This is a genomic window from Arthrobacter sp. B1805, from assembly GCF_002929745.1.
Lineage (GTDB): Bacteria > Actinomycetota > Actinomycetes > Actinomycetales > Micrococcaceae > Arthrobacter_D.
The window spans coordinates 1-56,299 of the sequence record NZ_PJIQ01000002.1 but is presented as its reverse complement, the minus strand read 5'-3'; the positions used below and the strand labels follow the sequence as shown (position 1 = coordinate 56,299).

56 protein-coding genes and 1 riboswitch (1 of these 57 cut by a window edge) are annotated in these 56,299 nt (G+C 67.0%); of the genes, 40 read left to right on the top strand and 16 right to left on the bottom strand.

The features are described 5' to 3' along the window. The 4 genes from CXQ96_RS02910 to CXQ96_RS02895 form a co-directional block, all read left to right on the top strand. Positions 1–171 carry the 3' portion of a hypothetical protein gene (locus CXQ96_RS02910; RefSeq protein ID WP_104116543.1) on the top strand. The gene continues 63 nt to the left of window position 1, outside the view, so 171 of the gene's 234 nt are visible here — the last part of the coding sequence; the start codon falls outside the window, past its left edge; it ends in the stop codon at positions 169–171. Positions 172–386: 215 nt separating this feature from the next. Further along, positions 387–1,634, top strand: coding sequence for a D-inositol-3-phosphate glycosyltransferase (gene mshA / locus CXQ96_RS02905; protein ID WP_104116542.1), 1,248 nt, complete (start codon positions 387–389; stop codon positions 1,632–1,634). Positions 1,635–1,665: 31 nt separating this feature from the next. Continuing rightward, the gene (locus CXQ96_RS02900; RefSeq protein WP_104116541.1) at positions 1,666–2,436 is read left to right on the top strand and encodes a phosphatase; all 771 of its coding nucleotides are present in this window, start codon (positions 1,666–1,668) and stop codon (positions 2,434–2,436) included. 26 nt (positions 2,437–2,462) lie between these two features. Then, on the top strand, positions 2,463–4,130 hold the full coding sequence (locus CXQ96_RS02895) for a formate--tetrahydrofolate ligase (RefSeq protein ID WP_104116540.1): 1,668 nt from the start codon (positions 2,463–2,465) through the stop codon (positions 4,128–4,130). Here CXQ96_RS02895 and CXQ96_RS02890 read toward each other — a convergent pair. Further along, on the bottom strand, positions 4,127–4,642 hold the full coding sequence (locus CXQ96_RS02890) for a DUF2306 domain-containing protein (protein ID WP_104116539.1): 516 nt from the start codon (positions 4,640–4,642) through the stop codon (positions 4,127–4,129). The two genes, CXQ96_RS02895 and CXQ96_RS02890, sit on opposite strands and share 4 nt — an antisense overlap. A gap of 92 nt (positions 4,643–4,734) precedes the next feature. On the opposite strand from CXQ96_RS02890, the gene CXQ96_RS02885 reads away from it, so the two are divergent. Further along, a complete protein-coding gene (locus CXQ96_RS02885; RefSeq protein ID WP_104116538.1) occupies positions 4,735–5,415 on the top strand; it encodes a MerR family transcriptional regulator in 681 nt (226 codons plus the stop codon). Positions 5,416–5,430: 15 nt separating this feature from the next. Here the strand turns inward: CXQ96_RS02885 and CXQ96_RS02880 are convergent, their stop codons facing one another. Further along, positions 5,431–6,516, bottom strand: a complete 1,086-nt coding sequence (locus CXQ96_RS02880) for an inositol-3-phosphate synthase (protein ID WP_104116537.1) — start codon at positions 6,514–6,516, stop codon at positions 5,431–5,433. 190 nt (positions 6,517–6,706) lie between these two features. Here CXQ96_RS02880 and CXQ96_RS02875 point away from each other — a divergent pair, with 190 nt between their 5' ends. Genes CXQ96_RS02875 through CXQ96_RS02865 form a run of 3 tightly spaced genes read left to right on the top strand, consistent with a single transcriptional unit; the run spans position 6,707 to position 10,908 of the window. Beyond that, positions 6,707–8,320: a glycosyltransferase family 87 protein gene (locus CXQ96_RS02875; RefSeq protein WP_258058783.1), complete on the top strand. Its 1,614-nt coding sequence runs from the start codon at positions 6,707–6,709 to the stop codon at positions 8,318–8,320. Continuing rightward, entirely contained in the window at positions 8,317–9,426 is a 1,110-nt protein-coding gene (locus CXQ96_RS02870) for a peptidoglycan bridge formation glycyltransferase FemA/FemB family protein (protein ID WP_104116536.1), read from the top strand. The genes CXQ96_RS02875 and CXQ96_RS02870 overlap by 4 nt, the downstream gene beginning before the upstream one ends. Positions 9,427–9,468: 42 nt before the next feature. Further along, positions 9,469–10,908, top strand: coding sequence for an NAD(P)/FAD-dependent oxidoreductase (locus CXQ96_RS02865; protein ID WP_104116535.1), 1,440 nt, complete (start codon positions 9,469–9,471; stop codon positions 10,906–10,908). A gap of 93 nt (positions 10,909–11,001) precedes the next feature. Here the strand turns inward: CXQ96_RS02865 and CXQ96_RS02860 are convergent, their stop codons facing one another. Then, positions 11,002–11,565, bottom strand: coding sequence for a TetR family transcriptional regulator (locus CXQ96_RS02860; RefSeq protein WP_104116534.1), 564 nt, complete (start codon positions 11,563–11,565; stop codon positions 11,002–11,004). 88 nt (positions 11,566–11,653) lie between these two features. Here CXQ96_RS02860 and CXQ96_RS02855 point away from each other — a divergent pair, with 88 nt between their 5' ends. Together CXQ96_RS02855 and CXQ96_RS02850 are read left to right on the top strand one after the other, a co-directional pair. After that, positions 11,654–13,138, top strand: a complete 1,485-nt coding sequence (locus CXQ96_RS02855) for an MFS transporter (RefSeq protein WP_104116533.1) — start codon at positions 11,654–11,656, stop codon at positions 13,136–13,138. A 211-nt stretch (positions 13,139–13,349) separates the two neighbouring features. Continuing rightward, positions 13,350–14,150 (top strand): response regulator transcription factor, encoded by an 801-nt coding sequence (locus CXQ96_RS02850; RefSeq protein ID WP_104116532.1) that lies wholly within the window; start codon positions 13,350–13,352, stop codon positions 14,148–14,150. On the opposite strand, the gene CXQ96_RS02845 is transcribed toward CXQ96_RS02850, so the two are convergent. Next, complete coding sequence (locus CXQ96_RS02845) at positions 14,120–15,190, bottom strand: signal peptidase I (protein WP_258058782.1); 1,071 nt, start codon at positions 15,188–15,190, stop codon at positions 14,120–14,122. The two genes, CXQ96_RS02850 and CXQ96_RS02845, sit on opposite strands and share 31 nt — an antisense overlap. Before the next feature lie 285 nt (positions 15,191–15,475). Then, the gene (locus CXQ96_RS02840) at positions 15,476–16,507 is read right to left on the bottom strand and encodes an LLM class flavin-dependent oxidoreductase (protein ID WP_104116531.1); all 1,032 of its coding nucleotides are present in this window, start codon (positions 16,505–16,507) and stop codon (positions 15,476–15,478) included. Positions 16,508–16,769: 262 nt separating this feature from the next. Next, positions 16,770–16,871: riboswitch (glycine riboswitch) on the top strand. 155 nt (positions 16,872–17,026) lie between these two features. Between CXQ96_RS02840 and gcvP the strand changes: the two genes are divergently transcribed. From gcvP to CXQ96_RS02820, 4 genes are read left to right on the top strand one after another with little or no spacing between them, the layout of a single operon-like run. Next, the gene (gcvP, locus tag CXQ96_RS02835; RefSeq protein ID WP_104116530.1) at positions 17,027–19,900 is read left to right on the top strand and encodes an aminomethyl-transferring glycine dehydrogenase; all 2,874 of its coding nucleotides are present in this window, start codon (positions 17,027–17,029) and stop codon (positions 19,898–19,900) included. 11 nt (positions 19,901–19,911) lie between these two features. Beyond that, positions 19,912–21,042, top strand: coding sequence for a glycine cleavage system aminomethyltransferase GcvT (gcvT, locus tag CXQ96_RS02830; protein WP_104116529.1), 1,131 nt, complete (start codon positions 19,912–19,914; stop codon positions 21,040–21,042). After that, entirely contained in the window at positions 21,039–22,412 is a 1,374-nt protein-coding gene (locus tag CXQ96_RS02825) for an L-serine ammonia-lyase (protein ID WP_104116528.1), read from the top strand. The genes gcvT and CXQ96_RS02825 overlap by 4 nt, the downstream gene beginning before the upstream one ends. A gap of 6 nt (positions 22,413–22,418) precedes the next feature. Beyond that, the gene (locus tag CXQ96_RS02820) at positions 22,419–23,225 is read left to right on the top strand and encodes a methylenetetrahydrofolate reductase (protein ID WP_104116527.1); all 807 of its coding nucleotides are present in this window, start codon (positions 22,419–22,421) and stop codon (positions 23,223–23,225) included. 76 nt (positions 23,226–23,301) lie between these two features. Here CXQ96_RS02820 and CXQ96_RS02815 read toward each other — a convergent pair whose 3' ends face one another. Further along, a complete protein-coding gene (locus CXQ96_RS02815) occupies positions 23,302–24,033 on the bottom strand; it encodes a GAF and ANTAR domain-containing protein (protein WP_258058779.1) in 732 nt (243 codons plus the stop codon). A 283-nt stretch (positions 24,034–24,316) separates the two neighbouring features. On the opposite strand from CXQ96_RS02815, the gene CXQ96_RS02810 reads away from it, so the two are divergent. From CXQ96_RS02810 to CXQ96_RS02800, 3 genes are read left to right on the top strand one after another with little or no spacing between them, the layout of a single operon-like run. Next, positions 24,317–25,312, top strand: a complete 996-nt coding sequence (locus tag CXQ96_RS02810) for a carbohydrate ABC transporter permease (protein WP_104116526.1) — start codon at positions 24,317–24,319, stop codon at positions 25,310–25,312. Continuing rightward, on the top strand, positions 25,312–26,172 hold the full coding sequence (locus tag CXQ96_RS02805) for a carbohydrate ABC transporter permease (RefSeq protein ID WP_104116525.1): 861 nt from the start codon (positions 25,312–25,314) through the stop codon (positions 26,170–26,172). Before CXQ96_RS02810 ends, CXQ96_RS02805 begins: the two co-directional genes overlap by 1 nt. Positions 26,173–26,216: 44 nt before the next feature. Continuing rightward, on the top strand, positions 26,217–27,569 hold the full coding sequence (locus tag CXQ96_RS02800; RefSeq protein WP_104116524.1) for an ABC transporter substrate-binding protein: 1,353 nt from the start codon (positions 26,217–26,219) through the stop codon (positions 27,567–27,569). 108 nt (positions 27,570–27,677) lie between these two features. Here CXQ96_RS02800 and CXQ96_RS02795 read toward each other — a convergent pair whose 3' ends face one another. Next, the gene (locus tag CXQ96_RS02795) at positions 27,678–28,121 is read right to left on the bottom strand and encodes a MarR family winged helix-turn-helix transcriptional regulator (protein WP_104116523.1); all 444 of its coding nucleotides are present in this window, start codon (positions 28,119–28,121) and stop codon (positions 27,678–27,680) included. A gap of 88 nt (positions 28,122–28,209) precedes the next feature. Beyond that, a complete protein-coding gene (locus CXQ96_RS02790) occupies positions 28,210–29,043 on the bottom strand; it encodes an alpha/beta fold hydrolase (protein ID WP_104116522.1) in 834 nt (277 codons plus the stop codon). Positions 29,044–29,145: 102 nt separating this feature from the next. Between CXQ96_RS02790 and CXQ96_RS02785 the strand changes: the two genes are divergently transcribed. The 9 genes from CXQ96_RS02785 to CXQ96_RS02745 all read left to right on the top strand — a co-directional run bounded on the left by CXQ96_RS02785 (position 29,146) and on the right by CXQ96_RS02745 (position 38,849). Then, positions 29,146–29,880 (top strand): response regulator transcription factor, encoded by a 735-nt coding sequence (locus CXQ96_RS02785; protein ID WP_104116521.1) that lies wholly within the window; start codon positions 29,146–29,148, stop codon positions 29,878–29,880. 45 nt (positions 29,881–29,925) lie between these two features. Beyond that, positions 29,926–31,608 carry an ABC-F family ATP-binding cassette domain-containing protein gene (locus CXQ96_RS02780; protein ID WP_104116520.1) on the top strand — a complete coding sequence of 561 codons (1,683 nt, stop codon included), beginning with the start codon at positions 29,926–29,928 and terminating at the stop codon, positions 31,606–31,608. 115 nt (positions 31,609–31,723) lie between these two features. Further along, positions 31,724–32,944 carry an MFS transporter gene (locus CXQ96_RS02775; RefSeq protein WP_258058778.1) on the top strand — a complete coding sequence of 407 codons (1,221 nt, stop codon included), beginning with the start codon at positions 31,724–31,726 and terminating at the stop codon, positions 32,942–32,944. Between the two features lie 33 nt (positions 32,945–32,977). Next, entirely contained in the window at positions 32,978–33,967 is a 990-nt protein-coding gene (locus CXQ96_RS02770; protein ID WP_104116519.1) for an ATP-binding cassette domain-containing protein, read from the top strand. 89 nt (positions 33,968–34,056) lie between these two features. Then, positions 34,057–34,842 carry an ABC transporter permease gene (locus CXQ96_RS02765; RefSeq protein ID WP_104116767.1) on the top strand — a complete coding sequence of 262 codons (786 nt, stop codon included), beginning with the start codon at positions 34,057–34,059 and terminating at the stop codon, positions 34,840–34,842. A 159-nt stretch (positions 34,843–35,001) separates the two neighbouring features. Beyond that, entirely contained in the window at positions 35,002–35,949 is a 948-nt protein-coding gene (locus CXQ96_RS02760) for an ABC transporter ATP-binding protein (RefSeq protein WP_104116518.1), read from the top strand. 2 nt (positions 35,950–35,951) lie between these two features. After that, positions 35,952–36,839: an ABC transporter permease gene (locus CXQ96_RS02755; protein ID WP_104116517.1), complete on the top strand. Its 888-nt coding sequence runs from the start codon at positions 35,952–35,954 to the stop codon at positions 36,837–36,839. A gap of 32 nt (positions 36,840–36,871) precedes the next feature. Continuing rightward, positions 36,872–38,194 carry a sensor histidine kinase gene (locus tag CXQ96_RS02750; protein WP_104116516.1) on the top strand — a complete coding sequence of 441 codons (1,323 nt, stop codon included), beginning with the start codon at positions 36,872–36,874 and terminating at the stop codon, positions 38,192–38,194. Continuing rightward, positions 38,142–38,849, top strand: a complete 708-nt coding sequence (locus tag CXQ96_RS02745) for a response regulator transcription factor (protein WP_104116515.1) — start codon at positions 38,142–38,144, stop codon at positions 38,847–38,849. The genes CXQ96_RS02750 and CXQ96_RS02745 overlap by 53 nt, the downstream gene beginning before the upstream one ends. A gap of 12 nt (positions 38,850–38,861) precedes the next feature. Here the strand turns inward: CXQ96_RS02745 and CXQ96_RS02740 are convergent, their stop codons facing one another. Together CXQ96_RS02740 and CXQ96_RS02735 are read right to left on the bottom strand one after the other, a co-directional pair. Next, positions 38,862–39,308: a hypothetical protein gene (locus CXQ96_RS02740; protein ID WP_104116514.1), complete on the bottom strand. Its 447-nt coding sequence runs from the start codon at positions 39,306–39,308 to the stop codon at positions 38,862–38,864. Between the two features lie 90 nt (positions 39,309–39,398). After that, positions 39,399–40,052, bottom strand: a complete 654-nt coding sequence (locus CXQ96_RS02735) for a TasA family protein (RefSeq protein ID WP_104116766.1) — start codon at positions 40,050–40,052, stop codon at positions 39,399–39,401. A gap of 289 nt (positions 40,053–40,341) precedes the next feature. On the opposite strand from CXQ96_RS02735, the gene CXQ96_RS02730 reads away from it, so the two are divergent. The 6 genes from CXQ96_RS02730 to dnaB all read left to right on the top strand — a co-directional run bounded on the left by CXQ96_RS02730 (position 40,342) and on the right by dnaB (position 45,568). Then, on the top strand, positions 40,342–41,625 hold the full coding sequence (locus CXQ96_RS02730; RefSeq protein ID WP_104116513.1) for a M18 family aminopeptidase: 1,284 nt from the start codon (positions 40,342–40,344) through the stop codon (positions 41,623–41,625). Positions 41,626–41,781: 156 nt separating this feature from the next. Next, on the top strand, positions 41,782–42,087 hold the full coding sequence (gene rpsF / locus CXQ96_RS02725; protein ID WP_104116512.1) for a 30S ribosomal protein S6: 306 nt from the start codon (positions 41,782–41,784) through the stop codon (positions 42,085–42,087). Between the two features lie 59 nt (positions 42,088–42,146). Beyond that, entirely contained in the window at positions 42,147–42,728 is a 582-nt protein-coding gene (locus CXQ96_RS02720) for a single-stranded DNA-binding protein (RefSeq protein WP_104116511.1), read from the top strand. A gap of 107 nt (positions 42,729–42,835) precedes the next feature. Beyond that, positions 42,836–43,075 (top strand): 30S ribosomal protein S18, encoded by a 240-nt coding sequence (gene rpsR, locus CXQ96_RS02715; RefSeq protein WP_005273147.1) that lies wholly within the window; start codon positions 42,836–42,838, stop codon positions 43,073–43,075. Positions 43,076–43,090: 15 nt separating this feature from the next. Next, a complete protein-coding gene (gene rplI / locus CXQ96_RS02710; protein WP_043442543.1) occupies positions 43,091–43,540 on the top strand; it encodes a 50S ribosomal protein L9 in 450 nt (149 codons plus the stop codon). Between the two features lie 651 nt (positions 43,541–44,191). Continuing rightward, positions 44,192–45,568: a replicative DNA helicase gene (dnaB, locus tag CXQ96_RS02705; protein WP_104116510.1), complete on the top strand. Its 1,377-nt coding sequence runs from the start codon at positions 44,192–44,194 to the stop codon at positions 45,566–45,568. Here dnaB and CXQ96_RS02700 read toward each other — a convergent pair. The 3 genes from CXQ96_RS02700 to CXQ96_RS18305 form a co-directional block, all read right to left on the bottom strand. Continuing rightward, positions 45,565–45,987, bottom strand: coding sequence for a MarR family winged helix-turn-helix transcriptional regulator (locus tag CXQ96_RS02700; RefSeq protein ID WP_223263100.1), 423 nt, complete (start codon positions 45,985–45,987; stop codon positions 45,565–45,567). The genes dnaB and CXQ96_RS02700 overlap by 4 nt on opposite strands. A 236-nt stretch (positions 45,988–46,223) precedes the next feature. Next, on the bottom strand, positions 46,224–47,102 hold the full coding sequence (locus tag CXQ96_RS02695) for a DUF2382 domain-containing protein (protein WP_104116509.1): 879 nt from the start codon (positions 47,100–47,102) through the stop codon (positions 46,224–46,226). A gap of 290 nt (positions 47,103–47,392) precedes the next feature. Next, positions 47,393–47,533, bottom strand: a complete 141-nt coding sequence (locus tag CXQ96_RS18305) for a hypothetical protein (protein WP_181036334.1) — start codon at positions 47,531–47,533, stop codon at positions 47,393–47,395. On the opposite strand from CXQ96_RS18305, the gene CXQ96_RS02690 reads away from it, so the two are divergent. Both CXQ96_RS02690 and CXQ96_RS02685 read left to right on the top strand, forming a co-directional pair. Continuing rightward, positions 47,532–47,807 (top strand): hypothetical protein, encoded by a 276-nt coding sequence (locus tag CXQ96_RS02690; protein WP_146070796.1) that lies wholly within the window; start codon positions 47,532–47,534, stop codon positions 47,805–47,807. The two genes, CXQ96_RS18305 and CXQ96_RS02690, sit on opposite strands and share 2 nt — an antisense overlap. Next, a complete protein-coding gene (locus CXQ96_RS02685) occupies positions 47,794–48,387 on the top strand; it encodes a cysteine hydrolase family protein (RefSeq protein WP_104116507.1) in 594 nt (197 codons plus the stop codon). The genes CXQ96_RS02690 and CXQ96_RS02685 overlap by 14 nt, the downstream gene beginning before the upstream one ends. A 147-nt stretch (positions 48,388–48,534) precedes the next feature. Here the strand turns inward: CXQ96_RS02685 and CXQ96_RS02680 are convergent, their stop codons facing one another. From CXQ96_RS02680 to CXQ96_RS02670, 3 genes are read right to left on the bottom strand one after another with little or no spacing between them, the layout of a single operon-like run. Further along, the gene (locus CXQ96_RS02680; RefSeq protein WP_104116506.1) at positions 48,535–49,230 is read right to left on the bottom strand and encodes a DUF3618 domain-containing protein; all 696 of its coding nucleotides are present in this window, start codon (positions 49,228–49,230) and stop codon (positions 48,535–48,537) included. Continuing rightward, complete coding sequence (locus CXQ96_RS02675) at positions 49,227–49,679, bottom strand: phage holin family protein (protein WP_104116505.1); 453 nt, start codon at positions 49,677–49,679, stop codon at positions 49,227–49,229. The genes CXQ96_RS02680 and CXQ96_RS02675 overlap by 4 nt, the downstream gene beginning before the upstream one ends. Continuing rightward, on the bottom strand, positions 49,679–50,509 hold the full coding sequence (locus CXQ96_RS02670; protein ID WP_146070795.1) for a hypothetical protein: 831 nt from the start codon (positions 50,507–50,509) through the stop codon (positions 49,679–49,681). The genes CXQ96_RS02675 and CXQ96_RS02670 overlap by 1 nt, the downstream gene beginning before the upstream one ends. Before the next feature lie 282 nt (positions 50,510–50,791). Between CXQ96_RS02670 and CXQ96_RS02665 the strand changes: the two genes are divergently transcribed. The 6 genes from CXQ96_RS02665 to CXQ96_RS02640 all read left to right on the top strand — a co-directional run bounded on the left by CXQ96_RS02665 (position 50,792) and on the right by CXQ96_RS02640 (position 56,221). Next, entirely contained in the window at positions 50,792–51,673 is an 882-nt protein-coding gene (locus tag CXQ96_RS02665; RefSeq protein WP_104116503.1) for a manganese catalase family protein, read from the top strand. A 33-nt stretch (positions 51,674–51,706) separates the two neighbouring features. Next, positions 51,707–52,165: a DUF4383 domain-containing protein gene (locus CXQ96_RS02660; protein WP_104116502.1), complete on the top strand. Its 459-nt coding sequence runs from the start codon at positions 51,707–51,709 to the stop codon at positions 52,163–52,165. Between the two features lie 218 nt (positions 52,166–52,383). After that, entirely contained in the window at positions 52,384–53,418 is a 1,035-nt protein-coding gene (locus CXQ96_RS02655; protein ID WP_104116501.1) for an iron-containing redox enzyme family protein, read from the top strand. After that, complete coding sequence (locus CXQ96_RS02650; protein WP_308662378.1) at positions 53,367–53,675, top strand: CDGSH iron-sulfur domain-containing protein; 309 nt, start codon at positions 53,367–53,369, stop codon at positions 53,673–53,675. The genes CXQ96_RS02655 and CXQ96_RS02650 overlap by 52 nt, the downstream gene beginning before the upstream one ends. A 151-nt stretch (positions 53,676–53,826) precedes the next feature. After that, positions 53,827–54,585 (top strand): LamB/YcsF family protein, encoded by a 759-nt coding sequence (locus CXQ96_RS02645; RefSeq protein ID WP_104116500.1) that lies wholly within the window; start codon positions 53,827–53,829, stop codon positions 54,583–54,585. Between the two features lie 10 nt (positions 54,586–54,595). Continuing rightward, positions 54,596–56,221, top strand: a complete 1,626-nt coding sequence (locus CXQ96_RS02640) for an urea amidolyase family protein (RefSeq protein WP_104116499.1) — start codon at positions 54,596–54,598, stop codon at positions 56,219–56,221. Positions 56,222–56,299: the final 78 nt, after the last annotated feature.

Sequence of the window (56,299 nt, the reverse complement as noted above, 5' to 3'; positions counted from 1 at the left end):
CCTGCCACCGCCATGCCCGGATTCCACCGCAGGAAGAAGGTGCAGCGCATGCTGAAGAGGTGGCGTAATGGGGTGTCGTTCTGGGGCCGGATCCTGTCCAGTCCGTCACGTGGTCCCTGGGACGACTGCCATCGATTCCGGGATCCTCACCACACCATGTTCATCAAGTAGGACGCCGTGCATCGATGGACGTCGCACGAGCCGAGACAGACGCCCGCGATCAGGTCAGCGGTCCTGGCTCGTCATCGGCCCGGCGCCCTTCTGAGGCCGGGAGAGGGGCCGTCTGCCCGGGGCGGTGTTCCGGAATGTGGGGCGGGAACATCGCGTTATAGGGTCATGGGGTCAATCGACCGGGCCATCCGTCGGCCCGTCGGAAGGGAGAGGGTGTGTCCGGCGTCAGGCGCGTGGCCATGCTGTCCCTCCATACCTCGCCGCTCGAGCAGCCCGGTGCGGGCGACGCGGGAGGCATGAATGTCTATGTCAGGAGCACGGCGCTCGAATTGGCCCGGGTAGGCATAGACGTAGAGATCTTCACGCGTGAGGTCGGCGAGGGACGCCCCCGCCGCGAGGTGCTGGGTGACGGTGTGGTGGTGCATCACCTCGATGCCGGGCCCCGCCACCGGATCCCGAAGGAAGCCCTGCCGGGCCTGAGGAATACGTTCGCCGATGCGATCACCGACGTCGCCGACGTCCTCGCCGATGGACACTTCGACGTCCTGCACTCCCACTACTGGGTTTCCGGCACCGTCGGGCTCACCCTCAGCCAGGAGATGCACCTGCCCCTGGTCCACTCCATGCACACGATGGCGAAGGTCAAGAACCTGCACATGAAGGCGCTCGGCTCCCCGGAGCCGGGCGAGAGGATTGCCGGCGAGCAGGAGATCGTGGCCGGCGCGGCACGCCTCATCGCCAACACCCGTACCGAGGCCTCCGAGTTGGTCTCCCTCTACGGGGCGGTCGCGGATCGCGTCGACGTGGTGGCCCCGGGAGTCGATCTCTCGACCTTCCATCCCGGTGACCGCGCTGCGGCCCGCGCTGCGCTCGCCTTCCCCCCGGAACGGTTCCACGTGGTGTTCGCCGGCCGGATCCAGAAGCTCAAGGGCCCGCAGGTGCTGGTGGCAGCTGCGGCGGAACTCCGCCACCGCAGGCCGGACATCCCGCTCGACGTGAGCATCCTCGGGTCGGGCAGCGGTTCGGAGGCCCTCGCACTGCAGCCCCTGATCGATGCTGAAGGTCTCTCCGATGACATCCGGCTTTACCCGCCCGTCACGGCAGCGCGGCTGGCCCAGTGGTTCAGGTCGGCCGACGCCGTCGTCATGCCCTCCTTCAGTGAGTCCTTCGGGCTCGTGGCGCTCGAGGCGCAGGCCTGCGGCACGCCCGTCGTGGCTGCCAACGTCGGAGGCCTCCCACAGGCGATCAGCGATGGACGCACCGGGCTCCTGGTGGATGGTCACTCGGCGACCGGCTGGGCGGCCGCCCTCGAACGCCTGTACGACGACGTCCCCCTCCGGAAGAATCTCGGCCAGGCGGCCGCGACCCATGCGCTCGCCTTGGGCTGGCAGCGCACTGCCCTGCTGACAGCCCAGAGCTACCGCACAGCCGTCGAGCGCTTCTCCGCCGCCACCGCACACTGAGGCATGCCCACAAGGCCCCTAGGATGGGAAGGTGAACCCGACCGAGCTCGCCGAGTACCTCGATTCCGTCCGCATCACCGGCCAGGTTGCCACTCCCCGGCAGGACAATCTCAGGCACATGCAGCTGTTCCTGGAGGGGAACGAACACCTCGAGTTCGGTGTCACCCGCACGCGGGAGTGGACGTACGATGACGTCTTCGACCTGATGCACGAGCGCGTAGGAACGAGCGCGGACCGCAGCCATACCGAGGGCCAGGACACGATCGACGCCGGCAAGTGCGTGGCTGCCCTGGACCGATTCGCCGACCGGCTGGGTTCCTCGGCCCGTCGTGGTGAGCGGATACTCTTCGCGACGGGCCATCCGGCCGGCCTGCTGCCCGTCCACGCGGCGTTCGCACGTGCAGTCGCCGCCGTCGGTGCCACGGTGGTGAGCGTCCACGAGGGCCGGCGCTTCGGTGCCGGCGACATCCGGCAGGTCTTCGGCGTCCTCGTCTGGCATCAGCACGGCGGGCTCATGCACACCCACTTCCCCGAGCCCATGCGCCTCAGTCTCGAGACGCTCGCCGAGGCCGGACAGGGGTTGCCCGACCTCGTGGTGGCGGATCACGGGTGGGCCGGGCAGGCTGCCAGCTCGGGCATCCCGACCATCGGGTTCGCCGACTGCAACGACCCGGGATTGTTCGTCTCGGAAGCGCAGGGACAGGTGGACGTCGCCGTGCCGCTCGACGACAACGTGTGTCCGGGACTGTACGAGCCGCTCATCGCGTACGTCCTCGAGCGCGCCGGTCTGCCCCTCCTCTGAAGCCGGAGCGCTGGTAGGTTTTCCCCATGAGCGATCTCGAGATTGCCCGCGCTGCCGCGGTCAGGCCCATCGGGGACATTGCCGACGCCGCGGGTATTCCGCGGGAGGCGCTCGAACTGCATGGGCGCTTCAAGGCGAAGATCGATCCCCGCCTTCTGCCGGACGAGGGCAGGATCCCGGGAAAGGTGGTCCTGGTCAGCGCCATGAGTCCCACACCCGCGGGGGAAGGGAAGTCCACCTGCACCGTGGGCCTCGCGGACTCGCTGGCCCGTGCCGGGCAGCGGGTCATGATCGCCCTGCGTGAGCCCTCGCTCGGACCCGTGTTGGGGATGAAGGGCGGTGCGACGGGCGGCGGGTATTCGCAGGTGCTCCCGATGGATGAGATCAACCTGCATTTCACCGGCGACTTCCATGCGATCACATCAGCCAACAACGCTCTCGCTGCGCTGATCGACAATCACATCCACCAGGGCAACGAACTCGGCATCGACCCGCGGCGGATCACGTTCAAGCGGGTACTCGACGTCAATGACAGGGCCCTCCGCGAAGTGGTCGTCGGGCTCGGGGGGCCCGCGCAGGGCACGCCGCGCCAGGACGGTTTCGACATCACGGTCGCGTCCGAGATCATGGCTGTCTTCTGCCTCGCCCGGGATCTCGATGACCTGAAGGAACGGCTGGCCGCGATCACCTTCGGGTACACGTATGACCGCAGGCCCGTCACGGTGGGCGAACTGCGGGTCGAGGGCGCGCTCGCCCTGTTGCTCCGGGACGCCATCAAACCGAACCTGGTGCAGACGATCGCGGGCACTCCAGCCCTTGTCCACGGCGGTCCGTTCGCGAACATCGCCCACGGTTGCAACTCGGTGATCGCTACCCGGACTGCCCGGCAGCTGGCCGACATCGTGGTCACCGAGGCGGGCTTCGGGGCGGACCTCGGCGCGGAGAAGTTCATGAACATCAAGGCGCGGGCTGCCGACCTTGCTCCCGACGCGGTCGTCATCGTTGCGACGGTCCGCGCCCTGAAGATGCACGGTGGGGTCGCGAAGGCCGACCTCGCTGCCCCCGACGTCGAAGCGGTCGGACGTGGCGCTGCCAACCTGCTCCGGCACGTGCGCAACGTGGAGAAATTCGGTATCTCACCCGTCGTGGCCATCAACCGGTTCGGCACGGACACCCAGGAGGAACTCGACTGGTTGGAATCCTGGTGTGCGGCGGAGGGAATCGATGCGGCGGTCGCCGATGTCTGGGGGCAGGGCGGTGGGGGACCGGGCGGCGACGAACTCGCGGCCAGAGTCCTCGCTGCTCTCGAACAGCCCGTCCGTTTCTCGCACCTCTACCCGCTCGATCTCTCGATCGAGGACAAGATCCGGACGATCGTGCAGGAGATCTACGGCGCCGACGGCGTCGAGTTCTCCGTTCCGGCGCTGAGGCGGTTGAAGGAGATCGAGGACAACGGGTGGTCAGGTCTTCCCGTCTGCATGGCGAAGACGCAGTATTCCTTCTCCGACGACGCGAGCCTGCTCGGAGCGCCGAAGGGCTTCACGGTCCACGTGAGGGATCTCATCCCGAAGACGGGCGCAGGATTCATCGTGGCCCTGACCGGGTCGGTCATGACCATGCCGGGCCTGCCCAAGGACCCGGCCGCGCTGCAGATGGACGTCGACGCCGAGGGAAACGCCGTCGGATTGTTCTAGCTCTGCTCGACGGCGGCGGTGTCCTCCCGGACGGAGCGAACCTGCGGCTCCGGTTCGGATCCGCGCCGTCGTGGTCGCACGGTGAGATAGAGGGCCGCGACGCTGGCGACGACGAAGGTCGCCACGAGCCAGGCGGTGCTGGGATCACCGATGAGAAGGCGTGGGATGGCGCGCGTCGGAACGGTGGCGGCGAAGACGAACGCCACCAGGAGCCCGAGGTAGCTGCCGATCATGTTCATGAGGTGGGCGCGGATGTTCCTTCTCGACGCCGCCGCGATACCGAGGGTGACTGTGACGATCGTGAAGGCGGACAGCCCGTGGAGCCAGCTGAATCGCCCGTCCGTCACGATCCAAAAGCTGCTGATGCAGACGTAGTACATGGACGCCGCCCAGGTGTAGCCGAGGATGCGGTGGGTGCGGTCGCGCCGCCGTCGGAGGATGTTCACGGGTCCGATGACGAGCGCGACGAGGGCGCCGACGACATGCGTCGCAAGGAGCGGGTTCCAGTCCATGCGCTCAGGATAGTTGCACTATCTTGATATGGACATCAGGAGAGCTGCCCACGGGGTCACTATCCATTGCAGCAGCGAGGAGGAGATTCTGCATGAGGCTCAGCGAACTCAGCGCGGTGAGTGGAATCAGTCCGGCGAGTATCAAGTTCTATCTCCGCTCAGGGCTCCTCGAGCCAGGACAGGCCGTCCATCCCACCAGGGCGGAGTACGGGGACGCCCATGTGCGGCGACTGCGTCTCATCCAGGGATTGCGGTCGGTGATCGGATTGGGCCTTGAGGACATCCGACGCATCATCGAGGCTTCCGACGGCGCCGAAACCTCCGGGCACAAGCGGCTCGCCCTGCTCGCCACGGTGCAGTCCGTCGTGCTCGGCTTCAGCAACAGTGGAACGAGGGAGCCGCCTACGGTCAAGGAACTCGTACTGCAGATGGGGTGGCCTGACGAGGACAGCGAAGCGCGCGCTGCGGTCGGCGAGCACCTTGCGGCGATGACCGCTGCAGGAGTGGCAGCGGACCCAGCAGTGCTGGTGTTGTATGCGCGAGCGGCGGACGCGATCGCGGATGCCCAGCTGACCGTCACGGACGGCCAGCGATCTGTCGAGGAGCTCATCCTCACCGCAGCGGTCGGGATGCACCTGCATAACCAGCTCATCCTCAAGGTCATCGCACTCGCCCAGGCTAGCCGGTCCATCCAGCGGTACGCCCAGCAGGGACCGCACACGCAGAAGGGCCGGGACGGCGATGCGTCCCAGCCCTTCGATGAATCGGACTAGCGGGTATGCGTCGGACTAGCGGTCGAGGTCGCCCCGGATGAAAGCTTCGACCTTCTCGTGGGCGATGTCGTCGGCGTACTGCTCGGGCGGCGACTTCATGAAGTAGCTCGACGCCGAGAGGATCGGACCACCGATGCCGCGGTCCAGGGCGATCTTGGCGGCGCGGATGGCGTCGATGATGACACCGGCCGAGTTCGGGGAATCCCACACCTCGAGCTTGTACTCCAAGGAGACGGGAGCGTCGCCGAAGTTGCGGCCTTCGAGACGAACGAACGCCCACTTGCGGTCATCGAGCCAGGCCACGTAGTCCGAGGGGCCGATGTGCACGTCGTTCGCGTGCAGATCCGCCTTCACGTTGGAGGTCACGGCCTGGGTCTTGGAGATCTTCTTGGATTCGAGGCGGTCGCGCTCGAGCATGTTCTTGAAGTCCATGTTGCCGCCGACGTTGAGCTGGTAGGTGCGGTCCAGGGTGACGCCGCGGTCCTCGAACAGCTTCGCCATCACGCGGTGGGTGATCGTGGCACCGATCTGGCTCTTGATGTCGTCACCGACGATCGGCACTCCTGCCTCGGTGAACTTGTCCGCCCATTCCTTCGTGCCGGCGATGAACACCGGAAGCGCATTGACGAACGCGACGCCCGCGTCGATGGCGCACTGCGCGTAGTACTTCGCAGCGTGCTCGGACCCGACCGGCAGGTAGCAGACGAGCACATCGGCCTTGGTGGCCTTGAGCTGACCGACGATGTCCACGGGTTCCTCGTCGGACTCGACGATGGTCTCCCTGTAGTACTTGCCCAGGCCGTCCAAAGTGTGACCCCGCTGGACGATGACACCGGTCGGGGGTACGTCGGCGATCTTGATGGTGTTGTTCTCGCTCGCACCGATCGCCTCGGCGAGGTCGTGACCGACCTTCTTGCCGTCGACGTCAAACGCCGCCACGAACTGCACGTCCCCCACGTGGTACTTGCCAAACTCGACATGCATCAGGCCCGGAACGCTGCCTGCCGGATCCGCATCACGGTAGTAATGCACACCCTGCACGAGCGACGCGGCACAGTTGCCGACTCCAATGATTGCCACGCGAATGGGGTTCTGTCCCACAGTTCTCCTCGAAAGCCCGTTGAATATGCCCCGGCCGTCATCGCCCTGGGCGCGGTCGGCAGGAAGTGCCAGTCTACGTTCAGTTCACAACGCGGGTGTAAGCGGGTCCATTCCGCGCCCGCCAGGGCCGTCGCGTCAAGCCTGCCCGTTCCGCGGCATCAGGAACGGTCCCTGGGGTTAGGCTCGATGGATGACGTCGGGTACGGGAAGGCGCGGACCGTACCGCATCAGCATCCCGAGCCGGTCGGATCCGATCCTCCGACAGTTCGTCGAGGGCGTCGGCGGGCCACTCGGCCGTCACGCGGACCCGGGTCGCGTCGCTCCGCGATGGTTCACAGTCCCACGGGTCCTCATCCTCATCACGGTGTGTTCCTCGATCCTCGCCGTCGCGGCCAAGAATCCCTGCCGACTGGGTGGGTGGTCCTCCCCGGACTACTTCTATCGCGCCTGCTACTCCGATTGGGCAGAGCTCTACCAGAGTCGCGGCTTCGGCGAGGGCGTCCTCCCGTTCATCACCCCCGGAGCCTTGTTCGAGTATCCGGTGCTGCTCGGCCTGCTGGCATCGGGCACGGCGGTTCTCGTCGAACTCGCGGCGCACGGAGCTGCACCAGAGGCGAAGTCGCTCCTCTACTTCGACCTGAATGCCGTGTTGCTGGCCGGCGTCTGGATCATGACGGTGCTCGTCACCATGCGCCTGTCCCACCGGCGGCCCTGGGACGCTGCGATCGTGGCCTCGGCTCCTGTGATCATCCTGTCCGGGACGATCAACTGGGACTTATGGGCGGTGCTGTTGGCGACGGCCGGGATGTTGGCCTTCGCCCGCGATCGGCCGGTCCTGGCGGGCGTGCTGTGGGGACTCGGGACAGCGGTCAAGCTCTACCCTGTCCTGTTGCTCGGCGCCGTGCTGGTGCTGGCCATCCGTACGGGCCGGTACCGGCCGTTCGCAGCCGCTCTCGCGGGCGCCGCGGGCGCCTGGCTCGTGGTGAATCTGCCCTTCCTGCTGCGCGATCCGAACGGATGGGCGTACTTCCTCACCTTCTCGGAGACGCGCGATGCCGGTTTCTCGTCCGGGTGGTACGTCTTCAACGCCCTCGCACGGGAAACCGGTGCCCCCGTGCTCCCGCCGGGTGCGATCAATGCGGGCGCAGGAATCCTCTTTGTCGCGTGCTGCGCCGCCGTCGCAGTGCTGGCCCTCCGGGCGCAGCGCAGGCCCCGGCTGGCGCAACTCGCCCTGCTGATCGTGATCGCCTTCGTCCTCTGCAACAAGGTCTACTCACCGCAGTACGCTCTGTGGCTCGTGCCGTTGGTGGCACTTGCCGTCCCCCGGTGGCGCGTGGTCATCGCCTGGCAACTGGTGGAAGTACTCCACTGGGCGGCTGTCTGGCTGTACCTCGGCGGACAGACCAGCGGCGGTCCGCCGGAGAACAACCTGGGGCTCGGCCTCTACGTCTGGGCCGTCGTCGCGCATATTCTGGCCACTGCATATGTTGCCGCGGTCGTGGTGGTCGAGATCCGTTCGCCATCGCTGGACGCCGTGCGGCGCATCGGGATCGACGATCCACAGGGTGGTCCCTTCGACCGATTGCCCGACCGCTTCACCCTGCGCTCCGGACGGGGTCGTCGTCGAACCGGAGGGGCCCTGCCCCAGCCGCCGGTACGGGCGGCGGGCGGCCATGCTCCGATAGGCTGGCGGAACGGCGTCGACGCCACGCACTCCCGAGCGGCCGACGCAGGCGAGCCGGAGTCGCTGCCCCGTCGATCCATCCGTGCGCCGTCGACACCTCCAGCGGAAGATCATCAGTGAGAGCAGCATCCCTTACCTACAGCAGGCTCACCAGGAGCGGCTTCGACTCGATCGCAGACGCGCACCCCGGCGTCGTGATCCCGATCGAGCAGACTCCGGACTGGGTCGAGTTCGAGCACGCGCTAGGACGGGCTCCGCTGGGTATCTGGGCCTACACGGATGCGGCCGGGAACCTCGTGGCGACCGCCAGCTATATCCGCGTGGTGCGTCGCTTCAGGGAGTCGGTCGTCGTCGTCAACGGCCCTGTCTGGTTCGCAGAGCGGACGCCGGCAGCGGAGCGGCTGCTGATGGAGACGGTACGGGAGCAGTTCCGCCACGATCCTTCCGTACATCCCCTCTACGTCCGGATGCAGGTCGCTACGCTGCAGCCCCCTGCCAACGGTCCCATCGAGCACGGCTGGTACGAGCGCGAGATCGTCGTCGACCTGAAACCGTCCGAGGCAGAGCTGCTGAAGAGCTTCCGGCCGAACGCGCGGAACAGCATTCGCAGGGCACAGCGGAGCGGCGTCGAGGTGAGGCATATCCCTCGTGAGGAATGGACTGGAGTCTTCGCCACGCAGTTGTACCCGATCATGCAGGAGACCGCCGATCGGGACGGGTTCCAGTCGTTCGATTCCTCGTACTACGAGACCCTGCTGACGGTGCTGGGTGACCACATGCGCCTTATGGTCGCCTACAGCGACGGAGTCCCCGTGAGCTGGTTGATCACCACCGAGTACCGCGGGTACGCCGTCTACTACTTCGCGGGAAGTACGCTCGAGGCCCGCAAGACGTTCGCCCCGTACCTGCTGCTGTGGGAGGCGTTCAGGACGCTGAAGGCCGCCGGCAACACCGCGTGCGGGCTCACGGGTATCGAGAGCGATAACTACCCGGGGCTCGCCAACGTCACCACGTTCAAGCGAAACTTCTCGAAGAACGTGGTGGTGGTGCCGACCACGTACGACATCCCGCTGCGTCCGGCCCGCTACGCAGCGGTGGCGTCCCTCCTCGCTGCGCGACGATCAGTGCCGACGGCTGGACGAGCGGCCCTGCACCGTGCTGGTGTGCTCCTGCGGCGGGCCAGGGGTGCGCGGTCCGCAGCGGGTGCACAGGGAGCCAATACATAGTCGGAGGGGAATGGGTCCCAACGGCATAGGAGAGGAAGCATCATGGCAGATGTCGAAGTCGTCGGAGCTGGACCGAACGGCCTCGCCGCGGCCGTCGTCATGGCGCGCGCGGGCCTTTCCGTCAGGGTCCATGAGGCCGCTCCTACGCTCGGTGGCGGGTCGCGGTCGCTGGAACTGATGGAGGAGGGACATCTCCACGACTTCTGCTCCGCGGTCCACCCCATGGCGCTGGCCTCGCCGTTCTTCCGCGCCTTCGAGCTCAGCCGACGGATCGGGTTCGCAGTCCCCGACGTGTCCTTCGCCCACCCGCTCGACGGCGGCAGGGCAGGAATCGCCTACCGCAGCATGGAGCAGACCGTGGCGGGGCTGGGCGCGGACGGTGAGGCGTACCGGCACCTGATGCAGCCGCTGAGTGACCGGGAGCAGGACATCCTCGCGTTCACCCTGAACCATGTGGTGCGCGTCCCCGCGAAACCGGAGGCTGCTGTGCGCTTCGCCCTCGCGGTCCTCGACCAGGGTCTGCCCTCCTGGAACCGCCGTTTCAGGACGGACGAAGCGAAAGCGCTCATCACCGGCGTGATGGCGCACCCGGTCGGGACACTTCCATCGATCACGGGAGCCGGAGCCGGCCTGGTGCTGAATTTCCTGGCCCACACCGTGGGATGGCCCATCCCGGTCGGTGGGTCACAGTCCATTGCGGATGCCCTCGCGCTCGATCTCCGTGAGCACGGCGGAGAGGTGGTCACCAACAGCAGGATCGGGACACTGGCCGAGGTGTCCGACGCCCGCGCAGTGCTCCTCGACGTGGCTCCGAAGACCTTCCGGTCGATGTCCCGTGGCCGCCTTCCATGGGCGTATGACGCGGCGCTGTCCGCCTTCACCTACGGGAACGCTGCCTGCAAGGTCGACTTCATCCTGTCCGCCCCCGTTCCATGGACTCATCCGGACCTGCACAGGGCCGGGACGGCGCATCTTGGCGGAACGAGGGAGGAGATCGCTGCCGGGGAGAGGCAGGTCAACCAGGGCAAGCATCCCGACAGCCCGTACGTGCTCCTCTCGCAGCCGTCGTCGTTCGACCCGACCCGCGCTCCGGAGGGTCGGCACACGCTGTGGACCTATTGCCATGTGCCACGCGGGTCCACGCGCGACATGGCCGGGGCGATCACCGCGCAGATCGAGCGCTTCGCTCCCGGCTTCCGCGACGTCGTCGTCCGCAGCCATACGACGACGGCGAGCGAGCTCGAGGCCTACAACGCCAACTACGTGGGCGGGGACTTCAGCAGCGGGGCCGTCAACCTGCGCCAAATCGTCGCCCGGCCCGTACCGTCCCTGCAGCCGTGGGCTACGCCGATCAAGGGCGTGTACCTCTGCTCACAGTCGACTCCTCCCGGTCCCGGCGTGCACGGCATGGCGGGATTCAACGCAGCACGGCTGGCGCTCAGACGCGAGTTCGGCCTTCCCGTGCCTGTCCTCGGCGTCTGAGGACACAGCCGGTCGTCCGACGAGGTCGGGCCGAGGGCGCTGAAGCACCGCGCGGAAGCAGCGCCTTCCGGGCGCTGACCCGGCGGGCGCCGTCTATCCCTTCGGCCGAAGGATCCGACGTGCGGCTTCGACCGCTGACGAGCGGTGGGCAGCCCGGGGAGTGTCCTGCGCGTTGAGTTGTGCGACCAGCGGAGCCTGGGCCCACGCCTGCGCGACGCCGAAGAGGATGGGCAGGAGTTCCTCGGGCGCCCATGACGAGTCGACGAGCCCGAGCTCTTGCGCCTCGCGGAGAGCCGTCACTTTGGCGTCCGGAGCGGGCCAGTGGCCCGGTAGGTCGTAATCGATGCCCTCGAGCCGCGCCCAGGTGAGCATCCGGAGGATCTCAGGGTGCTCGTGCGTATGGTCGAAGACGAGGCCCACGAAGGCGGGAACGTCCGTGGGATCGAGCGCGGTGCCCTCATGGAACTCGATGGCATTCACGTCGAGCACGGCCTGGAAGAGGGCAGCCTTGTCGACGAAGTGGGCGTAGAGGCGCTCCTTGCTGGCACTCGCGGCCTTGGCGATCCGGTCGATGCGGGCACCTGCGAGGCCGTAGGCGGCAAACTCGCTGCGGGCAGCCAGAAGGATGCGGGTCCGTACGTCCGTCGTCGAAGACATCCTGCCAGTATACCCAAACGAACTAGTTCGTTTGACAGTGGTGCTCAGCTGTCCTAACCTCGGAATCCACCTGTCCTTGAGGAGATCCATGACCGTTCCACCCTCGGGCCCCGCCAGCACGTCCGCCCCGGGCGATGCTTCCGTCGAGGCCCCCGCGAACCGCTGGCTCGTGCTGGCGATCGTCGCGCTCGCCCAGCTCACCGTCGTGCTCGACGGCACCATCGTCAATATCGCCCTGCCGCAGGCGCAGGCGGAACTCGGCATGTCGGACAGCGATCGCAGTTGGGTCGTCACGCTGTACGCCCTGACCTTCGGTGCCCTCCTGTTGCTGGGTGGCCGCATCGCGGACTTCTGGGGCCGCAAGCGCTCGTTCCTCGTGGGTATGGGAGGCTTCGCCCTCGCGTCCGCCCTCGGCGGCATCGCGACGACGGGAGAACTGCTCCTGGTGGCCCGCGGTCTGCAGGGCTCCTTCGCCGCCCTGCTGGCGCCGGCTGCGCTCGCCATCCTGTCCGTGACGTTTCCCGGCGGCAAGGACCGCGTGCGGGCCTTCGCGGTCTACGGGACCATCGCCGGAGGAGGTGCAGCCGTCGGGCTCCTGCTCGGTGGGGTGCTGACCGAGTACTTCAGCTGGCACTGGTGCCTGCTCGTGAACGTGCCCATCGCGGTCGCCGCGATCGCGGTGGGTGTACCTGTCCTGCGGGAGAGCCGCGCCGAGGGAAGCACACGGTACGACGTCCCCGGTGCCGTCCTCGTCAGTCTCGGTCTCGCCTCCGTGGTCTACGGGTTCTCCCGGGCCGAAGCAGGTTGGGTCCGGGTGGACACGCTGGGCTTCCTCGCCCTCGGCGCCGCGCTCCTGGCCCTGTTCGTCCTCGTCGAGGTCCGATCGGCGCACCCTCTGCTTCCGCTGCGCATCATCACTAATCCGGCGAGGGCCGGCGCATACCTGGCGTCGATCGCGGTGGGAGCCGCGCTGCTCGGGGCCCTGCTCTACCTGACGCTGTACTTCCAGATCGTGCTGGGGATGAGTCCGCTCGTGTCCGGCCTGGCGTCGTTGCCCATGACGGCAGCGATCATCGTCTGCGCCGGAGTGGTCTCACGCCTGCTGACGACGGTGGGACCCCGCATCCTCATGACGGTCGGTCCACTGATCGCAGCGGCGGGGCTGCTCCTGCTGAGCCGTATCACCGTCGACGGATCCTACGTGCTGGAGGTCCTGCCGGCGCAGATCCTGCTGGGCATGGGTCTCGCGTTCATCTTCGTACCACTGCAGAACGTCGCGCTCCTGGGGATCGCTCCCCGTGATTCCGGCGTGGCGAGTGCCGCGGTGACGGCGACCCAGCAGATCGGCGGATCGATCGGTACGGCCGTCTTCACCGCGCTCTACACCGTGGGCGCAGGAACCGGCACGGCAGAGGGAGCCGCAGGCGGACTCCAGTCACTCGTCGATGGCTACGCGGTCGTGTTCCTCGCCGCCGCCGTCGCCCTTGCGCTCGCAGCACCGATCTCATGGTTCATGATCAGGGTCGCCAGGAACGAGTTCACGACGTCGGGCGAAGCGGTCCATCTGGGCTAGGAGCCCGCTGCTCGTGGTGGCCACGGTGCCGACGTGGCCATCATCCTCCTCGACCCGGTCCACGCCGGCCATTCAATGACACAGCGGGTGACACAACCACAACAGCGGGCGGCAGTGCTGATCGCGTGTCCGACGAGCGGATCAGCCAGAAAATCGACACAACAGTGCTGATGCACTCGGCCGTGCTTCGAACATCTGGCACTGTGTAATCATGACTTCCGACCCCGATTCGCGTGTTGCCCTCGTCATCGAAGATGATGCCGACGTGCGGCAGCTGCTGGTCATGACTCTGGGCATGAACGGCTTCACCACCCTCGAGGCCGAGACCGGGCGGCAAGGTGTCGCACTCGTGCGCGACCGCCAGCCCGACCTCGTGACCCTCGATCTCAATCTCCCCGACATCGACGGCGTCGAGGTGTGCCGTCAGATCCGACCGCTCACGGACGCGTACGTCATCATGATCACTGCACGTCAGGACGAGATCGACCGCCTGATCGGCCTGGAGATCGGAGCCGACGACTTCGTGGTGAAGCCCTTCAGCCCGCGTGAGGTCGGTGCACGGGTCAACGCGATGTTCAGGCGCCCGAGGAGCACCGTGCGGAACGTGTCGCAGCCCCTCCTGGGGACCGGTGAGGAGACCGAGGTGACGCAGCCTGCGACGGGGAGCACGCTGGTCGCCCCCCGGGACGAGCAGGTCGAGGGATCGCTGCTGCACGGACCGATCAGCATCGACACGGAAGGGCGGATCGCCATGCTCGAGGGTGTGGAACTGCCGCTCACACGCATCGAGTTCGACCTCCTGGCAACCCTCGTCTCGGGGCCGCGGCGGGTCTGGCAGCGGGAGACGCTGCTGTCGCGCATCTGGGGCGACGGGTGGGTCAATGACCAGCATCTGGTCGAGGTGCACATCCGCAACCTGCGGAAGAAGCTGGGCGAGGATACCAAGGCCCCGCGCTTCATCCGAACCGTACGCGGTGTCGGCTACCGCATGATCCCGCCGAGCGCCGACTGAAATTCGTCCCCGAGGCTGCGAAGCCGAGCAATGAGGCCGGGGTGGGCCGAGGGATTCTCGATCAGGCGGAGTGCTGCGGACGTCGACTCCTCGAGCCGGCTGGCGCCGACCATGGACGCGCTCACATTGAGGCTGAGCAGCGCGACGACGGCGGCATCAGTGTCCTCGGCCCTGAACGCGGACTCCACAGCCGCGATGCGCTGCGGCAGCAGCTGGACGAACGTCTCAGCGAAGTGGAGCGCCCCGGCGTGGCTGGAGAGTTCGACGCCGAGGTTCTGCAGGACCGACCGGTCCAGGACCGGGAGGAGTGGGACGTCGGTGCCGCCGGCCGTGGGCATGACGGGTGAACCGGGACGGTCCTCGACCGTGGCAGGCGTGCCGACCGAGGCGTCGTCGTCCTCCTCCTTGGGGCGTGACCAGATCATGAGAAGCAGGCTGCCGACGAGCACGGCCGGCACGCCGTACACGAGGGCCTGGCGGACGACGGGCGTACGGAGGGCGCGGATCACGTTGCCGACCTCGGGGATGGTGGCCGTTGCCTCGTAGACGTAGTCCCCCTCGAGCGTGGCGATCCAGGGGTCGGCGGCCTGATTGGCGTCGCCCTTGGTGCGCACGGCCGTGCTGCCGTCGGTTCCCCTCATGACCTCGATCACGCGGTGTGTCTCGACGCGGTGGTCCTCGACGGGGATGTGGTAGCTGATGACGTCTCCCACAGCGATGTCACTCACCGGCTGCACCGTGGTGACGACGACATCACCGGGCATGATCTCGGGGGCCATGCTGCCGGTCAGCATCGTCGCCGTCTGGTAGCCGAGGAAGCGCGGACCGATCGCGAAGAACAGGACGGCCGCGATGGCGAGCACCATGAGGAGTGTGCCCAGGAGGCTGGTGATGCGCTGGGCGATGGACGGGCGATCGGAAGTCGCACGCACTGCCCCGGGTGTCGCCGTGGTAGCCGTCGTCACGTCGTCCGTTTGCTGCCGGTTGCGAGCGCTCGCTCGGAACCCGGGACCGATGGACGAAAGGTCGATCGTGCTCACGCCTGCTCCTTCTGTTGCTGCTGGTTTCCTGATCGACCGGATTCCTGCCCGGCTGAAGCTACCCGCCGGCTCCGGTGGACGGTGCGGAGCCGGCGGGAAGAGTGTCGAACTTCTGAGTACTACTCTGGCGCGTGTCGCTCAAAGGTGGAGTGGCGGAAGGGCGAAAAGAGACCGAAGAAAGGGCGAAGGGGTATTCGAGGGGTCTCCTGTACCCGTGCGACGAGAACGCAGAAGTCCCCCGCACCGTCCTGGTGGACAGTGCGAGGGACTCCGGGAGGGACGATCCTAGGAGAGCATCTCGCGGACCATCGGGATGACCTTCGTACCGTAGAGCTCGATGCTGTGCATGAGCTTCTCGTGCGGCAGCGGACCCGCGCTGTACTTCATGTCGAAGCGGTCGATGCCGAGCGTCTGGGCGGTTGCGGCGATCTTCTTCGCAACGGTCTCCGGCGAACCAACGTACAGGGAGCCGAAGTCGGCCTCCTGGTCGAACTCCGCGCGCGTCGTCGGGCCCCAGCCGCGCTCACGGCCGATGCGGTCGCGCATGATGCGGTTGTCGGGCCACAGCTCCTCGCGGGCCTGTTCGTCCGAGTCCGCGACGTAGCCCGGCGAGTGGACTCCGATCGGCAGCGTGGGCTGGCCGAGCTGGGTCAGGGCCCGGTGGTACAGATCCACATAGGGCGCGAACCGGGCCGGATCACCACCGATGATCGCGAGCATCAGGGGCATCCCGTATCGTGCGGCACGCACCACCGACTCAGGACTTCCACCGACACCGATCCACGTCTTGAGGCGGCCACCGTCGGTCTTGGGGTACACCTCGTGGTTGTCGAGGCCGGGGCGGGTGCTCCCGGACCAGGCCACGGGGCCCTCCTTGATGAGCTCGGCGAAGAGATCAAGCTTCTCCTCGAAGAGCCGCTCGTAGTCGGACAGCTCGTAGCCGAAAAGGGGGAACGACTCCGTGAAGGATCCGCGGCCGAGGATCACCTCGGCGCGACCATTGGACGCGGCGTCCAGCGTGGCGAAACGCTGGAACACGCGCACGGGGTCGTCCGAGCTCAGCACTGTCACCGCGGAGCCGAGGCGGATGCGCTCGGTCTGGCCGGCGATGGCGGCGAGGACGGTCTCGGGGGCGGAGATGGCGAAGTCGTCACGGTGGTGCTCGCCGATCCCGATGAAGTCGACGCCGACCTCGTCGGCGAGGACCGCCTCGGCGATGACGTTCCGGATGACCTGCGGATAGGGAACAGGGTTGCCGTCCTGTCCGCGCGTGACGTCCCCGAAGGTGTCCAGTCCGAGTTCCAGTTCGCGTGCCATGGTGCAACTCCCCGTGCTTGCCGTTCCGGCCCACCCTGGGCCTGCTCATAGAACGGAGGGCAGGACGGCGTTATTCCATGCAAAGGTATCTATCTCGCTCTGAGCTCCTACGCAGCTGACAGTGGCGACCCCGGTCCGGCGGGACGGGCGTGCCCAAGGGCTGCTCTACGCTCCCCGGGTGGCCGAGCTTTGCCTCACGTCCCGACCGCGCGGTAAGCTGTGGGACGGCTCACATGCCGAACACCTCAACTGAATATGCCAATGATCTGCAGCGGGAGAGTTCTGCCGTCGAGACACAACCGGCAGGCGCCGTAGGAGCAAATCCTCCCCAGGAATCTCTCAGGCCCAGTACCGCTACGGATAGGCAACTCTGGAAAGCAGCATCGGGCAGGCCCGACGCTCACCGACGGTGCAAGCAGGCGCGGAGCCCTGCGGAAACTCTCAGGTCCCACACAGAGCGGGGAGGAACCCGACCAGGCACGCGCGCACGCGCCCCCTTTCTGACCTACGGAGTTCCCCATGACCGCCACACCCGATCAGGTATCCGGCATCGTCGCGTCCACCTTCGCCGATCGACACATCGGTCCCCGATCCGCTGACGCGGCGCACATGCTCGAAGTTCTGGGCTACCCGAGCCTCGAGAAGCTCGTGGACATGGCCGTTCCCGCGAGCATCCGCCTCAACCGGGCACTCGACCTGCCCGGAGCCCTCACCGAGACGGAGGTGCTGGCGCAGCTGCGGCGCATCGCGAACCGTAACCGCACCGCCGTCCAGATGATCGGCCAGGGCTACTTCGACACCGTCACGCCGCCGGTCATCCGTCGCAATGTCCTCGAGTCGCCCGCCTGGTACACGGCCTACACGCCCTACCAGCCGGAGATCTCCCAGGGCCGGCTCGAAGCCCTCCTGAACTTCCAGACGATGGTGCAGGACCTCACGGCCCTCGACATCGCCAACGCCTCTCTGCTGGACGAGGCCTCCGCCGTCGCCGAAGCCGTGCTGCTCATGCGACGCTCCGGCAAGAACAAGGGCCGCACCGTCATCGACGCCGACGCGCTCCCGCAGACCGTCGCCGTCGTGCGCGGCCGGGCAGAGGCGCTCGGTTTCGACATCGAGGTCGCAGACCTCACGGACGGCCTGCCCGACGGCGACATCAACGGTGTGGTCCTGCAGCAGCCCGGCGCATCGGGAGCGCTCCGCGATCATGCGGCCGTGATCAGCGCGGCCAAGGACCGCGGCGCCCTTGTCACGGTGGCAGCCGATCTCCTCGCGCTCACGCTCATCACGCCTCCGGGCGAACAGGGCGCGGACATCGCGGTCGGTTCTGCCCAGCGCTTCGGCGTCCCCCTCTTCTTCGGCGGCCCCCATGCCGCCTACATGGCCGTCCGCAAAGGGCTCGAGCGGATGCTGCCCGGCCGGTTGGTGGGCGTCTCGAAGGACGCGGACGGCGCACCCGCCTACCGCCTCGCCCTCCAGACCCGCGAGCAGCACATCCGCCGCGAGAAGGCGACGAGCAATATCTGCACCGCGCAGGCGCTCCTGGCCATCGTCGCGTCCATGTACGCCGTGTACCACGGCCCCGAGGGCCTGAAGGCGATCGCTCGCACCACCCATGAACGGGCCGTCGAGCTCGCCGCCGCACTCGAGGGGACCGACGCCGCCGTCGTGCACGACGCCTTCTTCGACACCCTCCTGGTCCGCGTCCCCGGCAGGGCAGCGGACGTCGCCGACAAGGCCGAAGCCCTGGGCTACAACCTCCGGCGCGTCGACGCCGACCACGTGGGCATCTCCTGTGATGAGACGACGACGCGGGAACACGTCGCCGCGGTGGCGGACGTCTTCGGGGGTTCCTCGAGGGAGTCGGGAGCCGGCGGGAACCATATCCCCGACGCACTCCACCGCACCTCGGCGTTCATGACCCACCCCGTCTTCTCGCTGCACCGCTCCGAGACCGCGATGCTCAGGTACCTCCGCAAGCTCTCGGACAGGGACCTCGCGCTGGACCGCACGATGATCCCGCTGGGATCCTGCACCATGAAGCTCAACGCGACCGTCGAGATGGAGTCGATCTCGTGGCCCGAGTTCGCCTCGATCCACCCCTTCGCGCCGGAGAGCCAGACCGAGGGCTGGCGTGAGCTCATCACCGATCTCGAGGAGCGCCTCGCGGAGATCACCGGGTACGACCGCGTCTCCCTGCAGCCGAACGCGGGGTCGCAGGGAGAGCTCGCAGGCCTCCTCGCCATCCGTGGCTACCACCGCTCGAGGGGCGACGAGAACCGCACCGTCTGCCTCATCCCCTCCTCCGCGCACGGCACCAACGCGGCGTCGGCAGTGCTCGCCGGCATGAAGGTCGTCGTCGTCGGCACCGCGCCGAACGGCAACATCGACCACGACGACCTGCTCGCCAAGATCGAGCAGCACGCGGAGAACCTCTCGGCCATCATGATCACGTACCCCTCGACGCACGGCGTGTTCGAGGAGGATGTGCGGTGGGTCTGCGAGAAGGTGCACGCAGCCGGCGGCCAGGTGTACATCGATGGCGCCAACCTCAACGCACTCGTGGGTCTGGCCCAGCCCGGGGAGTTCGGCGGGGACGTCTCCCACCTCAACCTGCACAAGACCTTCTGCATCCCGCACGGCGGAGGAGGACCGGGCGTCGGTCCCGTCGCCGTGGCCGAGCACCTCGCCCCGTTCCTGCCCGGTGACGCGAACCGGGACATCGCGACCGACGGCGGTCCGGTAGCAGCGGGCGGCACCCCGGTGTCCGGATCGATGTACGGCTCAGCCGGTGTCCTCCCCATTTCCTGGGCGTACATCGCCCTGATGGGTTCCGAAGGCCTCACGAGCGCGACGGCACACGCGTTGCTCGCGGCCAACTATGTCGCCGCCCGACTGACCGAGCACTTCCCCGTGCTCTACACGGGTGTCCAGGGACTCGTGGCACACGAGTGCATCCTCGACCTCCGTCCGCTGACCGCCGCTACCGGCGTCACGGCCGAGGACGTGGCCAAGCGGCTCATCGACTACGGCTTCCACGCCCCCACGCTGTCCTTTCCCGTCGCGGGAACGCTCATGGTGGAGCCGACCGAATCCGAGAACCTCGCCGAGCTGGACCGCTTCGTCGACGCGATGATCGCGATCAAGGGCGAGATCGACCGGGTCGCGGACGGCGAGTTCGGTATCGAGGAGAGTCCGCTGCGCCAGGCGCCGCACACCGCACAGGTACTCGTCAGCGACGAGTGGACGCAGGCGTACCCGCGCGAGCTCGCCGCCTACCCGTTGCGATCCCTTCGCCACGACAAGTACTTCCCCCCGGTGCGCAGGATCGACGGCGCGCATGGCGACCGCAACCTGGTGTGCTCCTGCCCGCCCATCGAAGCCTTCGAAGACTAGGACCGGATCCCATGAGCGAGCAGAGCAAACACACAGCGCTGTACACGCAGCACGAGGCGCATAGCGCCTCCTTCACCGACTTCGGGGGCTGGCAGATGCCCCTGAAGTACCGGAGCGAACTGGAGGAACACCACACGGTCCGGAGGGCAGCCGGCCTCTTCGACCTGTCCCACATGGGCGAGGTCCTCGTCAGTGGTCCCCAGGCTGCGGAGTTCCTCGACTACGCGCTCGTGAGCAACCTCGCGATCATGGCCGTGGGGAAGGCGAAGTACTCACTCATCTGCAACGACGAGGGCGGCGTGATCGACGACCTCATCACCTACCGCCTCGCCGAGGACTCCTTCCTCGTGGTGCCGAACGCTTCCAACGCTCCGGCTGTCGCGGAGGAACTGCGCCTGCGCGCGAAGGGATTCGACGTCGCTGTGGAGGACCAGTCGGAGGTGACCGCGCTGGTCGCGGTGCAGGGTCCCAGGGCTGAAGCTGTGCTGCTCGAGCTCGCGCGCCCCGAGGACGCCGAAGCCATCCGGAACCTGAAGTATTACGCCGCGGTGGAACTCGAACTGGCAGGGCTCCCTGTCCTGCTGGCGCGCACGGGCTACACGGGCGAGGACGGCTTCGAGATCTTCGTCGGCACCAACCTCGCAGTACGCCTCTGGGACGCCGCGCTGCAGGCAGGGGAAGCGCACGGGCTCCGACCCTGCGGGCTCGCCGCCCGCGACTCGCTGCGCCTCGAGGCGGGAATGCCACTGTACGGGCACGAACTCGGCCTCGATACCAACCCGTTCGAGGCCGGCCTCGGACCGGTGGTCAGCACCAAGAAGGCGGCTGACTTCGTGGGCCGGTCGGTGCTGGAGCCGCTCAAGGCAGTCGAGCCCTCCCGACGACTCGTCGGCCTCCGGGCGGTGGGCCGCCGGTCCGCGCGCGCCGGCTACGACGTCGTCGTCGACGGGGCTCGAGTGGGCACGGTCACGTCCGGACTGCCGAGTCCCACGCTCGGATACCCCGTCGCCCTGGCGTACGTGGATTCGGCCCATGCCGCCGTCGGCACCGAGGTGCAGGTGGATCTCCGTGGGCGGCCGGAACCGTTCACCGTCGTCCCCACCCCGTTCTACAGGCGCCAGCCCTCCGAGCCCGCGCCGTGACGATCAGCGCGTTCGACCTCTTCAAGATCGGCATCGGTCCCTCGAGTTCCCACACGGGCGGACCGATGACCGCTGCCTATCTCTTCACGGAGCTGCTCCGCTCCGACGGGATTCTCGATGCCGTACGGCGTGTGCGAGTGGACCTCTTCGGTTCGCTCGGCGTGACCGGCCACGGGCACGGAACGGTCAAGGCCGTCCTGCTCGGGCTCGAAGGCGAGCAGCCCCATCTCGTCGATCCGACGACGGCGGATGCCCGTGTTGCGGAGATCGGCGCGGGCGAATCCCTGAACCTCGGGGCTGAACGCCGGATAGCCTTCGATCCGGTAGCCGATGTGGTGCTGCACCGGGGCCAGCGCCTCGACTATCACACCAATGGCATGCGCTTCTCGGCATATTCGGCCGATGGAGAGCTCATGCGGACGCGAGAATACTTCTCCGTGGGCGGCGGATTCGTCCTGGACGAGGACCAGATCGGGTCCGAGACGGCCGCCCTCAAGCCCGTACCGGTCTCGCACCCCTTCGGGACCGCGGACCAGTTGCTCGAGATCTGCCGCTCCACCGGGTGGTCGTTCTCCGACGTCGTGCTGGCGAACGAGATGTCGTGGCGCTCGCGGGACGACGTGCGGACCGGCCTGCTGGAGATCTGGTCCGTCATGCAGGACACCATCCGGCGGGGCACAACCACGGGCGGTATCCTTCCGGGCGGACTGAGCGTCCGGCGCCGCGCCGAACGGCAGCGGCAGTTGCTCGAGAAGGCCGACGACCCGAACGATCGCCTCGGGACCATGGAGTGGGTCACGCTCTTCGCGCTGGCCGTCAACGAGGAGAACGCCGCCGGTGGACGTGTGGTCACGGCGCCGACGAACGGCGCGGCCGGTATCATCCCGGCGGTCCTGAAGTACTACGTCGACTTCGTGCCCGGTGCCGACGATGACGGCGTCGTGCGCTTCCTGCTCGCAGCCACCGCGATCGGTTCGCTGTTCAAGAAGAATGCCTCGATCTCCGGCGCGGAGGTCGGCTGCCAGGGTGAGGTCGGCTCCGCGTGCGCCATGGCCGCGGGAGCGTTGGCGGAGGTTCTCGGTGGGACCCCGGAGCAGGTCGAGAACGCCGCCGAGATCGGGATCGAGCACAACCTGGGGCTCACCTGCGATCCGGTCGGCGGGCTCGTCCAGATCCCCTGCATCGAGCGGAACGCCGTGGGTGCGATGAAGGCGATCACGGCCGCCCGCATGGCCGTGCGGGGCGATGGCCAGCACCACGTCTCCCTCGACGTCGCCATCAAGACGATGCGCGAGACCGGCGCGGACATGATGGACAAGTACAAGGAGACCGCGCGGGGCGGGCTCGCCCTCAACGTCGTAGAATGCTGACGCGCTGTGGGTGAATCCTCGATCCGCGTCGAAGTCATCCCGAGCGAGGGTCTCCAGGAGCGGCTGCGAGCCCATCTGCCCGCCCCCGCCGTCGTGACCGTCACGTGCCTGCCGCAGCATGGGCCGAGCGAGGCCGTACGAGCGGCGGTGGAACTGGCCGGTGCCGGGTACACGGCGATTCCGCACCTGGCAGCACGATCGGTGCACAGCCGGCAGGAGCTCGCGGAGTACGTGGACCGATGCCTGGGCGTCGGCATCACCGACGTGTTCGTGGTCGGCGGGGACGCGGCGGACGCCGCGGGACCGTACCCGTGGGGTGGGGCCTTGATGGAGGACGTCGCGGAGCTGTCCGGCGGGGCCCTCCGGATCGGGATCGCCGTGTACCCGGAGGGGCATCCGGGGACGGACGAGGAAGAGTTGGCCAGGATTCTGCTGGGGAAGCAGGAGCTGGCGTCGTGGTGCGTCACGCAGCTCTGCTTCTCGCCGGACACCCTCCGCGCCTACCCGTCGCAGCTGCGGAGGCAGGGCATCACCCTGCCGGTGTGGGCGGGGATACCCGGACCGGTGCGGATGAGCCGCCTGCTACGGCTCGCAGGAAGGATCGGAGTAGGTCCGTCCCTGGGGTTCCTCCGCCGGTCGGCGGGAAGTGCCAACGCGGGCTCCGTGGTCCGGCAGCTGCTCTCCAGTGCGTCATACGATCCGACACCGCTCGTGGCAGAGCTCGACGACGCCGGGTACGCGGGCCTGCACGTCTACAGTTTCAACGACCTGGCAGAGCTCGCGGCATCGGACGTGACGTTCCCCGCCCGCTGACGTCCACGACTGCCGCGGAGCCGCGGGGCCCTGATGACTCCGACCCGGAGGCGGGTCGCCAGCGGTGACGGGACTGTCAGGTGGCGAAATGCGTTCGCGTCGGTTCCGCCGAGATTCCGTTCACGATGCGCTCCGCGATGTCGCGCAGCTTCACGTTCTGGGCGTTCGAGGCGCGGTGCAGCATCGAGTAGGCCTCCGCCTGGGTGCAGCGGTTCTGACCCATGATGATGCCGATCGCGATGTCGATGGTCGTCCTCGACTCCATGGCCGCTTTGAGGTTGGTCGACGTGTTGGCATGCCTGGAGACGCGGAGCACCATCTGGAGTGCCTTGGCAGCCTGGGTGGCGAAACCCTCCGCGAGGAGCTGCGTGCTGCTGGTGAAGGTTCGTGGGCGGGCGGCGTAGAAGTTCAGGGCTGCCCCGCCCTCCGATCCCAGCACGAGGGGTACGCCCATCATGGCGAAGTATTCGTGGTCCGCGACGGCCCGGAAGTAGTCGGGCCAGCGGCTGTCGGTGCGCACGTCGTCGACGATCACGGTGTTGCCGGTGCTGATGGCGTGCAGGCACGGCCCGTCCCCGAAGCCGTACTGCAACTCATCGAGGATCCTCGCCTCGTCGCTGCTGCAGGCCACGGTCGTCGCCAGGTTCTGGTGTCGGTACGTGACACCGCATTGCACCTCAACGGAGCCGCCGAGGATCCGTGAGGAGAGGCTCGCCAGGTCCTCGAGGAACTGGTCGACGCTCTCGTTGCTGAGCATGAGGTCCTGCAGTTGGGCTACCGACTGCGCATGTGGGTTCTCCTCGTTCACTCGGTCATCTTACGACGGTTAGTTAGTTTGTCTAGCAACGCGTTCCTCTCGCGCTCGCGGCCGCCCGCCGGTTGCCCGGCGCGTGCCCGCGTAATATCCAGCCGGATCTCCCTCGGGTGCGCTGCACCGCGGGCGGCAACGGGCAGGGAAACAGCAGATCGCCCGACTTAATGACTCGTGAACTCTGACGCACAAGTCGGCTCAGAAGCCGGATCCGGGGCTGATCGGACGATTCGCGCCCCTAGCCTTGCAGAGGTTCAGGAGGCCGAGCGAAGGGCGATCGATGGAACAAGTGGCGGACATCCCCGTACTTCAAGGGGCGCGGGCGGATCGGGCGGCGGACCAGGCACCGCCGTCGTCACCCGGGCGGGGCCCGAGCGGAACCGCTCCCGCCCGACGGCGCCGGCGGACCCCCTGGAAATCGTGGATGCTGTTCCTGCTCTTCGCGGGACCCAACATGGCACTGTTGGTGATCTTCACCTACAAGCCCCTCATGCAGTCGCTCTACTACTCCACCCTCCAGTGGAACATCGGATCCCCCGTCGCGATGCCGGTGGGCCTCGACAACTACGTCGACTGGTTCACGGACCCCACGACGCCGGGGATCGTCACCGTCACCGTGCTCTTCACGGTCGCGACCGTGGGCGGCGGGATGGTGATAGGTCTCCTCCTGGCACTCGTCCTGAACCGGAGGCTGCGCGGGACCGGTGTGGCGCGGACCGTCGTCGTCGCACCCTACGTCCTCTCCGGCGTCGCCGTCGGCCTGCTCTGGCTCTTCGTCTTCGATCCGAACTTCGGTGTGACCGCGGCGCTGTTGCGGTTGGTGGGCCTGGCCTCGCCCGACTGGTACAACGATCCGCAGTGGGCGCTCGTCATGGTGATCGTGGTCTACCTCTGGAAGAACGTGGGCTACGTAGCCCTCATCTACCTGGCCGCGCTGCAGTCCGTACCCCGCGATCTCGTGGAGGCGGCATCGATCGACGGCGCGTCGTCGATCAGGTCGTTCCGGTCCATCGTGCTGCCGCTTCTCGGGCCGACCACGTTCTTCCTCGCCATCACCACGCTGCTGACGTCGCTGCAGTCGTTCGACATCATCCAGGCCATGACCAAGGGCGGCCCGCTCGGCGGCACCACCACGATGATGTACCAGATCTATCAGGAGGGCTTCCAGAGTGGCCGCGCGGGGTACTCGTCCGCCGTCGCGACCATCCTCTTCGTGGTCCTGCTCCTCGTGACATTCGCCCAGGTGAGGTACGTCGACAGGAAGGTGCATTACTGATGGGCTCCACGACCGTGCAGGCAGCGGCGACGCCGCGCCGCTCGACCCCTACGCCCTGGGGCAGCTACCTGACGCTCCTGCTCGCCGTCGCCGTCATGGTCCTACCGCTGGTATGGATGGTGCTCGCTGGGTTCAAGGAGCGCGACGAGATCTACACCTCGCCCATCCAGTGGCTGCCCGCGGCGGTGGACGGCTCGAACTACGAGACCGCGATGAGCGCCGTACCGTTCGGTAGCTTCTTCATCAACAGCGCCATCACCACGGTCATCGGAGCGGGCCTGAAGATGCTGCTGGGACTGACGACGGCGTACGCGCTCGTCTTCCTCGAGTTCCCCTTCAAGAAGGTGGTGTTCGGCGTCGTGATCTTCGCGCTGCTGGTGCCGCAGCAGATCGTCATCATCCCCAATTACACGCTCGTCGCAGAACTCGGCTGGGTCAACACGTACCAGGGCATCATCGTCCCCGGTCTCGCGAGCGCCTTCGGCACCTTCCTGTTCCGCCAGCACTTCCTGACGTTGCCCGTCTCGATCCTCGAGGCGGCAGCGCTCGACGGGGCCGGGCACTGGACGCGCCTGTGGCGCTTCATCGTGCCGATCTCCGCGCCCACCATCGCGGCCGTCGCCCTCGTCTCGATCGTGGCCGAGTGGAACGAGTACCTGTGGCCGCTGCTCGTCGTGGACCGTGCCGACATGATGACCCTGCCTGTCGGGCTCACGCTGCTGCAGAACAACGACGGCATCGCCGACTGGGGCGTGCTCATGGCCGCGACCGTCCTGGTGACCGCACCCGTCCTGCTCGCGTTCTTCGCGCTGCAAAGGCGCATCGTCTCCGGCCTCACCGCCGGTGCCGTGACCGGCTGACCAACCTCTTCCTCCCCTCAGTTCCCTACCATCAAGGAGTCCCCATGTCCCCGCGCCCGCAGTTCGACCTCGACCGCCGCCAACTCCTCCAGCTCACCGCCATCTTCGGCGGCGCAGCAGCGCTCGCAGCCTGCGGAGGCCCGTCCGTCAGCTCCGACGTGGCGGGAGGCGCGGCGACGGACGCCGCGACCGACTGGGCGTCCGTGACCCCGGCCAAGGAGATCACCTGGTGGAGCAACCATCCCGGCGCCTCGCGCCCGGTGGAGGAGGAACTCATCAAGCGCTTCACCACGGAGAGCGGAATCAAGGTCAATCTGGTCACGGCGGGCGCCAACTACGACGAGGTCGCGCAGAAGTTCCAGGCGGCGACCGGCACCGACAACGGGCCCGATGTCGTCGTCTCCAGTGACGTGTGGTGGTTCCGCTACATGATCAACGGGCAGATCCTGCCCATGGACCAGCTGGCGGAGCACCTGGAATTCGACACCGCCGACTACAACGAGACGCTCTACAGCGACTACAGGTACGACGACGCCCACTGGGCCGTGCCGTACGCCCGCTCGACCCCGCTGTTCTACTACAACAAGGACGCCTGGGCCGCAGCCGGCCTGCCGGACCGCTCACCGAAGACCTGGGACGAGTTCACCGAATGGGCTCCGAAGCTGGCATCGGCGTCCATGATTCCACTGGGCCTCGGCAAGGGCACGTCCTGGACCGCGTGGTGGTTCTGCAACTTCCTCTGGGGCCGGGGGGGCGCCTACTCCGACGAGTGGTCCATGACGCTCGATTCCCCCGAGGCCCTGGACGCCGCGAAGTTCGTGCAGTCCATGATCTTCGACGACAAGATCGCGGCCGTGGCGGCCACAGACAACGTAGCCGACTTCGGTGCGGGACTGACGGCGTGCACCATCGGCTCCACCGGCTCGCTGACGGGCATCCTCGAAGCGGCGAAGTTCGGGGTAGGGACAGGCTTCCTGCCGGAGGGGCCCGCCGGACCCGCCTGCCCCACCGGCGGCACAGGAGTGGCCATCAGCTCGAACCGCTCCCCGGAACAGCAGCTCGCCGCCGGCATGTTCCTCAAATTCCTCACCAGCACCGAGAGCACGGCGTACTTCTCCTCGAACACCGGGTACATGCCCGTGCGCACCTCCGCACAGGACAGCGACATCATGGCCGAGGTCTACAAGACCTCCCCCCAGTTCCGCACCGCCGTCGACCAGCTCGAGACCACGCGCGTCCAGGATTGGGGCCGCGTGTTCGTGCCGGGAGGGGACAAGGAGCTCACGACGGCCCTGGAGAGCATCATCCTGCAGCAGGGCGACCCGGCCGAAGCCTTCGCTACGGCGAGCACGGCCATCCAGCGATCGTACGAGCAGAACGTCGAGCCGTACCTCTGAGGCAGGGACCACTGACGCTCTCGTCATGAAGCCGTAACGGTGAGGAGCGGCTACCCCCGGAGGGGTAGCCGCTCCTCATGCTCGCGAAGCGTCGTCGATCGGCAGGGGTCAGACGACGACGGCCGCGCTCTTCTGCCGCTGGGGGGCGAGCTCACCGACGATGCCACGAAGCAGGCTGCGCAACTCGAAGGACTCCAGGCCCTCACCCACCATGAGCGTGCGCTCGATGTTCTCCGCTTTGGCGAGCGCTTCGACGCCTGCTGGAGTGATCGTGATGCGCTGGCTGCGGCGGTCGATGCTGTCGCGGATACGGGAGATGAAGCCCTGCCGCTCCAGCTTCTCGATGGTCTTGCCGATGGTCTGCGCCTGGACGTGCACCGCGACGGCGAGCTTCGCGCCCGTCATCGTGCCCTGTCGGGAGAGGACACCGAGCGTCGTGTAGCCGGCGTGGGTGATCCCGATGTCGAGCAGCCGCTCGTTCCAGGCATGGTCGACCAGACGAGCGGCCGTCGTGAGCAGGCGGCTGGTTGACCACTCTTCCAGTTCAGACATGTGATCTTCCTCCCGAAGTCTTGGAACACCCGGCCGGTGCTGGCCTACAGCACCGGCCGGGCGTCGTGCAATAGGTCCACTATGCTCTTCAATCTTCAAGTTTTACCGTTGCCCCGTCCGAAGCTTCAGGAAAGAGATCCCCGCCACGGTGGGGACGTGAGCCGAATGCGATGATCCCGGCAGCGACTTCGGCGGCTGCCGAGTGCTGGACCACATGCGGTTGCCCGGGAATCTCGACGAGGGAACCGTGCTTGGCGCGCCCTGCGATTTCCCGGCACCAGCGACGCCGGGCCACCGGGTCACGCCCGCCGCGCACCACCAGGACGGGACACTCGACGCTCTCGATCGCGCGTTCCAGCGGGTAGCGCATCATGGGCAGTAGCTGGCGCAGGTACCAGCGCACACCGGTGCGCAGGTAGTCGGTATAGACGATCGCATTGGCGGATGCGCTCTCACGGAAGGTATCGAGGCCCAGGGAGACGGCCTGCTGGACGACCGTACGGCGGCACCGATCCACGACGGGCCCGATGAGGACCAGGCGCTCCGCGAGGGCCGGTGATCGGATCGCGGCAGCCGTGATGAACTGCACGCCCATCGAATGCCCGACGAGCGTGCACTTCCGGATCCCCATGGCGCCGAGTGCATCGACGATCAGAGCGGCGTGGTCCTCCACTCCGAGGTGGATCCGGGGCCGGGGATCAGGTCCGAAACCGGGTAGGTCGACGAGATGTACGACGGCGTCAGCCGCGAGCTCCGCCGCCAGACGGTCGAGGTAGCGATGGGTCATGCCCAACCCGTGCACCAGGACGTACGGGCCACGCCGAGGGTCGGAAGGAGCTACCGGCTCCGGTGTGGTGCGGATGCGGACGGTCAAGCCCCGCGCCTGCACCGTGCTCAGGGTGCTCAGGGAGATCGGCTGCATCCGGGCATTCTACGGGGGCAGGGTACCGCAGCAGCAGGATTTGATCACGGCAAGTTCCCGCACCGGGCCCTCGCGGGCGCCGATCTATGAAAGTCTTGCTTCATGTCCGTTTCCGCGCCGCAGCGCACTGCGCTGATCGTCGAAGACGACCCGGATATCCGTGAGCTGCTCGCCACCACCCTGCGCATGAACGGCTTCGCCGTCGTCGAGGCCGCGTCAGGGCACGACGGCCTGGCCGCGCTGAAGGAGCACCAGCCGGACCTGATCACCCTCGACCTCAATCTGCCGGACCTCGATGGCGTGGAGGTATGCCGTCAGTGCAGAGCCATCAGTGATGCCTACATCGTCATGGTCACCGCGCGGCAGGACGAGATCGATCGCCTGATCGGGCTCGAGACCGGCGCGGACGACTTCATCGGTAAACCCTTCAGCCCCCGCGAGCTCTCGGCGCGCGTCTCGGCGATGTTCCGCCGTCCCCGCACGGGCCCGGCCCCGGCTGTGCAGGGGCAGCCCGCCGGCAACGAGATGCTCCGCCACAACGACCTCGTGATGGACGTCGAGGGCCGCGTCGTCACGCTGCACGGGCAGGAGCTCGCCCTGACGCGCATCGAGTTCGACCTCCTCGAGACACTCCTGACCGGCGCCCAGCGCGTCTGGACGCGGGAGGCGCTCCTCAATCGGGTGTGGGGGGACGGCTGGAGCCAGGACCACCACCTCGTCGAGGTGCACATCCGCAACCTGCGCAAGAAGCTCGGCGAGGACATGAGCAACCCCCGCTTCATCCGGACGGTACGCGGCGTGGGGTACCGCATGATGCCGAACGACAACCGGTCCTGAAGTCCGTCGACGCAGCGGGTCCGTTCCGGATGGAACACTGGACTCGTGGCACATCTCGACGTATCAGGTATCGACTACTTCCTCTCCGACGGCAGGCAACTGCTCAACGGCGTCGCCTTCAAGGTCGGTGACGGCCACAAGACGGCGTTGATCGGGCCGAACGGTACCGGCAAGACGACGCTGCTGCGGATCATCTCCGGCGACCTCGCGCCCGACGAGGGTTCCGTGAGCCGGTCGGGAAGCATGGGTATCATGAGGCAGTTCGTCGGCCAGGTGCGCGACGACACCACGGTCCGGGATCTCCTGGTCACCGCAGCCCCGCCGGTCCTGGCCGCGGCCGCGAAACGCGTCGAGGACGCCGAGCTCGCCATGATGGAGGCCGACGACGAGCCCACGCAGATGAAGTACGCGCAGGCCATCGCCGATTGGGGCGATGCCGGCGGCTACGAACTGGAGACCACGTGGGACGAGGTCACGATGGCCGCCCTGGGAATACCCTTCGACCGCGCGCAGTACCGTGCGGCGTCGTCGCTCTCCGGTGGAGAGCAGAAGCGGCTCGTGCTGGAAGCACTGTTCTCCGGGCCCGATGAACTGCTGCTCCTCGACGAGCCCGACAACTACCTGGACGTTCCGGGCAAGCGCTGGCTGGAGGCGAAGCTCCGCGAGTCCAAGAAGTCCGTCCTGTTCGTCAGCCACGACCGGGAGCTGCTGGCCAACGCCGCGACGCGCATCGTGACGCTCGAACCCGGTGTGCTGGGAGCGTCGTCGTGGACCCATGGCGGCGGTTTCGAGACCTACCTGAAGGCGCGCGAGGACCGGAACGCTCGGTTCGAGGAACTGCGCAAGCGCTGGGACGAGGAGCACATCAAGCTCAAGGAACTCGTCAACATGTACAAGAACAAGGCGGCATTCCGGTCCGACATGGCCAACAGGTACCACGCAGCGCAGACCCGCCTCGCGAAGTTCCTCGAGGCAGGGCCACCCGAAGCAATCCCGCTGGAGCAGAACGTGTCCATGCGCTTGCAGGGTGGCAGGACCGCCAAGCGTGCCGTCGTCGCCCAGAAACTCGAACTCAGCGGCCTGATGAAGCCCTTCAGCACGGAGATCTGGTTCGGGGACCGGGTGGGTGTCCTGGGCTCGAACGGCTCGGGGAAGTCGCACTTCCTGCGGCTTCTGGCGGCCGGCGGGTCCGATCCGGACAAGGAGCACATGCCGGTGTCGGAGGTCGACATCGCGCACGTGCCCCACGAGGGTTCGGTGAAGCTCGGGGCCCGCATCCGGCCCGGGTTCTTCGCGCAGACACACTCGCGCCCCGACCTCCTCGGGCGCACCCTCATCGACATCCTGCATCGTGGCGACGAGCACCGGTCGGGCCTGGGCCGCGAAGCCGCATCAGCGGTGCTGGACCGCTACGGACTGGCACCGCAGGCGGAGCAGCCCTACGACTCCCTGTCCGGTGGCCAGCAGGCTCGCCTGCAGATCCTGCTGCTCGAACTGTCCGGTGCGACCCTGCTGCTGCTCGACGAGCCGACGGACAACCTGGACCTGCATTCGGCGGAGGCCCTCGAGCGTGCGATCGGCGCCTTCGAAGGCACGGTCATGGCCGTCACCCATGACCGCTGGTTCGCGCGGAGCTTCGACAGGTTCCTCGTCTTCGGGTCGGACGGCAAGGTCTACGAGACCAAGGAGCCCGTCTGGGACGAGAACAGAGTCGTCCGGGCACGCTAGGGCGCCGCTCGTCCACAGTCCTTCCACAGCCTTGTCCACAATCGGTGGATAACTCCGCGGCGGTTGTAACGGGCGGCGTTTGTGGTGCGACGTCACGCCCGCCTACGGTTGCAGGGTGAAGCCACCCGTCCGATCCGCCGTGTTCGCCACCTATGCCATCTTCGGACTGAACGGCCTCGTCTTCGCCAGTTGGGCCGCCCGCATCCCCGCTGCCTCCAGCACGCTCGGCCTGGGATCCGGGCAGATGGGGAGCCTCCTGCTGATCGGCGCCGTCGGCTCCGTGCTCTCCCTTCCGCTGGCCGGCGTCGTTGCCGCCCGCTTCGGTACCGCGAACACGGTCCGCCTCGGTGGAACCGCTGCCGCTCTGGGCGCGATCGCCGTCGCATCGGGACTGGGGGCGGTCTCGGTGCCCCTCGTCGCCATCGGCCTGTTCCTCTTCGGGTGCGGCATAGCCCTGTGGGACGTGGGCCAGAACATCGAGGGAGCCGACGTCGAACGACGGGTCGGGCGCACCATCATGCCGCGGTTCCATGCGGCGTTCAGTGGAGGGGCCTTCGTGGGCGCGCTGATAGGCGCCGGCCTGTCCGCTCTGGAGGTCGGACTGCCCGCTCATCTGGCGGCTGTCGCCGTGCTCAGCCTGGTCGTCTCGCTGTGGACGCCGCGATACTTCCTGCCCGAGGAGAAGGAAGTGCCCCAAGCCGTCGGAACGGAGCAGCAGGGGTCCAGGAGCAAGGGATTCGGTGCGTGGGCAGAGCCGCGTACCCTCCTGATCGGGCTCGTGGTCCTGGGGGCGGCACTGACAGAGGGCGCGGCGAACGACTGGGTCGCGAAGGCCAGTGTGGACGGTCTGGGGACCACCGAGAGTACGGGTGCCATCATGTTCGCGGTGTTCGTGGCCGCCATGACCTCGCTGCGATTCGTGGGCGGAGGCCTGATCGACAGGTTCGGCCGCGTCCGGGTGCTGCAGGCCAGCCTCGGCTCGTCCCTCGCGGGACTCGTCCTGTTCGTCGTCGCCCCGACCGTTCCGCTCGCCGCCGTCGGCGCCATTCTCTGGGGTGCGGGGGCGGCGCTCGGGTTTCCCATGGGCATGTCGGCCGCAGCGGACGAACCCGAGCGCGCGGCCGCGCGTGTTTCCGTGGTGTCCACCATCGGCTACACCGCATTCCTCGCCGGCCCACCCCTCATCGGCTTCCTCGGTGACGTCGTGGGCATCCGCAACGCGCTGCTCGCCGTCGGGGTCGCCGTCCTGGCGTCCTTCCTGGTCGCTCCCGCCGCCCGGGAGCGCTCCGACCACGCGCCCGAAGCATTGCGGACAGGTTCTGACCGAAGTCCCTAGGAGAGCCGCCGTGCTGGTCCTACGCTGTGCAGCATGGCAATCATCGAGGCACAAGGTCTGAAGAAAACCTACTCGTCGAAGAGCGGGCCGGTCCCCGCTCTCGACGGCATGGATCTCTCCGTTCCGCAGGGCACGGTCAAGGCCCTCCTGGGGCCGAATGGCGCGGGTAAGACGACCGTCGTGAAGATCCTGACCACACTCATCCAGCCCACGGCGGGTACCGCACACATCGACGGTATCGACGTCGTCCGTGACCCCAAGGCAGCCCGTCGCATCATCGGTGTCTCCGGCCAGTACTCCGCCGTGGACGAGAACCTCACCGGGTTCGAGAACCTCGACATGGTCGGCCGGCTCTACCACCTGGGTGCTCGCGAGTCACGGCGCCGTGCGCAGGAACTCATCGACCAGTTCGAACTCACCGAGGCCGGCAACCGCCCGGTCAAAGGCTTCTCGGGCGGCATGCGGCGGCGGATCGACCTCGCCGGGGCCCTCGTCATCAACCCGAAGATCCTCTTCCTCGACGAGCCGACGACGGGCCTGGACCCGCGCAGCAGGCTCTCGCTGTGGGGCATCATCAAGGAGCTCGTGCGGGACGGCACCACGCTGCTCCTCACCACGCAGTACCTCGAGGAGGCGGACCAGCTCTCCGACGACATCACCGTGATCGACGGTGGCAGGGCCATCGCGGAAGGTACGGCAGACCAGCTGAAGGCGCAGATCGGCGGGCACCGCGTCGTGGTGTCCCTCGTCGATGCCGCCGACGCCGCATCAGCCCGCGAGATTCTGGGACGTCACGGTTCCGGGGATCCGGTGGTCGGCGGCGACGGCCGCAGCATCGAGGTGACCGTCAACGAGGGCCCACGGGCCCTCCAGTACATCCTGTCCGAGCTCGGCGAGCGCGGCATCGAACTGCACGACGCCGGCATGAGGCGCCCAAGCCTCGACGACGTCTTCCTGCAGCTGACCGGACACCGCGCGGAGGACACCGAGGAAGCGTCGCACCAGAAGGAGCCTGCAGCATGAGCGTACTGGCGCCGAACGACCGGCAGCCCGACAACCAGCACTCCCGCCCTGCGGGGGCCGGTGCTCCGCAGCAGCCGTCGGACGTGTCGATGTGGTTCTCCGACGGATGGACCGTCACCAAGAGGAACCTCATCAAACTCAAGCGATCGCCGGACATGCTGGTCTTCGCCGTCCTCCAGCCGATCATGTTCGTGCTGCTCTTCAGCCAGATCTACGGAGGTTCCATCCAGGTCGAGGGGAGTGACTATACGCAGTACCTCATGGCGGGGATCTTCGCGCAGACCGTGATCTTCGGTTCCACCTTCTCCGGTTCCGCCATGGCGCAGGACCTGAAGGACGGCATCATCGACCGCTTCCGGACGCTGCCCATGAGTTCCTCCGCCGTACTCGTGGGCCGGACGAACAGCGACCTCGTGCTGAACACGCTCTCGGTGGTCATCATGATGGGCACCGGAGCCCTGGTCGGCTGGCGCGTCAACACCTCCCCGGCAAGCATGGTCGCGGGGATAGGGCTTCTGCTCCTCTTCTCCTACGCCTTCAGCTGGGTCATGGCACTCCTCGGCATGTCGGTGAAGTCGCCGGAGGTCATCAACAACGCATCCTTCATGATCCTGTTCCCCCTGACCTTCATCTCCAACGCTTTCGTCCAGGCCCAGAATCTACCCGGGCCGCTGGAGACCTTCGCGAACTGGAATCCCGTGTCGGCGTTGGTGCAGGCGGTCCGAGAGCTGTTCGGCAACACGGGCACCGTCCCCGTCCCGGATGCGTGGCCCATGCAGAACGCGGTCCTCACGGTCCTGGTCGGAGCGATCCTGATGCTGGTCATCTTCGTGCCCCTGTGCATCAGGAAGTTCGCCTCGATCAGCAGCCGCTGATGGAGTGTCCTGTGCCGGCAGCAGTCGTCCGAAAGACGTACTGCTGCCGGGGCAGTGATCATCCCTGGGGGCGGTGACCGGCCGCGGTCCCCGACCTACTGTTGATGACAGGAGCCGCACCAGCGGCACGGAACGACGTCGACAGGCAAAGGACGCACCATGATCGAGGCACAGGCCCTCTCGAAGCGCTACGGCGCGAAAGCGGCGGTCGACGCCGTCTCGTTCACCGTCCAGCCCGGAAGGGTGACGGGCTTCCTCGGCCCGAACGGAGCCGGCAAGTCCACCACGATGCGGATGATCGTGGGCCTCGACAACCCGAGTGGCGGGCACGTCACCGTCAATGGCAAGCCCTACGCCCAGCACAAAGCCCCACTGCGCGAGGTGGGCGCGCTCCTGGACGCCAAGGCCGTCCACACCAAACGCTCGGCCTACAACCACCTCCGCGCCATGGCAGCGACCCACGGCATCCCGAACAGCCGCGTGAAGGACGTCATCGAGCTCACCGGCCTCGGTCCCGTGGCGAAGAAGCGGGTCGGCGGCTTCTCCCTCGGCATGGGCCAGCGGCTCGGTATCGCAGCCGCCCTGCTCGGTGATCCCCACACGGTGATCCTCGACGAACCCGTCAACGGGCTCGACCCGGAAGGCGTCCAGTGGGTCCGCCACCTGGCCAAGGGCCTGGCAGCCGAGGGCCGCACCGTCTTCCTGTCCTCGCACCTCATGTCGGAGATGGCCCTCACGGCAGACCATCTGATCGTCATCGGTCGCGGACGCATCATCGCCGACGCGCCCATCCAGTCGATCATCGACGGGCAGGGCAGGGCCCGCGTCCGCGTGCGCGCCGACCGACCCCAGGACCTCCTCGCGAGCCTCGCGGGAGAGGGCGTGACCTCGCAGGTGCTCGAGCCCGAACTGATCGAGATCACCGGAGTCGACGCCCGCCGCATTGCGGAGGTCGCGCTGCGCGACCGCGTGCTCGTCTACGAGCTCACTCCGCTGCAGGTGTCCCTCGAGGACGCTTATATGCAGCTCACCCAGACAGAAGTCGAGTACCACTCACACTCCCTGCCCGACGCCTCCGAGGCCGTGGCTCCACTGGAAGGACGCTGACCATGGCAACCTCGACATCAAGCGCGCCGGCTCCATCGCGGCCGCGCCAGCACCGCGAGACCGGCCCGGGTGTGAACTTCGGCCGCGTCATGAAGTCCGAGTGGATCAAGGTCACGACGGTTCCCTCCACGGTCATCCTCATCGTCTCCACCGTCGTCGTCATGGTGGGACTCGCGGCGCTGTTCGCATGGTCGCTCACGATGATGGCCCAGTCCATCAACGACCCGAGCGTGCCTGCAGAATTCCGCACACCCACCGAGGGCCCCGGGAGTCCGGGTTTCCAGGCGTTGACCACGCCGTCGTCGGGGCTCGCCTTCGGTCAGCTGCTGATCGCGTCCCTGGCTGTGGTCCTGATCGCCTCCGAATGGACCACCGGAATGATCCGGTCCACCATGGTCGCCGTGCCGAAGCGCGTTCCGGCTCTCCTGGCCAAGACGGTCATCATCGCAGTCGTCGCCTTCGTCGTGGGGTTCGTGAGCGCGCTGGTGTCCTACCTCGTTGCCCAGCCCATCCTCCGGGGTGAGAACCTGGACTTCGCGCTGAGCGAGGACGGCGTCCTGGCGAGCGTCATCAACACCGGTACATTCCTGGCACTCGTCGCGGTGATCTCGATGTCCATCGGCATCCTGCTCCGCAACACCGCCGGTGGCGTGGTCACCGCCGTCGGCATCTTCTTCGTCCTGCCGATCATCGTTCAACTCCTCTCCGGCATCGCCGACTGGATCCCGGACGCCGCGCGATTCCTGCCGGCGGACGCGGGGGAGCAGATGGTTGCCGTCGAGGTCGCCGAGGACGCCCTGACCCAGTGGCAAGGCGGGCTCGTCATGGCCGCCTGGGCCCTCGTACTCCTGGTCATCGCTCTCGTGGTCGCCAAGAAGCGGGACGTGTGAGAATCCCCGAACACCTTTCATGACCCCCGCCCATGAGTAACAGACTCTCGGTGGAGGGAACCGCGGAACGAACGGCCGCGGTTTCCTTCACCGAGCTCAACGCCCGCCGGTTGGGTCCCCTGCGGCGGTTCTTCCGCAGTCACCCGAGGGCTATGGACGCCGTCGTGGTTCTGGCGTTCCTCCTGGTGGCCTTTCCCAACGCGCTCTTCCTGATCCTCGAGGACGGCAGCTGGCTGGGGCTGCCGGGCATCGTCCTCGCGGCGGGCGCCTTGGTGTTCCGTCGGCGCCACCCGATGCTCGTCCTGGCGTTCGTCGCCCTGCTCGATCCACCCGTCAGCTTCCTCACCGATGGTGCCGGCAGCGTAGCGGTCGCCACCATGATCGCGCTTTACACCGTGGCAGCGACCTATCCACTGAAGAAGGCACTGCTGGCGGCGGGCGCGGCCGTGATCCTCTCGGTGGGGGCACTCTTCCTCATTCCCGTGGGGATCTTCGCCGATGCCCCGGGAGTGATCTGGCTGCTGAGCGGGTTCGTCGTCATGTTCCTCGCGATCGCCGTCGGAGTCGGCGTCACGGTGCGGCGCGATCGCGAGCACGAGAGTGAGTTGCGGGAGTGGGCGGCCCGCAACGCCGAGCTGGCCTCGGCGGGAGAGCGGAACCGCATCGCCCGCGAGATGCACGACGTCGTCGCTCACTCGCTCACCGTCATGGTGGCGCTCTCCGACGGAGCAGCCGTCGTCATGAAGCGCGACCCGGGCCGCGCGGTCGCGGTCCTGCGGGAGCTGTCGGGCACCGGACGCACGGCGATCGCAGACATGCGACGCGTCCTGGGTGTGCTCCGCGCCGAGGCCGCCAGTGAGTCGCTCGAGCCGCTACCGGCGTCGAGCTCCCTGGCGCAGCTCCTCGACGGCTTTCGTGCCGCGGGCCTGCCCCTCCGGGTGACCACCAGCGGCCCGCGGTTGCCGGATGACCCGGCGTTCCAGCTGACGGTGTACCGGATCCTGCAGGAGTCGCTGACCAACGTACTGCGCTACGGCAAGGGGGTTACGCTGGTGGACATCTCGATCACCAGGACGGGCAAAGCCGTGTCCCTGCGCGTCGCCGACGACGGTCGCGGAGCTATGGGGCCCGTCGTCTCCCTCGGCTCCGGGCAGGGCATCGCCGGGATGCGCGAGCGGGCCGCGATCTATGCGGGCACGGTCGAGGTCGGAAGCCGTCCCTCGGGTGGGTGGCTCGTCGAAGTGGATCTGACAGTCCCCGACACCGACGACGGGTCGGGACACGAACGGGGGAAACAGAAAGATGACAGCGCACGACATCACGCCGGATACGCCGATCAGGGTCCTGCTCGCTGACGACCAGCCGCTGCTCAGGATGGGATTCCGGCTGATCCTCGAGGGGGAGTCCGACCTGGAGATCGTGGGTGAGGCCTCGACCGGTACCGAGGCCGTCCGCCTTGCCGCTGAACTGCTGCCGGACGTCGTGCTGATGGACGTGCGGATGCCCCAGGGCGACGGGATCGAGGCCACACGCCAGATCACAGCCTCGGGGTCCTGCTCGCGCATCATCATCCTGACGACGTTCGACCTCGACGAATACGCCTTCGCGGGCCTTCAGGCGGGTGCTTCCGCGTTCCTCCTCAAGGACGTCGCCCCCGAGGACCTGGTGCACGCGGTACGTGTCGTCGCCAGCGGGGATGCCGTCGTCGCCCCTCGCGTGACACAGCGCCTGCTTGAGACGTACGTCAGGTCGTTGGCCCCGGCGCACCCGGCCAGGGTGCCCGACCGCCGGCTCGGCGAACTGACGCCGCGGGAGCGTGAAGTGCTGGAGGCGATCGCCGAAGGGCTGTCCAATGCGGAACTGGCCGCACGCTTCTTCCTGTCCGAGGCGACGATCAAGACGCACGTGCGGCGGATCCTCACCAAGCTCGATCTCCGGGACCGCGTGCAGGCCGTCGTGTATGCGTACGAGAACGGGATCGTGGTGCCCGGTCCTGCCGGTCCGCACTGATCCTTTTCCTGATCAGGGACAGGTGAGCACGCGCTCGAGGTTCTGTCCCGTCCAGGTGCCCACGTTCGCCCGGATCCGCAGCGTGTAGTTGCCGACGGTGCTCGACGAGCGGGTGATCGCCGTGGAGCGGGTGTTCGCCGCGAGGTTGTTGGTGGTGACCTGCCCGTTGGGTGCCGTCAGGGACACGGTGTAGCCGGTCGCGCGATTGACGGCACCGAAATCCGTCAGGTTCACCGTCATCGACAGCTTGTTCGTGGTACAGCTGAAGTTGCCCGTGACACCGGCCGGAGCTGGAATCGCGTAGGTGCCGACCGTGACCGGAGCCACTGCAGCGCCGGAGAACGCGGCCTGCGCGACCGTGGGCGCCCAGGTGAGGACGATGACTCCGAGGAGCACCTGGACGACGAAGCGAACCAGGCGCAGCGGGCCCAGCCGGCGTGCGGCGCGGTGCTGGCTCATGCTCGTCCTTCCTGGTGCGGTCTCGGTCCGGCGGTGTCGTGCACGTGGCCCGGGCTCCTGGTGGGGGTCAGGACACCGGGCCACGTCTGGCTAGCGGCTGGTTGCTGCGCGCTGGGTAGCCGTGAAGGCGAAGTCGACGGTGCTGGTCAGGCCCTGGAAGGTGTTGTCCGCAGCGGTGGGCAGAGTGGCGGTGATCCGGAGGTTGTCGGCCTTGCTGCTGTTGGGGTTGGTGATCGACGCCAGGTTGGAGAGCACGACATCGGTCCCGATGATCGGGCGGGTCGGCAGGACACTGGTGATCGTGCCGGCGCAGGTGTAGGTGTAGGCAGGCGCCGTGCCGGCTTCGGTCCAGGGCACGCTGCAGGCGTCGACGGCGACCTGCAGGCCGTTGATGCCGTCGGTGGTGAGCTTGGAAGCGGGAGCCGCGGCAGTGGTGCTGAGAGTGACGCCGCCGAAGTTCTGGTTGCCGGTGTTCGACAGGGTGGCAGCGCGCTGAATGGTGTCGCCGGGGATGACGCCGACGGCGGGGACCGTGAGGCGGTTGGCTGCGGTGCCGGTCGCGCCGAGTTCGATCTTGACGGAGCCGGCTGTGACGGTCTCACTGGCGGACGTCGTGGACGTGAAGGAACCGTAGGTTCCGAGACCCGCAACCGAAGCAGCCACACCGAGGAGGGCGACGGAGGCGAGGACCTTACCGGACGTGGACTTCATGTTGATTCGTGAGCTGCGAGCGGTGCGTGCCATGAGGTTGACCCTTTTCGTGAGTGCTGCGGTGGTTGGTATGCCTTCTCCGGTCTCCTTCGGATCCCGGTGCTTCTGATACCAACTCTGGAAGGCGCAGCTAAACCCGAACCTGCGCATGCTGCGAACCCTTGCCGAAAGAAAACCGAAGACCGTGCGGAAACCGAAGGGAAGGAGAAGAAATACCGTGCCGGACATGAGACCGCGCCGGAGACGGGAACACGGGGCCGAGGCCGCTGCTCGGGCGGAGGCGCCTCCGGAGCTGCGGACCACCATCTGGTTGAATCGGGGGATGAGTCCATCCACAGCGCACATCCAGGACCTCGCGGCCTATGTCACCGCGTCACCGTCGAGTTTCCATGCCGTGGCGGAAGCAGGCCGGCGCCTTGCCGCCGCCGGGTTCCGTCGGCTCGAGGAGCGGGACGCCTGGGACGCCTCGACCGGGTCCTTCTACGCCATCCGGGACGGTGCGCTCATCGCCTGGGTGGTTCCCGAGAGCGCTGGTGCCACCACGGCTTTCCACATCCTGGGTGCCCACACGGATTCCCCGTCGTTCAAACTCAAGCCCAAACCGACCACGGGCAAGTACGGATGGCTGCAGGCCGGTGTCGAGGTGTACGGCGGGCCGTTGCTGAACTCCTGGTTGGACCGCGAGCTCGCGCTCGCCGGCCGGCTCACGTTGCACGACGGAAGCGAACACCTCGTGGCCACCGGGCCGTTGCTGCGATTCCCACAACTGGCCATCCACCTGGATCGTGCGGTGAACGACGGCCTGGCGTTGGACAAGCAGCGACACCTGAATCCTGTCTGGGGGTTGGGAGAGCCGGCAGACGCCGATCTCCTCGGGATGCTGGCCGGAAGCGCAGGTGTCCGTGCTGAGGACATCGGCGGATTCGACGTGGTCGTCGCCGACACGCAGGAGCCTCGGGTCTTCGGCGCCCGGGGTGAGTTCTTCGCGTCCGGGCGGCTCGACAACCTCTCCTCGGTGCACGCCGGGCTCACGGCGCTCATCGATACGGCGTCGACCGGCCCTTCGGACGGGCCGATCTCAGTCCTCGCGGCATTCGACCACGAGGAGGTGGGCAGCGGCTCGCGTTCCGGAGCAAGTGGCCCGTTCCTCGAAGACATGCTCCTGCGGATCGCCCTGGGTCTCGGCGCAGGGACCGAGGAGCGCCTGCGTGCCCTGGCGTCCTCGTTCTGTGTCTCGGCGGACGCAGGACACGCGGTACACCCGAACTACGCCGAGCGGCACGACCCCGTCAACCTGCCTGTGCTGAACCAGGGACCACTGCTGAAGATCAACGCGAACCAGCGGTACACCACGGATGCGCCGGGCGCCGCCTACTGGGCTGCACTGTGCCGGGCCGCCGGCGTGCCGTACCAGGAGTTCGTGTCGAACAACGTGATGCCCTGCGGGTCGACCATCGGGCCGCTGACCGCCACCCGGCTCGGCATCCGGACGGTCGACGTCGGGACGCCGCTCCTGTCGATGCACTCGGCCCGCGAGCTCTGCGGCGTGGAGGACCCCGGCCACCTCGCGACGGCCACGACGGCGTTCTTCCGCGCTGGACAGTAGCTCGGAACCGCCTCCCTTGAATCGTCCGGTATCATTGATACGTCTGTGCCACAACCGGTCGGCGGTTCATACTGCGACGGCGGCCGGACCAACGCTAAAGAACCTCCTGTTGCGGAAGGACCGCGACCGTTTAGCCCAGAGGAGGTGGGTTCACACATGCGTGCATATGAATTGATGGTAATCATCGACCCCGACGTCGAGGAACGCTCCATCGACCCAACACTGGACAAGTTCCTGAATGTCGTCCGCAACGGCGGCGGCACAGTGGACAAGGTGGATATCTGGGGACGCCGGCGCCTCGCGTACGAGATCCAGAAGAAGACCGAAGGCATCTACGCCGTCGTCAACTTCACCGCGACTCCGGCCGTGGCTGCTGAGCTCGACCGCCAGCTGAGCCTCAACGAGACGATCATGCGCACCAAGATCATCCGCCCCGAGGAGCAGAAGGTTTCCGCCGAGTAGTTTCGGCAGATTCCTCATCCACCCATCCCGCTCCTGCGGGAAGTGACTAAGGAGGCACCATGGCAGGCGAAACAGTCATCACGGTGATCGGCAACCTCACCAACGACCCCGAATTGCGGTTCACGCCGTCGGGTTCGGCGGTTGCCAACTTCACCATCGCGTCCACTCCCCGCACCTTCGATCGCCAGAGCAACGACTGGAAGGACGGCGAAACGCTGTTCCTCCGTGCGTCGGTCTGGCGCGAGGCTGCGGAAAACGTTGCAGAGACCCTGACCAAGGGAACCCGCGTGGTTGCCCAGGGCCGACTCAAGTCACGTTCGTACGACACCAAAGAAGGCGAGAAGCGCACCGTCATGGAGCTCGAGGTGGACGAGATCGGTCCATCCCTGCGCTATGCGTCGGCGAAGGTCACCCGTACCCAGCGCTCCGGCGGCGGGAACGGTGGCGGTTTCGGCGGCAACTCCGGTGGCAACGCCGGCGGTGGCGGTTTCGGTGGTAACTCCGGCGGCTCGAACTCCGGTTCGGGCTGGGGTGGTGGTGGCCAGCAGGCCCAGCAACCCGCGGATGATCCCTGGGGCGCTCCTGCGGGTGGTAACTCGCAGGGCTGGGGCAACGGCCCCGACTCCGAGCCTCCCTTCTAGGCAGCAGGGTCCCGTTCCCGGGACCCCTGCCGCAGTTCCTCGTGGAACTGGCAATTCCCATCCCGCAGAATCGTTCTGCGGGCTCCAACAGAAAAAGGAGCACCACGATGGCTAAGGCTGAACTCCGTAAGCCCAAACCAAAGTCCAACCCCTTGAAGGCCGCTGACGTCACCGTCATCGACTACAAGGACGTAGCACTGCTGCGCAAGTTCATTTCCGATCGTGGAAAGATCCGCGCCCGTCGCGTCACCGGTGTGACGGTCCAGGAGCAGCGCAAGATCGCCCAGGCAATCAAGAACGCCCGCGAAGTTGCGCTCCTGCCGTACTCCGGCGCTGGCCGCGGCTAGGGAAAGGGACACACTATGTCGAAGCTCATTCTGACCCAGGAGGTCACCGGACTCGGTGCCGCAGGCGACGTCGTCGAGGTAAAGAACGGTTACGCACGTAACTACCTTCTGCCCCGCGGTTTCGCCCTGATGTGGAGCAAGGGTGGCGAGAAGCAGGTCGAGTCGATCAAGGCTGCCCGCTCCGCCCGTGAGCACGCATCGCTCGAGGACGCCCAGCGCCAGGCTGCCGCACTGTCGGCGAAGCCTGTCACCCTCACCGTCAAGGCGGGTGGCTCCGGCCGCCTGTTCGGCACGGTCAAGGCCGACGATGTCGCGAAGGCTGTCGAGGCCGCGGGTCTCGGCAAGATCGACAAGCGCAAGGTGGAGCTCCCGGCTCATATCAAGTCGGTCGGTTCCTATCAGGCCAACGTCCGTCTCCACGAGGACGTAGCAGCCGTCATCGATCTGGACGTCGTCGCGAGCTAGCGCTCGTTGCTCTGCCAGATCAGAACCACCAGAGAAAGCCCCCGCACAAGCGGGGGCTTTCCCTGGTTAAGGACTCTGCGTCCACCCGCATGAGGCCGGAGCCGTGTCGCTGTCCATGCCTCCTCGCGACTACTCGCGGGGGTGCTCGAGCCGCCGGCGCTTTCCTCAGCCTCCTTTCAAGTACTGCTTCGTGCATACGCCCACGTCCACCGGTTCTGGTGCTGGGTAGCGCCCCGGACGGAGTGTGGCGCAGCGGCGATATGTGCGGCTAGGGAACCTAGCGAAGTGGTTTCCCGAGAGTTGTCAACAGCACGCCTGTGGATGAGGGCCGACCGAAACTAATTCCGCTCCACAGGCGGGGGATAAGGTTTCCGCAGGTCAGGGGCTACTTCGAAGCTACTGAAGATACTTGTCCACAGAGTTCTCCCCATCCTGTGCACAATACTTCCTGCTTAATCCACAGCTTATTCACACTTACCCACACCCCCTGTTGGCACCGCGCTTTGTGGTGCTCGGCAGGAGGGCTAGCGTTGCGGGAGATTCCCAATAGTGAGGGTGTCGGGTGATAGGCCTGTCCTGTCGGACCCGGCCCGGGTGTCCGGCGGTGCGCTACGGCGACCGCCGCTTCGACAGTAGGAGAGAGGCCCTTCAGTGTCCCTGGCACATGCAGATTCATCATCGGACACACGTACCCCGGAGTTCTCGCGCACGCCCCCGCAGGACCTCGTCGCGGAGCAGTCGGTACTCGGCGGGATGATGCTCTCGAAGGACGCCATTGCGGACTGCGTCGAGGTTCTCCGGGGTATCGACTTCTACCGGCCGGCCCATGAGAGCATCTATGAGGCGATCATCGACCTGTACGGGCGCGGGGAGCCCGCCGACGCCGTCACGGTCTCGGACGAACTCACGAAACGCGGGGAGATCTCGCGCATCGGCGGACCCGCCTACCTCCACACGCTGATCCAGTCCGTTCCGACGGCGGCCAACGCCGGATTCTACGCGGAGATCGTCCGTGAACGGGCGGTCCTCCGCCGCCTCGTGGACGCAGGCACCAAGATCGTGCAGCTCGGCTATTCCAACGACGGCGAGGTGGATGACCTCGTCAATGCAGCGCAGGCCGAGGTGTACGCGGTAGCCGAGCGCCGGACGGCCGAGGACTACGTGGCTCTCAAGGACATCATCGAGGGAACCGTCGACGAGATCGAGTCCGCCGGGCACCGCGGGGAAGGTATGACGGGGGTGCCCACCGGTTTCTACGAGCTCGACGAGCTCACCCAGGGGCTTCACGGTGGTCAGATGATCGTCGTCGCGGCCCGTCCCGCGATGGGGAAGTCGACCTTCGCCCTGGACTGGGCGCGGTCGGCAGCCATCAAGCACAACATGACCACCGTCTTCTTCTCGCTGGAGATGGGGCGGAACGAGATCGCGATGCGCCTTCTGTCCGCCGAAGCCACCATCGGTCTCCAGGACCTGCGGAAGGGGACCATCAAGGATGAGCAATGGGGGAAGATCGCCACGACCATGGGTCGTATGAACGACGCTCCGCTCTTCATCGACGACAGCCCGAACATGTCCCTCATGGAGATCCGGGCGAAGTGCCGGCGCCTGAAGCAGCGGCATGACCTGAAACTCGTGGTCCTGGACTACCTGCAGCTCATGTCCTCCGGCAAGCGCGTGGAGTCCCGCCAGCAGGAGGTGTCGGAGTTCTCCCGCGCCCTCAAGCTGTTGGCGAAGGAGCTGAACGTGCCCGTGGTCGCCCTGTCCCAGCTCAATCGCGGTTCCGAGCAGCGAACGGACAAGCGCCCGCAGGTCTCGGACCTTCGAGAGTCGGGATCGATCGAGCAGGACGCCGACATGGTCATCCTGCTGCATCGCGACGACGTCTACGACAAGGAGTCGGCGCGTGCCGGCGAGGCGGATGTGATCGTGGCCAAGCACCGAAACGGACCTACCAAGACCCTGGTGGTCGGATTCCAGGGGCACTACTCGCGCTTCAACAACATGGCCGCCGACGGCGGGGGCTACTAGTCCTTCTTCGGACCGAGCTCCTGGATGACCGTCTTCAGCCGGTCGCGCAGGTCTTCGGACGCAAGGCCGTCCTCGGCCATGAGTTCATGCTCGATGTTCTTGGCGCGTTCGAGTGCCTTGAGCCCCGCCGAGGTGATGGTGATCCTCTGACTGCGCCGGTCGGCGGTGTTGCGGAGCCGTGTCACGAGGCCGCGCTTCTCGAGGCGGTCGAGGGTCCGCCCGACCGTCTGCGCCTGCACGTGGACGAGCTGCGCCAGGCGGACCCCGGTAAGGGTTCCTTCCCGCTCCAGTACTCCCAATGTCGTCAGCCCTGCGTGCGTGATGCCGATGCTCAGGAGCTTCTCGTTCCATGAATGCTCGACGATGCGGGCCGCGGTCGTTAGCAGGCGGCTGGTCGACCAATCGTTCAACTCCGGCACGATGGCGATTCCTTCCCCTCGGTTGTACGCGGTGGATGCGCTTGTTCCTTCTACTTACTCTAGACAACTTCGCCCCAAATAGACAGCAGGCTTATTATCGGGTGGCCGGGTGGCCGGGTGGCCGGGTGGCCGGGCGGTCGATGCTGCCGCTACGACCGGCGCGCCCGGCGGCACGCGCCACAGGGGACGACAAAGGGCCCGGAGCTGTGCCCCGGGCCCTTTGCGGCATCGATCGATTAGAGGTTGTTGCCTCGGCGGGTATCATCCGCGCCGTCGATCTCGATCTCTTCCTTGCGGACCTCTCCGCTCACCGTCTCGTTCGTCGTGACGGTCTCCTTGTCCAGGCGCACGCGCTCGACGGGAACCGCTTCCTTCTCGACCACGGGGCGCTCGGCGTGAAGCGTGACCTCGTGCTCCTCCTCACTGATGGCAGGGCCGTCGTAGGCGTCTCCGCGGTTGGCATCCGTGATGGGCTCGCGCTCGACGCGGACCTCCTCGTGGCTCACGGGTACGGTCTGGGTGACGTTCTCGCTCACGACGTACTTGCGCAGTCGTGCGCGGCCTGCCTCGCGGCGTTCCGTGCCGACATGGAGCTGCTCCTCGGAGCGCGTCATGGCGTCATCGGTAGTGGGGCCGGAGGTGTCATGACCGACCGTTGCACGGTCCGTGCCCGAGTAGCTGCTCGTGTCGGTGTCGGTGACACCGGCGTGGCGGCCCGAGGTGGTGTCGATGTCGACGTCACGCTCTCCCTGGCCGACGGTGCCGACCGTCGTCGTGTCGCTGTAGTCGGTGGTGCCGCCGCCGATCTCGTAGTGGCGGTAGAGGCGATCCTCTTCCTCGGGGCTCAGGCTGCCGTCCGAGTCGATCCGGGGGGCGTCCTTGACCTGGTGCTTGGTGTAGGGCACGCGGACGTCGTGGCCTTCGATGTCCGCGCCCTGCAGCGGGATGAACGACTCCGATGTTCCGAAGAGGCCCGTCTTCGCCGTGACCCAGCTGGGCTCCCCGGTCTGGTCGTCGAGGTAGACCTGGCCGATCGAGCCGATCTTCTCCCCGTCGGAACCGAGGACGTTCCCGCCGTTGCCGAGCAGGGTATCGATGTTCTCCTGAGCGATCATTACCTTCTCCTTCTGAGCATTCTCACTGTGAGGGGTATGGGATTCACGGTTATAGGTTCCATTGGGACCGAAGCCCTTCGAACCACCGGTCTCTAGAGTAAGCATACTTAGTAGTTAATTGGAAGCATGCTTATCGTTCCTCTCCGGATCCCGGCACAGCACGATGTGTGCTGCGCGGTCCGTGCCGGAGCCTGCAGCTTTCATCGTGATCGGGGCTTCCGTATGATGGCGACAAGGTCCAGCAAGCGGCCGAATGTTCCCCGGACGGACCAGGTTCGACGCCGGGGCCGTCATGCAGATTCTTGATGGAACGCCGAGTACCAGCCGAGCAGGATGGCCGGCGCCAGGTCGACGTCCTTCGCGGAGATCACGCTTCGGGCCCGGACAGCGCGCTTGGTTCCGTGCGCCGAGCCCACCGAAAGGGCAGACATGTCAGCTACTCGTACTTCCCCCATCAGCGATCTGATGGTGGCCGCTGCGGACCTCGAGGATGCCGAGTTCGAGCGCGACAGGCTCGCCATGGCCTTCGGAGACACCATCAGGCAAGCGCTGGCCGCGGGCCATACGCACGCGCAGATCTCCCGCGCCGCAAACGTGCCCGAGGCAGAGGTCCGTCGCCTCGCGGATGTGCCATCAGCAGGTGCCGAACCAGTCCTCGACGGCGTTTCATTCCCTACTTCAAGGACGCCGGATGCGGCAGTCTGACCCCGGCTCCGGGGACGGCCGGACCGCAGGCAGCACTGCCCTGCTCGTGATCGACATGCAGAACGCATTCTTCGAGGACGAGAAGCTCGGGACCGCTCAGGAAACGCTCGTCGCCGCGTGCAACGGCCTGATCGCGGCGGCCCGGACCGGTGGCGCACCCGTGCTGCTGGCGAGGACCGAGCACCTGCGTGACCGATCGACGTGGACCCTGTCGATGCGCGACGACGACCAGGGCTTCATCTTCCGGGGCACCCATCAAGCGGAGTTCGTGGAGGGCCTCGACGTCGAGGGTATTGAAACGGTCACGAAGACGCGCGACAGCGCTTTCTTCGGCACGGACCTCGCTGAAAGGCTCCGAGCCCAAGGTGTGGAGAGCGTGGTGCTCGCGGGAGTGTCCACGCACAACTGCGTCGCTCATACGGGAGCCGATGCCTTTGCCCAGAATTTCCGGGTGAGCTACGCGCTCGACGCCATCGGCAGCACCAACGACGACTACGCCGCTGCCATGCTGGAGATCCTCTCCGTCGAGTACAGGCAGTCGATCATCGGCCAGGAGGAGGCGGAGGCGCGGTTCGGCTGACCTTCGTGGCTGGAAGCAGCACCCCGCTCACCGGAGAGCTACGAGAGCTACGAGCGCTCCGCGCTCGCTGACGCATGCGGAAGCCCTGCCCTGACGACAGGAAGGCCGCCGGGTCGTCCCGGCGGCCTCCCTCCCATCAATCAGGTGTCAGCTCTGCTGAACGCTCGACTTCGCGTCCTGCGCGCTGCCCTTGACGTCACTGGCTGCGTGCTGGCCCTCGTCCTTCACCGTCTGGACCGACTCGGCGGCTGTGTCCTTCACGGACTGGACGGCCTCCTGCGCGGGCTCCTTGATGTCCTCGACAACCTGCTTCGCGGCTTCGGTCACCTTCTCCTTCAGAGGGGCTGCCTGCTCCTTGAGCTGGGAAGCGGCCTGCTGCTCCTTCTGGCTCGAAGGGATGAGCGAGGAGACGAGCAAGCCGGCGCCGAATGCGATCAACCCGGCGGCGAGCGGGTTGCCGGCGGCCTTGTTCGAAAGCTGGCGGGGTGCACCCTGAACGGCGTGACCAGCCTGCAGGGCCTTGTCCTTCGCGGTTCCGGTGGCCGACTGGGCGGCTCCCTTCCCACTGCCGGCTGTGCTCTTGAAGCTGTCCTTCACGCCCCCGGCCCTGTCGGACACCGAGTCCTTCACATCTCCGGCCGTTCCCATGACGGAATCCTTGACGTCCTCGGCTTTGCCCATGACGGTCTCCTTCACATTGCTGAAGCTGTTCTTGACCTTCTCGGTCTGACGGTGGGCGATGTTGGCGGGGCTTACCTTGTCCGCCACCGCATCCACGTCTGTACCCAGTTCCATGCGGGTGCGTTCGATATCTGCGCGAATCTCATCTGGTGTCTGGCTCATCGTGTGTGCTCACCTGGTTTCAGTGTCGGCGGAATCTCTTTGACGGTCTCCGCTGTCTGGGGGAGACCCTTGACCTTCTTCATTTCCTTCTTGCCCTGCATGGCCAGCACCGCGGCAATGATGCCCCAGATGACGGCTACGATGACGGCGGCCCAACCGATCGGCATGAGCGCGTCGAGGCCCCACATGAGGGCGAGAGACAGGAACAGGAGGACGAAGTGACCGCCGACCGCGGCACCGGCGAACATGCCGGCACCCTTTCCGGCATCCTTCGCCGACTCGGTGGCTTCGGCCTTTGCCAGTGCGACTTCCTGGCGCATGAGCTTCGAGAGGTCCTTGGTCACCTCCCCGAGCAGCTCGCCCACCGACGCGTTGGCAGAGCGCTGCTCGGCCTCCGACGGTAGGGGAGCGGCGGCCTGGTGGGAGCCGCTCGTATATGCCTCACTCATCAGCGCAGGCTCCCGTCATTCGGAAGGGTGCCGACGGGAGGGGTTCCCGGCGGGATGGTGGGGTAGTCGTCAGCGGGGTCCACGAACGCAGGAGTCGGCTCGGCGACGTGCTGGCCGCGGGTGGTCTCACCGAAGGTGGCGGTGGCGGGGGTGCCGCTGTAGAGGCCGGAATCCGACTCGGAGTAGGTGGGGTAGCTTCCGGTTGCCGTCGAGTCCTGTGTGCCGCCGGAGGTGCTGTTCGACTCCCGGTTGCCGGTGAGGCCCTTCGTGAGTCGGCCGACGACGAGGCCGGAACCTGCTGCGATGGCGAGGAAAGCTCCCGGCTTCCGGCGAGCGAAGGCCTTGACGTCCTCGAGGATGTCAGCGGCGTCACGGCCCTCGAGCCAGCCTGCGGCGGAGCTCGTGCGCTGGGAGGCCTGCTGGACGAGGCTGGACACCATCTGGTTGTCCGACTTCTCCGCCATCGACTTCAACTCATCGGAGATGCTCCGGATGCCCTCGGTGATCTTCTGCTGCTGCGTGCCGGCCTGGTTCTTGACCTCGGAGGTCACCGTGCCGAGCAGGTTCTTTGCCTGCGAGCCGGCTTCGGCTGCAACGTTCTTCGCCTCTGAGGCGGCCGTGCCTGCCACGTTCTTGGCTGCTTCCTTGCCGTCCTGGCCTACCTGCCTGGCCTGGTCCTTCGCGACCGACGCCTTCGAGTCGCCGGAGCCTGTCGAGCCACCCGTGAATTCCGCGGTGCCGAGCTCGTGGGTTCCGAGGTCCGAAGTGGACGACTCGGTTCCGGTGGTGGAGGGAACCAGGGGATCCTGCGGCCAATTCTGCGTAGTCATGTTCATTCCTAACGTTGATATTGCCGTTGTAGCGGACGCTCCATCGTGATGTTGCGCGATGGTCCGGCATCTCGTGCTGGACTTATCACTGAAGCTAAGCATGCTTACATTCCCCGATGCAAGCTCTTCCCGGAAATACTGCAACATCTAAATAAGTACGCTTAGTATCTTCCATAAATCCTAGGTGCGCGGTTAGCGTCGGATCAAGAGGACCCTCGGTGGCCGCTTCCAGAAGGAGCGGGGATCACCCCGGGTGGTCGCTACGTGGGGAGGTAACCACCCGTGTTTTTCCACAAGCAAGAACTTCAGTACAAGGCCAGCCCGGACAAGCCCGATGCCATCTATGCGCGCAAGCTCCAGGAGGTGCTCGGCGGACAGTACGGCGAGATCACCGTCGCGCTCCAGTACAGCTTCCAGGCCTGGAACGCCCACATCCCAGGGAAGTACCGCGACCTGCTCTTCGGGATCGGTGCCGAGGAGATGGGCCATGTGGAGATGCTTGCGACCATGATCGCCCAGCTGCTCGAAAAGGCGCCCCTGGGCATCACCGAGGATTCGATCCAGGCTGATCCCGCCATCGCTGCCGTCATCGGCGGCACGGACATGCAGCAGGCCATCGTCGCCGGAGCCGGGGCACGTGCCGCGGACAGCAACGGCAACCCCTGGCAGGGCAGCTACATCACGGCGAGCGGAAATCTGCTCGCAGACTTCACCGCCAACGCGAACGCCGAGATGCAGGGTCGGCTCCAAGTGGCCCGCCTGTACCACATGACCGACGACCACGGTATCCGCGACATGCTGTCCTTCCTCCTGGCACGCGACACCATGCACCAGAACCAGTGGATCGCAGCGGCGAAGGAACTTCAGGAGGCGAAGCTGGAAGAGCTGCCAGTGCCGAGCAACTTCCCCATCAAGAAGGAAGCACGCGAGGTCTCCTACCAGTACCTCAACTTCTCCGACGGCAAGGCCGCGTCCGAGGGCAGCTGGGCCTCCGGCCCGACCCCTGACGGCAAGGGAGAGTTCACGTATCACGAGGGACCGACGACGAGTGCCCCGATGCCGCCGGCGACGCATCCCGACTCGCGCTTCTACGGCACCACGGAGATCCCGAACACCGTCGAAAAAATGGCGGGAACCATCCAAGATAAGCTGAACCGCGAATAACTTATCGCCCTACCCGAAGAGAAGGAGATCGTCATGACAAGTACGAACAACCGTACGGTGGACCACGGCCGCACGAAGGTACAGCGCGCTGCGCAGGTAATGGGCATCGTGTTCCTGCTGGTCGGCATCCTGGGATTCATTCCCGGTATCACGTCCAACTACGACACGATGAAGTTCGCAGGCCACGAGTCGGAGGCGCATCTGCTCGGAATTTTCCAGGTGTCGATCCTCCACAACATCGTCCACCTGCTGTTCGGCATCGCAGGCCTCGCAATGGCGAAGACCGTCTCCGGAGCGCGCAACTACCTGCTGGGCGGCGGCATCATCTACGCCATCCTGTGGATCTACGGCCTCGTTATCGGCCAGGAGTCCGGAGCGAACTTCGTCCCCCTCAACGGTGCGGACAACTGGCTGCACTTCCTGCTGGCCGTCGCGATGATTGCGCTTGCGCTCCTGCTCACCCGCAATGACCGCACCGGGGCTCGCGCCTGATTCAACCGGAATCCCGTTCCAAGGAGCGGATCCGTGCGGCACGAGTGCTGCTGACATGACACGACGACGCCGGACCGGCGGTCCCCGTTGGGGCTCGCTCGGTCCGGCGTCGTCGTGTTCGGCCCGTGAAGGGCCCGCTCCACAGCATGGGGATACGAAGTACGCTTAGCATCAACGCCCCTCCCAGTGGGGCGCGCAGCCGAGAGAGAAGGACCTCGATGAAGCAGCCGTCACCACGAGGAGACATCAGTGCCCTCGTCCTGGCCGTGATCAGCGGTACCGCCGAATCGCAGCAGGAACCGCTTGCCCGACTCGATCGGCTGGTCGAGAGCGCCGTCGCCGCAACGGCTGACATCCTGCACGACGACGACCTCCAGCTGGCGCTCTTCTGCCAGTACGAGCTGCACTACAGCGGGATCGACGAGGCGGGCGACGACTGGGAGTGGAATCCCGATCTCCTGCGGGTGCGGCACCGGATCGAGGCGGCCCTCGAGGCCAGGGTGCGGGACGAAGTGGTCCTCGGCAGCCTGCCCGAAGCAACGAGCGAAGCGGTCTGCCAGGAGCTGTTCCGGATGACCGGAGAGGACTCGGGCCCCAGCATGTCCCGCTTCGTGGCGAAGTCCGCCACGGAGGAGCAACTGCGTGAGTTCCTCGTGCACAAATCGATCTACCAGCTCAAGGAGGCCGACCCGCACACCTGGGTCATCCCGCGGCTGGCAGGGCGTTCGAAGGCCGCGATGGTCGAGATCCAGGCCGACGAATACGGCAACGGCCTGCCGGCCCGGATGCATTCCGCGCTCTTCGCCCGCACCATGCGTTCACTCGGTATGGATGACACCTACGGCGCCTACCTCGATGCAGCCCCTGCAATCACCTTGGCCGTCAACAACCTGATGTCCCTGTTCGGCCTGAACCGTCGGCTTCGGGGCGCGGTAGTCGGTCACCTCGCTGCGTACGAAATGACCTCCTCCCAGCCCAACCGCCTCTACTCGCGCGGGTTCAAGCGCCACGGGTACGGCGAGGACGCCACGGAATACTTCGACGAACACGTCGAGGCCGACGCCGTGCACGAGCAGATCGCGGGAAGGGACATGGCCGGCGGCCTGGTGGAATCCGACCCCCGCCTGCTGCAGGACGTCCTCTTCGGCGCAGCTGCCGGACTCGCCGTCGATACCCTCATGACTGTCCACATCATGGAGGCGTGGGAGTCGGGACGCTCGTCGCTGCGTCCCTCGGAATCGATGGCCTCGTGAGCGACGAGTCGCCGTCCGACGGTGCCGACCCGGCACCGATGCGTTCCTTGAACTCGGGCGAGGGCGCCCCCGCCTCCGTTGTCGCCTGCCCGAACGGGCCGCTCCTCATCCGCGGCGACTTCGAGCTCGTCGGCCCGGACGGCGAGGAACTGCCGCGCACGCGGCGCACTGTGGCGCTGTGCCGATGCGGCGCGTCGGTGCTGAAGCCCTACTGCGACGGGTCCCACAAGCTGATCGGGTTCAGATCCGAACCATGACAGCCCGCGCCCCGGTGCGCCGTCCTTCGATACCGCGCGTCCGCACCTGCGATCCCGCGCCGCCCGAGTGCGGCAGGCAAGCCGTAGGTGCGATCTGTTGGACAATGCGGAGCGGTCGGGCAAGCTTGGAGGCACACGGGAGGGAGGCCAGATGGCGGCGATCGATCTGAACAGCGACGTGGGGGAGTCCTTCGGTCATTGGACGTTCGGGGACGATGCACGCATCATCGAGTCCGTGTCCAGCGTCAATGTGGCCTGCGGCTTCCACGCCGGTGACCCCAGCGGCATCCGGGCGACCTGCGCGGCGGCTGCAGCCGCCGGTGCCTCCGTCGGAGCCCACCCGGGATACCGGGACCTGGCGGGCTTCGGGAGGAGATTCATCGACGTCGACCCCGTCGAACTGACGAACGACGTCGTCTACCAGATCGGCGCGCTCCAGGGGCTCGCACGTGCAGCCGGCACCTCCGTGCGGTACGTCAAGCCCCACGGAGCGCTCTACAACGCGATCGCGGTACATGAGCGGCAGGCTCGCGCCGTGGTGCAGGCCGTCCTCGAGGTGGACGATTCCCTGCCACTGCTCGTGCTGCCCGACACCGTGATCGAGGAGCAGGCGCGCTCGGCCGGACTGCGCACGGTGGTCGAGGCCTTCGCCGATCGCGCCTACACGCCGGATGGTGCCCTCGTGTCCCGGCGCGAGCCGGGGGCGGTCCTCCACTGCGAGTCCGACGTCGTCGATCACGTGCTGCGGATGGCGACGGAGGGAGAGGTGGTCGCGATCGACGGATCCCGGATCCGGTTCGCAGCCGAGAGCATCTGCGTTCATGGAGACACTCCGGGTGCCGTCGCGATGGCCGCAGCAGTGCGGCGGGCGCTGGTCTCGGCGGGTGTGACGGTCGGTGCCTTTGCCTGAGCCTGCCGACGTGAGTCGCCCGGCGGAGCTGCTCCTCCGGCCGGTCGGTGATCGCGCGCTGCTGGTCGAGCTCCCCGGTTTGCCGGAGGTGCTCAGCCTGCAGGCCCACCTCCAGGAGCATCCGGTCGACGGTCAGGTGGATGTCGTCGCTGCTGCCTGCACCGTGCTCGTGACCGTCCGGGAGGCGCGGCAGATCGCCGCCCTTGCCGCGCACCTGCGATCCATCGATCCTTCCCTGCCGTCCGAGCAGGGGGACTCGCTCGTCACCATCGAGGTGCAGTACGACGGCGTCGACCTCGCCGACGTCGCCCGGCGTACCGGCATGAGTGAGGAAGCCGTGGTCTCAGCCCATACCGGCACGCCGTGGGTGGCAGCCTTCGGGGGCTTCGCCCCTGGTTTCGCCTATCTCATCGGGGGCGATCCACGGCTGGAAGTGCCCCGGCAGGACTCGCCGCGGACGGTGGTACCGGCCGGTTCGGTGGCACTCGCAGGACCGTACTCGGCTGTCTACCCGCGTGAATCCCCGGGCGGATGGCAATTGATCGGGCGGACGGCTGTTGTGCTCTGGGATACGCACCGCGCCGAACCGGCGCTCATCCGACCCGGCACCACAGTGCGGTTCACGGCGGTGCGCGAGCTGGTGGAGATCCCGGAGCAGGCGATGCACGTCGGGGGGCTGTCTGCCGCTCCCGGTACGGCGGTTGCATCGGTTGTACCCGGCTCCGCCGCCTCAACCCGGCCGGCTGGCGCGCAGGGAGGCCTGACCGTCGTCGATCCCGGCCTCTACAGCACCGTGCAGGACCTCGGCAGGCCAGGACTGATGGACCTCGGGGTCGCAGGGGCCGGCGCTCTCGATCGCGCAGCGCTGCGGCAGGCCAACCGGCTCGTCGGCAACCCGGCCGGCTCCGCGGTCATCGAAAGCCTCAACGGCGGTCTCGCGCTCGAAGCGGAGGAGGACCACGTCCTCGCCGTCACCGGGGCCGAGGTGGACCTCACGGTCAGGACGCCCGACGGCGTCGAGCGCTCGCCGTCCCTGTGCGCGCCATTCCTCCTGCGAAGCGGTGAGGTGCTGCGGCAGTCCCCGCCGGTGGCCGGACTGCGCGCCTACACGGCCGTGCGCGGCGGATTCGCCACGGAGCAGGTGTTGGGTAGCCGATCGACGGATTCACTGTCCGGCCTCGGGCCGCCGGCCCTGGCGCGGGGAACGGCCCTGCCGGTAGGTCAGGAACGGCCCGGATCCGCCGTGGGTGAGCCGGAGGCTCCGAGGCGTGCCGGGTCCCCCGAGGTGCTGCGAGTGGTCCCCGGTCCGCGGGACGACTGGTTCGATGACGGCGCCGTCGCTCTCCTGTGCAGCACGGACTGGGCCGTTTCAGCGCAGTCGAACAGGATCGGTCTTCGGCTCACCGGTCCTGCCCTGACGAGGACGCGTGAAGGCGAACTGCCGAGCGAGGGGACAGTGCGCGGTGCACTCCAGGTGCCGCCGTCGGGCCTGCCGCTGCTGTTCCTCGCGGACCACCCGGTCACGGGCGGCTACCCCGTCATCGCCGTCGTCGTCTCCGCCGACCTGGACCGCGCCGCCCAGTTGCCCCCTGGAGCGCTGATCCGCTTCGCCCTCGCCGGTTCCGGGAGCGCCTAGCTGTACGGGGTCAGGACGTTGGTTGCAGTCGGCTGATCGGGGGGTTGCCTCCGAGGGCTGAGTGGCGTCGTCCAGTGT

Coding starts and splice junctions, on each gene's coding strand:
- CXQ96_RS02890 (WP_104116539.1), bottom strand. CDS start 4,642: ATGGACTGGAACCCGCTCCTTGCGACGCATGTCGTCGGCGCCCTCGTC.
- CXQ96_RS02800 (WP_104116524.1), top strand. CDS start 26,217: ATGTCCCCGCGCCCGCAGTTCGACCTCGACCGCCGCCAACTCCTCCAG.
- rpsR (WP_005273147.1), top strand. CDS start 42,836: ATGGCTAAGGCTGAACTCCGTAAGCCCAAACCAAAGTCCAACCCCTTG.
- CXQ96_RS02750 (WP_104116516.1), top strand. CDS start 36,872: ATGAGTAACAGACTCTCGGTGGAGGGAACCGCGGAACGAACGGCCGCG.
- CXQ96_RS02645 (WP_104116500.1), top strand. CDS start 53,827: ATGGCGGCGATCGATCTGAACAGCGACGTGGGGGAGTCCTTCGGTCAT.
- CXQ96_RS02885 (WP_104116538.1), top strand. CDS start 4,735: ATGAGGCTCAGCGAACTCAGCGCGGTGAGTGGAATCAGTCCGGCGAGT.
- CXQ96_RS02670 (WP_146070795.1), bottom strand. CDS start 50,509: ATGACTACGCAGAATTGGCCGCAGGATCCCCTGGTTCCCTCCACCACC.
- CXQ96_RS02790 (WP_104116522.1), bottom strand. CDS start 29,043: ATGCAGCCGATCTCCCTGAGCACCCTGAGCACGGTGCAGGCGCGGGGC.
- CXQ96_RS02895 (WP_104116540.1), top strand. CDS start 2,463: ATGAGCGATCTCGAGATTGCCCGCGCTGCCGCGGTCAGGCCCATCGGG.
- CXQ96_RS02805 (WP_104116525.1), top strand. CDS start 25,312: ATGGGCTCCACGACCGTGCAGGCAGCGGCGACGCCGCGCCGCTCGACC.
- CXQ96_RS02850 (WP_104116532.1), top strand. CDS start 13,350: ATGACTTCCGACCCCGATTCGCGTGTTGCCCTCGTCATCGAAGATGAT.
- CXQ96_RS02875 (WP_258058783.1), top strand. CDS start 6,707: ATGACGTCGGGTACGGGAAGGCGCGGACCGTACCGCATCAGCATCCCG.
- rplI (WP_043442543.1), top strand. CDS start 43,091: ATGTCGAAGCTCATTCTGACCCAGGAGGTCACCGGACTCGGTGCCGCA.
- CXQ96_RS18305 (WP_181036334.1), bottom strand. CDS start 47,533: ATGTCTGCCCTTTCGGTGGGCTCGGCGCACGGAACCAAGCGCGCTGTC.
- CXQ96_RS02765 (WP_104116767.1), top strand. CDS start 34,057: ATGTGGTTCTCCGACGGATGGACCGTCACCAAGAGGAACCTCATCAAA.
- CXQ96_RS02730 (WP_104116513.1), top strand. CDS start 40,342: ATGAGTCCATCCACAGCGCACATCCAGGACCTCGCGGCCTATGTCACC.
- CXQ96_RS02660 (WP_104116502.1), top strand. CDS start 51,707: ATGACAAGTACGAACAACCGTACGGTGGACCACGGCCGCACGAAGGTA.
- CXQ96_RS02760 (WP_104116518.1), top strand. CDS start 35,002: ATGATCGAGGCACAGGCCCTCTCGAAGCGCTACGGCGCGAAAGCGGCG.
- CXQ96_RS02795 (WP_104116523.1), bottom strand. CDS start 28,121: ATGTCTGAACTGGAAGAGTGGTCAACCAGCCGCCTGCTCACGACGGCC.
- CXQ96_RS02770 (WP_104116519.1), top strand. CDS start 32,978: ATGGCAATCATCGAGGCACAAGGTCTGAAGAAAACCTACTCGTCGAAG.
- CXQ96_RS02735 (WP_104116766.1), bottom strand. CDS start 40,052: ATGGCACGCACCGCTCGCAGCTCACGAATCAACATGAAGTCCACGTCC.
- CXQ96_RS02675 (WP_104116505.1), bottom strand. CDS start 49,679: ATGAGTGAGGCATATACGAGCGGCTCCCACCAGGCCGCCGCTCCCCTA.
- gcvP (WP_104116530.1), top strand. CDS start 17,027: ATGACCGCCACACCCGATCAGGTATCCGGCATCGTCGCGTCCACCTTC.
- CXQ96_RS02855 (WP_104116533.1), top strand. CDS start 11,654: ATGACCGTTCCACCCTCGGGCCCCGCCAGCACGTCCGCCCCGGGCGAT.
- CXQ96_RS02755 (WP_104116517.1), top strand. CDS start 35,952: ATGGCAACCTCGACATCAAGCGCGCCGGCTCCATCGCGGCCGCGCCAG.
- CXQ96_RS02690 (WP_146070796.1), top strand. CDS start 47,532: ATGTCAGCTACTCGTACTTCCCCCATCAGCGATCTGATGGTGGCCGCT.
- CXQ96_RS02685 (WP_104116507.1), top strand. CDS start 47,794: ATGCGGCAGTCTGACCCCGGCTCCGGGGACGGCCGGACCGCAGGCAGC.
- CXQ96_RS02810 (WP_104116526.1), top strand. CDS start 24,317: ATGGAACAAGTGGCGGACATCCCCGTACTTCAAGGGGCGCGGGCGGAT.
- CXQ96_RS02740 (WP_104116514.1), bottom strand. CDS start 39,308: ATGAGCCAGCACCGCGCCGCACGCCGGCTGGGCCCGCTGCGCCTGGTT.
- CXQ96_RS02655 (WP_104116501.1), top strand. CDS start 52,384: ATGAAGCAGCCGTCACCACGAGGAGACATCAGTGCCCTCGTCCTGGCC.
- CXQ96_RS02860 (WP_104116534.1), bottom strand. CDS start 11,565: ATGTCTTCGACGACGGACGTACGGACCCGCATCCTTCTGGCTGCCCGC.
- CXQ96_RS02680 (WP_104116506.1), bottom strand. CDS start 49,230: ATGAGCCAGACACCAGATGAGATTCGCGCAGATATCGAACGCACCCGC.
- CXQ96_RS02695 (WP_104116509.1), bottom strand. CDS start 47,102: ATGATCGCTCAGGAGAACATCGATACCCTGCTCGGCAACGGCGGGAAC.
- CXQ96_RS02785 (WP_104116521.1), top strand. CDS start 29,146: ATGTCCGTTTCCGCGCCGCAGCGCACTGCGCTGATCGTCGAAGACGAC.
- CXQ96_RS02865 (WP_104116535.1), top strand. CDS start 9,469: ATGGCAGATGTCGAAGTCGTCGGAGCTGGACCGAACGGCCTCGCCGCG.
- rpsF (WP_104116512.1), top strand. CDS start 41,782: ATGCGTGCATATGAATTGATGGTAATCATCGACCCCGACGTCGAGGAA.
- CXQ96_RS02840 (WP_104116531.1), bottom strand. CDS start 16,507: ATGGCACGCGAACTGGAACTCGGACTGGACACCTTCGGGGACGTCACG.
- gcvT (WP_104116529.1), top strand. CDS start 19,912: ATGAGCGAGCAGAGCAAACACACAGCGCTGTACACGCAGCACGAGGCG.
- CXQ96_RS02745 (WP_104116515.1), top strand. CDS start 38,142: ATGACAGCGCACGACATCACGCCGGATACGCCGATCAGGGTCCTGCTC.
- CXQ96_RS02720 (WP_104116511.1), top strand. CDS start 42,147: ATGGCAGGCGAAACAGTCATCACGGTGATCGGCAACCTCACCAACGAC.